Source organism: Acinetobacter sp. ANC 7912, from assembly GCF_039862785.1.
Taxonomy (GTDB): domain Bacteria; phylum Pseudomonadota; class Gammaproteobacteria; order Pseudomonadales; family Moraxellaceae; genus Acinetobacter; species Acinetobacter thermotolerans.
The window spans coordinates 173,015-230,685 of the sequence record NZ_CP156795.1 but is presented as its reverse complement, the minus strand read 5'-3'; the positions used below and the strand labels follow the sequence as shown (position 1 = coordinate 230,685).

The window sequence follows — 57,671 nt, the reverse complement described above, 5'->3', positions numbered from 1 at the left end:
AATTTAATACAAAATAAAAAAGACACCGAAGTGTCTTTTTTAAGTGATTTAGGCACGACTTTTTGTTTTAGTCTTGCCTTTCCCTTTAGAACCACCAAATGGTTTTTTCGCATCACCGGTTTCACGTGGTGGCAAGCCAGTATGCTGGGTTAGAATCTGGCCTTTTTGCGGACGGTTATTCGGTGCTTGTGCCCGATTTCCCTTGGCTCCGGTACGTTTGGCCGAATCACCCGCCACTGTCGAGTTTTTCTTGCGTGCGGACTGATAATGTCCTTCCACCCCTTGCGGCTGATAGCTCGGAATCAAGTGATGTTTTGAATTACCAATCAAGTCAGCACGACCCATTTCTTTCAGTGCTTCACGCAGTAAAGGCCAGTTGTTTGGATCATGATAACGCAGGAAAGCTTTATGTAATCGGCGACGTTTTTCACCTTTGACGATGTCCACATCTTCGGTATAACGTGCCACTTTGGCTAGCGGGTTTTTGCCGGTGTAGTACATGGTGGTTGCGGTTGCCATCGGCGATGGATAGAAGGTCTGTACCTGATCAGCACGGAACCCATTCTTTTTCAGCCAGATCGCCAGGTTCATCATGTCATAATCAGTTGTGCCCGGGTGCGCCGCGATGAAGTAAGGAATCAGATACTGTTCCTTGCCGGCTTCCTTACTGAAACGGTCAAACATCTGCTTAAAGCGGTCATAGGTACCGATACCCGGTTTCATCATCTTCGATAATGGACCTTTTTCGGTATGCTCTGGCGCAATCTTCAGATAACCACCGACGTGATGGGTGACCAGCTCTTTGACATATTCAGGATTCAGCACAGCTAGGTCATAACGCAGACCGGAACCAATCAGAATCTTCTTGATGCCCTTAATTGCACGTGCCTTACGATATAACTGGGTCAAAGGTGCATGATCAGTATGCAAGTTCTGGCATACGCCCGGATAGACACAAGACGGCTTACGGCAGTTTTTCTCAATCTCAGGATCTTTACAGTGCAAACGGTACATGTTTGCTGTTGGTCCACCCAAGTCAGAAATAATGCCGGTAAAGCCCGGTGCGGTATCACGAATCTTTTCCACTTCACGCAGGATTGATTCTTCAGAACGGTTCTGGATGATTCGTCCTTCATGTTCAGTGATCGAACAGAAGGTACAGCCGCCGAAACAGCCACGCATGATATTCACCGAGAACTTGATCATCTCAAAAGCCGGAAAGCGTGCATCACCATAAGATGGATGTGGCAGACGTGCATATGGCAGGTCAAATACGTAGTCCATCTCTTCTGTGGTCAATGGAATCGGTGGCGGGTTAATCCAGACATCACGTTCGCCATGTTTCTGTACCAGCGCACGTGCATTACCCGGGTTGGTTTCCAGATGCAGAATACGGTTAGCATGGGCATAGAGTACAGGATCATTCGCCACTTCTTCAAAAGAAGGTAAACGAATCACCGCCAGTTCACGTGGTGGCAGTTTGTGTTTAATGGCTTTAGATGCAGGCTGTAACTGAACGATTTGCGTATCAGGTTCCAGATTATCCCCTTCACGCACAATCGGATTTTTCACGACTTCTTTTTGGAAACCCTGATACTGGCTGACCTGATCCTTACCTTTTTCAATTTCACAGCCGTCAATATCTTCAGTCATCACATAGGGATTGATGATCGGATCGACACGGCCAATGGTATCCACATCATTCGATGCGATTTCCACGAACTTGGCTTTCGCAGCACGGTTATTCTTATTGATGATGAACGCTGTACCGCGCACATCAGTAATCTGATGAATCTTTTCACCTTTGGCCAGGCGGTGCATGATTTCAATGATCGAGCGCTCACCATTCCCGTACATCAGAATATCAGCTTTGGAATCCATCAAAATCGAACGACGGACTTTATCGGACCAGTAGTCATAATGCGCGATACGACGCAATGAACCTTCGATCCCACCTAACAGTACCGGCACATCCGGAAAAGCTTCACGGCAGCGTTGGCAATACACAGTTGCCGCACGGTCTGGACGTTTGTTCGGTACATTATCGGGAGAATAGGCATCATCCGAACGGATTTTACGGTCCGCGGTATAACGGTTGATCATCGAGTCCATATTGCCGGCAGACACACCCCAGGCAATATTTGGCTTGCCTAGAACACGGAAAGCATCGACATTGGTCCAGTCCGGCTGGGCAATAATCCCGACACGGAAGCCCTGCGCTTCCAGCACACGCCCAATAATCCCGCTGACGAAAGACGGGTGGTCAATATAGGCGTCACCGCAGACAAAAATGAAGTCACAACTGTCCCAACCGAGTTGGTCCATTTCCTCGCGTGACATCGGCAAAAAAGGCGCAGGTTCAAAACATGACGCCCAATATTTGTCGTAATCAAACAACGCTTTAGGCGCAGTCTGAGCGGTATAAGCAGTAGACATGGCTAGCAATTCTCGGCTGGCAGATGGAAGATCAGAAAATAGATCAAAGATGAAAGCCGAGCATTTTAGCATGAATTCGCCCCGGCTTGCTTGATTATAATTTATACAATAATGGTTTTAAGCCCTGATTCAGGAATATATTTCCGAGGTAACTGAGCTTACTCTACCGTAGTTGGCTTTAAACGTTGCGCTAATGCAATACCAACCATCAGGATCAAGCCAATAAATAAAGATAAACCCAGCCATCCGGCATTTTCCCAGACCAGGCCACTCGAGCTACCAAGGAAACTTGAACCGAGGTAATAGCAGAATAAATATAGAGATGATCCGACTGCCCGATACTGTAAGGATTGCACCGATACCCAACTACTCGCTGTTGAATGAGCTGCAAAGAAAGAAAAAGTAAAAATCAGCAAGCCAATAAAGACCACAACCAAATTATTGATCAGCATCAGAGCCAGGCCCAACAACATCGTACCCAACATAGTGGCCAAAACTTGAAATCGTCCATACTTTCGGCTCCAGGCTGCTGCACGTGGCGAACTATAAATACCGGACAGGTAAGTAATCGAAATTAAACCAATCCAGAAATGCGAGAGTTCAAAAGGTGCCTGAATCAACCGATAGCTGAGATAGTTAAATACTGAAACAAAACAGCCCATCAGAATAAAGCCTTGCAGGAACAGGATTCGAAGCTTAGAATCACTCAGATTCTGTCGAAATGCTCTAACAAAGCGGCTGAATTTAATCGGATAGGCCTGAAAATATCTGGACTTAGGCAATAGAAAATAAAAGATCGTGGCAATACACAGATTCAGTAGTCCAATAATCAAAGTTGCGGATTGCCAGGAAATAAAATCCACCAATGTGCCTGCAATCAAGCGCCCACTCATCCCGCCAATTGCCGTCCCGGAAATATACAGCCCCATGGCAAAGCCAACATCTTTGGCTGCCAATTCTTCCCCGATATAGGTCATCGCGACAGCCGCTACCCCACTCACCGTTAAACCAATGAAGACACGAGTCGCCAAAAATACCGACCAGACCGGCAGTAAAGCACTCAGTAACAGCAATACTGAAACCGAGAATAAAGACCACACCATAATCGGTTTACGGCCAAAACGATCCGAAATTAGCCCTGTAAAAATCAGGCCTACAGCTAATGCGACGGTAGAAAATGAAAGCGGGAAACTGCTTTGCGTCGGAGAAACATCAAAATAATGAGCCAAAATCGGCATCATCGGCTGGACACAGTACAATGAAGAGAAAATCGCAAAGCCAGCCAAAAATAAAGAAAATAAAACCGCTTTAAAGGCAGATGAACCATATTCAATATGGCTTGAAGATGAATTTAAGGACATATCAGCTCCGTGAACCTACCCAGTATACGCTGATCCTGCTGATTGTCTGTTATTGTTTTAATGTGCAAAATAAAATCCACACACACAAAAAAAACACCCCCGACCTTTTGATCGGGGGTGTCTGGAATAATGAGCTGGCGATGACTTACTCTCACATGGCAAACGCCACACTACCATCAGCGCGAAGAGGTTTCACTTCTGAGTTCGGGAAGGGATCAGGTGGTTCACTCTTGCTATGGTCGCCAGCACAACTGGGATGGATACTCGCTTGGTCTTAGGTTTGCGCCAAGGTTTTTTCCAAATGAGTTATTAACAGGATAATCTGAGTTGAACATTGTATCTAGCATTTCAACTAAATCAAGTTGCTTTGATGCTTTATGAATCAATTGTTGCTTTGTATACAACTGCTTGGGCGTTGTATAGTCAAGCCTCACGAGCAATTAGTATTGGTCAGCTTCATGCATCACTGCACTTCCACACCCAACCTATCAACGTCCTAGTCTCGAACGGCTCTTTAGAGGACATAAAGTCCTAGGGAAATCTAATCTTGAGGTAGGCTTCCCGCTTAGATGCTTTCAGCGGTTATCCCTTCCGAACATAGCTACCCGGCGATGCGACTGGCGTCACAACCGGTACACCAGAGGTTCGTCCACTCTGGTCCTCTCGTACTAGGAGCAGATCCTCTCAAATTTCCAGCGCCCACGGTAGATAGGGACCGAACTGTCTCACGACGTTCTAAACCCAGCTCGCGTACCTCTTTAAATGGCGAACAGCCATACCCTTGGGACCTGCTTCAGCCCCAGGATGAGATGAGCCGACATCGAGGTGCCAAACACCGCCGTCGATATGAACTCTTGGGCGGTATCAGCCTGTTATCCCCAGAGTACCTTTTATCCGTTGAGCGATGGCCCTTCCATACAGAACCACCGGATCACTAAGACCTACTTTCGTACCTGCTCGACTTGTGGGTCTCGCAGTTAAGCGCGCTTTTGCCTTTATACTCTACGCGTGATTTCCGACCACGCTGAGCGCACCTTCGTACTCCTCCGTTACTCTTTAGGAGGAGACCGCCCCAGTCAAACTACCCACCAGACACGGTCCTCGTCCCGGATTACGGGACAGAGTTAGAACCTCAATATTACCAGGGTGGTATTTCAAGATTGGCTCCATAGCAACTAGCGTCGCTACTTCAAAGCCTCCCACCTATCCTACACAAGTAAGATCAAAGTTCAGTGTCAAGCTGCAGTAAAGGTTCACGGGGTCTTTCCGTCTAGCCGCGGGTACACCGCATCTTCACGGCGAATTCGATTTCACTGAGCCTCTGCTGGAGACAGCGCCGCCATCATTATGCCATTCGTGCAGGTCGGAACTTACCCGACAAGGAATTTCGCTACCTTAGGACCGTTATAGTTACGGCCGCCGTTTACTGGGGCTTCGATCAAGAGCTTCGCTTACGCTAACCCCATCAATTAACCTTCCAGCACCGGGCAGGCATCACACCCTATACGTCCACTTTCGTGTTTGCAGAGTGCTATGTTTTTAATAAACAGTTGCAGCGGCCTGGTTTCTGAGGCTGTCAACAGCTCAAGGAGCAAGTCCTATCACCATCGACAGCGTACCTTCTCCCGAAGTTACGGTACCATTTTGCCTAGTTCCTTCAGCAGAGTTCTCTCAAGCGCTTTGGTCTACTCGACCTGACCACCTGTGTCGGTTTCGGGTACGATTCCAGTGTAACTGAAGCTTAGAGACTTTTCCTGGAAGTATGGTATCAGCCACTTCACCAGTAAACTGGCTTGCTATCAGATCTCAGCATAGAGCACCCCGGATTTGCCTAAGATGCATGCCTACTTCCTTCCACCTGGACAACCAACGCCAGGCTGACTTAACCTTCTCCGTCCTCTCATCGCATTACACTGAAGTATTGGAATATTAACCAATTTCCCATCGACTACGCCTCTCGGCCTCGCCTTAGGGGTCGACTCACCCAGCCCCGATTAACGTTGGACTGGAACCCTTGGTCTTTCAGCGAACGGGTTTTTCACCCGTTTTGTCGTTACTCACGTCAGCATTCGCACTTCTGATACCTCCAGCATGCTTCTCAACACACCTTCATTGGCTTACAGAACGCTCCCCTACCACTTACGCATAAGCGTAAATCCGCAGCTTCGGTACATAGTTTTAGCCCCGTTACATCTTCCGCGCAGGCCGACTCGACTAGTGAGCTATTACGCTTTCTTTAAAGGGTGGCTGCTTCTAAGCCAACCTCCTAGCTGTCTATGCCTTCCCACATCGTTTCCCACTTAACTATGATTTTGGGACCTTAGCTGGCGGTCTGGATTGTTTTCCTCTTGACTACGGACGTTAGCACCCGCAGTCTGTCTCCCGGATAGTACTCATTGGTATTCGGAGTTTGCATCGGTTTGGTAAGTCGGGATGACCCCCTAGCCGAAACAGTGCTCTACCCCCAATGGTATTCGTCCGAGGCGCTACCTAAATAGCTTTCGGGGAGAACCAGCTATCACCGAGTTTGATTAGCCTTTCACCCCTATCCACAAGTCATCCCCTGGCTTTTCAACGACAGTGGGTTCGGTCCTCCAGTTAGTGTTACCCAACCTTCAACCTGCTCATGGATAGATCACCCGGTTTCGGGTCTACACCCAGCAACTATACGCCCTATTAAGACTCGATTTCTCTACGGCTCCCCTACACGGTTAACCTCGCTACTGAATGTAAGTCGCTGACCCATTATACAAAAGGTACGCAGTCACCCCGAAGGGCTCCCACTGCTTGTATGCATGCGGTTTCAGGATCTATTTCACTCCCCTCACAGGGGTTCTTTTCGCCTTTCCCTCACGGTACTGGTTCACTATCGGTCAGTCAGGAGTATTTAGCCTTGGAGGATGGTCCCCCCATATTCAGACAAGGTTTCACGTGCCTCGCCCTACTCGACATCATCATATCAGCCCTTTCGTGTACAGGACTATCACCCACTATGGTTGCACTTCCCAGAGCATTCCACTAAAACTGATATGACTTAATGGGCTGTTCCCCGTTCGCTCGCCGCTACTGAGGGAATCTCAATTGATTTCTTTTCCTACGGGTACTGAGATGTTTCACTTCTCCGCGTTCGCCTCATAAACCTATGTATTCAGTTTATGATACCGACCTTATAGCCGGTGGGTTTCCCCATTCAGACATCTCCGGATCACAGGATATTTGCCGCCTCCCCGAAGCTTTTCGCAGGCTATCACGTCTTTCATCGCCTCTGACTGCCAAGGCATCCACCACATGCACTTAATTACTTGACTATACAACCCCAAACAGTCGTTACACCTACAAGTCAGTGTAGCAACAAGTTCCACCAGTAAACTGGCTTCTCTTACAGTTTGTTGTTCTGTGCACTTAAGCACCGTACAGCTTCAATTAGATTCACGTACCAAAACGCTTGATTCAGTTAATTTCGCTAGTTCTCATTCAATCACTTCAACGATTCAACTTGCGTCGTCTCATTTCCGCTCTCTTATGAGATTGAACAAATTATTTCAACTCAAATATATTCTGTTAATGATTTTTCTCGTCTTCGTCAGACCGAGAAACTGTGATAAATCACAGAGATTAGTAAGTGGTGCGTAGTATACGCTTCCATTTCACTAATCTCTATAAGCTATCAAACTGTTTGCTTATTACGTATTCGAACGAATACGTGGTGGAGACTAGGAGAGTCGAACTCCTGACCTCCTGCGTGCAAAGCAGGCGCTCTACCAACTAAGCTAAGTCCCCAGCTTATCAATAAGTCAATGTATCGTTCCGTTTCTGTATGAATCGCTTCGTCAGTAGTGGTGGGTCTGACAAGACTTGAACTTGTGACCCCACGCTTATCAAGCGTGTGCTCTAACCAACTGAGCTACAGACCCTCAGATACATCGTCATGAAGAACAACTTGTTGTGGATTCTTACCGATCGTCAATCTTTCGTTAAGGAGGTGATCCAGCCGCAGGTTCCCCTACGGCTACCTTGTTACGACTTCACCCCAGTCATCGGCCACACCGTGGTAAGCGTCCTCCTTACGGTTAGACTACCTACTTCTGGTGCAACAAACTCCCATGGTGTGACGGGCGGTGTGTACAAGGCCCGGGAACGTATTCACCGCGGCATTCTGATCCGCGATTACTAGCGATTCCGACTTCACGCAGTCGAGTTGCAGACTGCGATCCGGACTACGATCGGCTTTTTGAGATTAGCATCTGCTCGCGCAGTAGCAACCCTTTGTACCGACCATTGTAGCACGTGTGTAGCCCTGGCCGTAAGGGCCATGATGACTTGACGTCGTCCCCGCCTTCCTCCAGTTTGTCACTGGCAGTATCCTTAAAGTTCCCATCCGAAATGCTGGCAAGTAAGGAAAAGGGTTGCGCTCGTTGCGGGACTTAACCCAACATCTCACGACACGAGCTGACGACAGCCATGCAGCACCTGTATCTAAGTTCCCGAAGGCACCAATCCATCTCTGGAAAGTTCTTAGTATGTCAAGGCCAGGTAAGGTTCTTCGCGTTGCATCGAATTAAACCACATGCTCCACCGCTTGTGCGGGCCCCCGTCAATTCATTTGAGTTTTAGTCTTGCGACCGTACTCCCCAGGCGGTCTACTTATCGCGTTAGCTGCGCCACTAAAGCCTCAAAGGCCCCAACGGCTAGTAGACATCGTTTACGGCATGGACTACCAGGGTATCTAATCCTGTTTGCTCCCCATGCTTTCGCACCTCAGCGTCAGTATTAGGCCAGATGGCTGCCTTCGCCATCGGTATTCCTCCAGATCTCTACGCATTTCACCGCTACACCTGGAATTCTACCATCCTCTCCCATACTCTAGCTTCCCAGTATCGAATGCAATTCCCAAGTTAAGCTCGGGGATTTCACATCCGACTTAAAAAGCCGCCTACGCGCGCTTTACGCCCAGTAAATCCGATTAACGCTTGCACCCTCTGTATTACCGCGGCTGCTGGCACAGAGTTAGCCGGTGCTTATTCTGCGAGTAACGTCCACTTATCCCAGGTATTAACCAGGTAAGCCTCCTCCTCGCTTAAAGTGCTTTACAACCAAAAGGCCTTCTTCACACACGCGGCATGGCTGGATCAGAGTTGCCTCCATTGTCCAATATTCCCCACTGCTGCCTCCCGTAGGAGTCTGGGCCGTGTCTCAGTCCCAGTGTGGCGGATCATCCTCTCAGACCCGCTACAGATCGTCGCCTTGGTAGGCCTTTACCCCACCAACTAGCTAATCCGACTTAGGCTCATCTATTAGCGCAAGGTCCGAAGATCCCCTGCTTTCCCCCGTAGGGCGTATGCGGTATTAGCGTCCCTTTCGAAACGTTGTCCCCCACTAATAGGCAGATTCCTAAGCATTACTCACCCGTCCGCCGCTAAGAATCAGTAGCAAGCTACCTATCTCCGCTCGACTTGCATGTGTTAAGCCTGCCGCCAGCGTTCAATCTGAGCCATGATCAAACTCTTCAGTTAAAATCATTTTGTACTTTAGTTAAGACAAAGTACTTAATTCTGGCTCATCAATTACTGACAAAAATTCGCTCAAATAAACTTCGAGTAATTTCTACCATTAATCAATGAAAATATATTCAATCGATCAACCGGTAAAAATCCACACAAGTTATTCTTCATAATCTCTTAATGATCGTCTTCATGCTTCGTCAGCATCAAGCTAGGTCGGCTATATTACGCTTTCTAAAATGAAAGTCAACTGGTAATGCAAATTATTTTTAAACTTTCTTTCTAAAACCCAACTTAACCACTTTATGCTAAGTTACTGTTTTATCAGAAGTTTTAATTAACATCACCGCCGATGGATGTGCATTCTACAGCATTTCAGAGGGCTTGCAACACCTTTTTCAAAACTCTTGAATCGTATGTTTATTTTATAATCCAACAAATTCATAAATTACTGTTTTATTTATATAAAATATTTTAAGAAAAATGTTTATTATTTTATTTAGAAACACATATTTAACATAAGATATTGAATTTAATTATTTTAATCTCATTAAAAAAAAGAAAAGCAGAGCCTAAGCCCTGCTTTTCGTATTCAATTTAGTCAAATCAGAATTTCATGCTGACACGCGCCCAGTAATTGCGTCCGATATTGTTAAATTGTTCTGTCGCTGCTAATCCAACTCCAGCATTGCCCATTTTATTTAAGTGTTCAGTATAAGTACGGTCAAAGACATTATCGACACCTATAGATAAATCCACGCCTTCATTCACATGATAAGTCCCGTTTAAAGACAGTGTACCAAAACCTGCACTCTTCTTATTATGGTCATACCCTACGATATTGCCTTCACGTTCACTAATGCGGTTTTGACTATCGACCAGACGCCAGTAAGCACCTAAAGTGTAATTATCCTGGATATAACGTAGATTCACTCGCGCTTCCAAAGGCGAAATTTGTGGCAACGGCGTATTATCTGTGGTGTTTTCACCCCAGGCATACATGGCACTGACGTCTGCCTGAATTGCATCAGTAAACTGATAACCAATACCGGCTTCTGCACCTGCAATGGTTGCATCCACATTACGGGTATGTGCCTCTAGCATTCCCATATCACCTGTTGGCAAATAAGTGGTGAGGATGTAATCCTGAATGAGCCCAGCATAAGCGGATGCCCAGGAGTTGAATTTTCCATGTGCATGCTGATAACCAAGATCAAGCTGTAATGTCTTTTCGGTATCAATATTTTTAAAGGTATTTAACTGCCCATTACCTGATTTTGGGCTGAACAATTCCCAATAATCCGGCATACGTTCTACATAGCCTAAACCAATATAGGTTTTGCCATCGTCATATTCTGGGTGATGATTCTCAAAACGGAAAAACGCACTTGGCAATGTTTCTTTACGTTCCTGATTTGACTGAACAGCGTCAACTTTAACCTGATCCAAACGCAAGCCCGACACCAGTTTATTGTTGTCACCGACTTGATAACTCAATTCACCAAAACCACCAATTGACTGGAATTCCATATCTTTGCTGCGTGGCAGATTTTGATAAGGAATATTACGATCAGTATCTGTCTTCCGAATTGTATGCTCGTTATTCTGCGTATCTACACCCGTGATCAGTTCAAATTTATCCCATTCCTGGGTAACAGCCATACGTGCATTTAAGGTTTTACGCGTAACATTCGTTCCTGTTTCCTTTGGCATCATCATGGTTGGTTTAAAATCACGAAGGCTATAATTGTCCATCACATGGTCGTTATAGTTATAATTCACTTGCGCTTCGATTTTCTTAATGACATCGGTGACATTTTTCTTTTCGACACGCAAACCTAGGCTTTCACGGGCAAACTTGGAACCATCCATCATCCGGCCAGCATAAACCGCCTCACCATCAGCTTTACCACCGGTCAGTTCTACCCAAGTGTCTTCATCCGGCGTCCAGCCTAGTGCCAGATCTGCATTCCAGCGTTCCCAATCCGATGGCACTGTTCTACCATCGCCATCCTGATAACTGTCAGAGACAGAACGATTGGTATTGAGGCGGATATATTTGTTTTCATCACCGACTGCAGCTTCAACATTCTGATCCAGACGGCCATAGGAACCCATCAGCACACTGGCCTGACCACGGTATTTTTTATCCTGATCAAATTGTTCTGGGTTACGCTCAAAAATTACCGTCGCAGCTGAACCGGTATTGGCATACTGAACGGTTTGCGGACCTTTGATTACCGAAATCCGGTCATAGCTTTCTGGGGAAATATAAGAGGTTGGCGAATCCATCCGGCTTGGGCAGGCACCGAGGTTTTCTGTGCCATCGGTCAGGATTTTAATGCGTGAACCAAACATGCCACGGAAGGTCACATCGCCATTGGTGCCTGCACCGCTATTTACCGAACTAAAGCCAACAATGCTTTGTAAATAATCAGCACCATCGGTTGCCGGTACAGGCTGGATCGGCTGTTTTGGATCAGCACGTACAATCAGGCCATTGGCATCATTACCGGCAGCCGAAGTCACCACAATCGGTGCCATCGTCTGCACAGGGATATGTTCATTTGCCGCCACTGCTGATGAATAACAGGCAACACAAACCGCAGCCGCAAGTGGCTGTAGAAAAAATTGAGGCTGAGCCATTTTCTATCTCACTGAATACATAAATTGAACACGGCCTAAGTCACTGAAGACCCAAGCAAAAACAACGTGGATTTATGCAAACAATGGAGGTGCCCTGCCCTGCGGGAGCAAAAATAGCTGCTGTAGTACAAACCAGACATGACTATAGGCACGTTTAAAGGCAATCAGTCGAACTTGAATCCGGTCCAGAACTTCCTTGACGTCTAATTCAGGTGGCAAGACCAGGTTGCCGTAAACCGTACAATACTGGCACTGATGACTGGCATCGTGTTCATGTTCGGCAAAGTCCGATGACATGACATGCTGATTTGCAGCGCTATGCGGGGAATGATGTTCGGAATGAACAAAAGATTTTAATAAAAGTGCACGCGTGATGGTCTCACAGACCGGAGCAATCTGGTATTGCTTCGGCAGCAACGGCTGTAAAAATACAGCGATCTGCAAGAACACGGCTGCAAAGGAAAGCAGCAGCCCACTACGTATCACCATAGGAGAAAGGCAAATAAAAATTTGTCACTTCCGAGTATAACAAAGCCCAGTCGAAACTGGGCTAGTAAAATGCGTCAAGGCGACGAAATTTTTAGCGTTTTACCGCAACTTTGGCTTTCTCACGTTGGCGTTGTGCTTTTTCAATTTTTTCACGGGCACGCTGGCGTTTTAGGGGCGACAAATAATCCACGAAAAGTTTACCATTTAAATGGTCCATTTCATGCTGGATACATACTGCGAGCAGGCCATCGGCCTCAATCTCAAATGCTTGACCTTCAAGATTAATTGCTTGAATTTTTACACGTGACGGACGCTCAACTTTATCGTATATTTGAGGAACTGATAGACAGCCTTCTTCGTATGGCTGTGTTTCTTCAGTCAATGGTGTAATTTTGGGGTTAATGAACACCATGGGTTGATCTTTATTTTCAGATAAGTCCATGACAATCAGCTGAATATGACGATCGACTTGTGTCGCGGCTAAACCAATGCCTGGCGCTTCATACATGGTTTCAAACATATCTGCAGCGAGCTGACGAATTTCATCAGTAACTTCTTCGACTGGTTGTGCAATGGTACGAAGACGGGGATCAGGGAAACTTAAAATAGGTAATAAGGCCATACTGCGTCCTCAATTATGCCATTGATCAAAAAACCAAATGAAGGGAATGCTTCATTAAAAAATTGTGTGTAAGATCGTTATTATAACGCAACTTACATACATAATTTTAGGAATTATGATAATGAAAAAGGTTTTGAAGGGCATGCCATCTTTTAGTGCCTTGGGGTTTAAAAATCAGATGCTCGCACTCGCCGTGTGTGTGGGTGTCAGTATGGGGACTATTTCAACCGCAGACGCAGCAATCGCGCGTAATGTGAACCCACCGAGCCTAAAGGCTTCTGCACCAAACGTGTATGTGGTGAAAAAAGGTGACACATTATGGGATATTTCCAAACGTTTCCTAAAGAATCCAGTGCGCTGGCCAGAAATCTGGGCAGGCAATAAACATGTGAAAAATCCACACTGGATTTTCCCGGGTGACCGCCTGTTGATGTGTGACTATCAGGGCCGTCCAATCATTGGCAAAGATGAAGGTGATGGCTGTACCGGTATCATCAACCGCTACCTCGGCACAGACAAGTTACAGCCACAAGTACGTGTTGAGTCTCTGAACAATACTATTCCTGTGATTCCTTTAGCGCATATCCAGCAATGGCTGGAACGCTATACTGTTCTGCCTGCAGATTCTGTTGAAGGCACACCTTATATCCTCGGTACAGCCGATCAGCGCGTACTGGCAGGTAAAGGCCAGAAAGTGTATGCACGTGGTAATGGCCTGCAAGTGGGTCAACGCTATGCGGTTTACCGTGAAGCTGAGCCATATGTCTTCACCGATGCCAACGGTAAGAAATACACCGCTGCACTTGAACTACAACAAGTCGCTTCCGGTATTGCAGTACGTGGTGAAGGCGATGTCACTACCCTGGAATTAACCGACAGCTACAATGCCGAAGTGCGTCGTGGTGACCGTGTTCTACCAGAATACGATCCAATGCTGCCTACCCTGTTCTATCCGGTGAATGCAGAAAACGTGACTAACGGTGGTCAGATCGTCCGTGTCCTTGGTTCGATTGGTACCGCAGCGCGTCATAGTGTCGTAACGATTGACCGCGGTACAGCACACGGCGTGCAGTCTGGTCATGTGTTCAGTGTAAACCAGCAAGGTGAAATCGTGACTGATCCGAAAACCAAAGAGCGCGTGCAGCTTCCAGGTGAGCGTATTGGTAACGTGATGGTCTTCAAAACCTTTGACCAGCTGAGCTACGCCTACGTCTTGGATAGCGAACTGCCAATCAAGGTTGGTGCAAGCATTCAGCCACCACTGCTGGATGAATAATCTGTAAGTAATTCCGGATGATGCTGTTCGCAGCATCATCTCCCATTTCAAAATTTAGAATAAATAAAAATAAGAAGACGCAATATAGGTCTCGACATGCTGCATACGCTTTCTACGCATCAACTCGACACAATCCGTCTCTGGTATTTGGTACAACATTCTCTTTCCAGCTTTTATAAGCTCTATCACCATTATAATGATCTGGCCCAAGCCACTCGTCTTGATCAGTTTGAAACCTGGCGTAAACTGGGTCTGCATAAAAATCATCTGCAACGCCTGCAAGATTTTCATTCCGCAGAATCACAAAGCCAGTTTCAGCGCTGTCTGGATAGCATTCAGTCCAGCTGTGACTTTATCCTGCTCCAGGATGAGGTGAACTACCCTCAACAGCTCAGTCCCTATGACAATCGCCCACCGATTCTGTTTGGTCAGGGCAAAATGGATAGCTTGTTACAGGCGCAAATCGCCATTGTTGGGAGTCGCAAGCCCAGTACCCATGGCCGGCAAATGGCTTATGATTTTGCCTACTATCTGAGTGAACAGGGCTTTTATATCAATAGTGGTCTAGCAGAAGGGATTGATGAAGCCGCACATCGGGCCGCTTTGCAGCAGCACCGCACCATTGCCGTGATGGGTACCGGACTGGATCAAACCTATCCCTCGGTCAATCAAATGTTAAGAAAACAGATTCTGGAAACTGGTGGAACAATCATTACCGAATTTCTGCCGGGTACACCTCCCCTACAGCAACATTTCCCACGGCGTAACCGTATTGTTAGTGGACTAAGCCTCGGTGTGATTGTGGCAGAAGCGGCATTGCAAAGCGGCTCACTGATTACCGCCAAATGGGCTGCAGAACAGGGCAAAACCGTGTTTGCCATTCCGGGACATATCTATAGCGAATATCATAAAGGCTGTCATCAGCTGATTCGGGAGGGGGCGATTCTGATTGACCATCCGCAGCAAGTGATTGAAGACCTGGCTTTGGCAACCCAATGGCAAATTTCTGCTCAACCATTCAGTTCAGTATCTGATGAATCAGAACAAATTGAAATTCCACAGCATCTTCTTCCTCTCTACAACCAGCTGGACTGGATCGGGCAGGATCTAGATCAGATCAGCCTTCAGCTGAATCAGGATGTCTCCACCGTGACCGCCCAGCTAATGGAACTGGAGCTTCTTGGGCTAAGTACCCAGCAGGCCGGCATGTTTCTGCGTTGTCGTACCAGCAAATAAGGTTCACAATAGCCCTTTATTGTTTTGAAAAAGGTATATACATGATCACCACCTCTGTTGCCGAAGCAGCAGCATGCCTTAAACAGGGAGAAGTGTTGGCATATCCTACAGAGGCTGTATGGGGTTTAGGCTGTGACCCTTATAATGAACAGGCTTTTCATGAAATTCTGCAACTGAAACATCGCCCGATGGAAAAAGGCGTGATTCTTCTGGCAGGACATATCTCCCAAGTCGAGCATCTGCTGGAAACCCTCTCTCCCGAAATCCGCGAACGCGTGATTGCCTCATGGACCAACCGTAGCATCTCGGAACGTGCCACCACCTGGCTATTACCTGCCAATGCAGATATTCCGGCGTGGATCAAAGGCAATCATCCGAAGGTTGCGGTACGCGTGACCACGCATCCCCTCTGTGTCGCCTTGTGTCAGGCCTTTGGCGGCTTTATTGTGTCGACCAGCGCCAATCCTGCTGGCGAGAATCCTGCCCGTTCACTGCAAGATGCCATCCAGTATTTTAAAGATTCGGAAACGCTGAATTATCTGAATGGGGATCTAGGACTGAGTCAGGAACCAAGCAAGATTATTGATGCTGTCACCGGTGAAGTGATCCGCGCTTAAGCACGGATCTACCTGGTCGGGGCCTACAAGCCGACCGTAGTTTTAAGACAAAAAAAAACTCAGCCATATAGGGATGGCTGAGCATAAAAAAGGATGTGTAAAACACATCCAGAGGGTTCGAAAATCTCTGGGAGTTTGATAAATCAGGAAATTTTCTGAAGCATCATTCTCGATGTGGTTATTATGTGAGAAAGTGAATCGGATCACAAATACAATAAAAATCTTTTATTTATACTTTTTAAGTATTACTGGTGATTCAAAATTGGACAAAATTCAAATTATCTTGCTATTTTTATTCTGATTTTATTCAGAAGCTTGGAATTTATTATTCGTTTTTACATTCAAAATAAGGATATTTACCGTCTCATCCTATTAGAATAAATTGATCAACTGACTATTTATTAATCAATTTATTCTTTCATAAAATCTAAAGACCCGCTTAGACCTTGAGTTTAGGCGTATATTGCGCCAGGAAAATCCCGAATAAAATCACTATGCCACCTATGGTGTGGTAAACCGTCCAGGACTCACCCAGCCACAGATAAGCAATCAGAGCAGTAAACACTGGCATCAGGTTCATAAAAATACTGCTGCGGTTGGGGCCAAGCAGTTGTACCGCCAGCATCCATAAAAATGGCGCAGCAATGGAAGGAAAAATCCCCGCATAAACAATACTGCTGGCATTCTGGCTATTGATTGGATCCAGACCGGTCCAGAGAATCATCGGGATATGCAGCAAGATACTAAAACAGACCTGTATATAGAGGCTTTGAATCAACGGCATCTGCAATTGCCATTTTTTCAGGAAAATCCCGTAGCAGGCATAGAAAAATACGGCGATCAGCATCAGCACATCGCCGATATAAGTATTGCTGAAATTCAGCAAATGTCCCCACTGCCCTTGTGCCATCACATACATCAGACCACAGATCGACAGGAAACTACCGATAATCGCCGTGATCGCAGGTCGCACATGCAACACGAAGATACCCACAATAATAGTAAACACCGGAATAAAGGCATTGATCAGACCCATATTGGTCGCAGTAGTATAGTGCGCCGAGGTATAGGCCAAGCCCTGATACAGTACCATACCGAAGGCACTCAGCACAGCAAGTTTACCCAAGTGTGGGCGAATATTGGACCAGCTACGGATCACTTGCGGCAGCACAAACGGCGTCAGGATCAGCAGCGCCAGAATCCAGCGGTAAAAACTGATGCTCACCGGTGAAATGTAGTCCGCCACATAACGGTTCACGGTCATGTTCAGCGACCAGATCAGTATCGCAGCCAGTGGTAATAAAAATGCCCACCACACTACCTTGTGTTTCTGTGTCATATGCTCATCCATAAAGTCTATCGGCTTATGATTCCAACATGCCGGAATCAGATTTGACCCATTGTTCAGTCAGGTAGGCAAGCATAATTGATTTTTCACACAAAATTAATGCACAGAATAAAATTTACTTCACTGCGCTACAGCTTTTGACTTGTATAGAGACTAAATACCCGCTACAACATTTGACAGGATAAACACATCAAAAAACAGGACTTCAAATGAGCACTTCCGTCTACAATATTCCAGTCACCAGCATTCAGGGCGCAGAATTCACCTTAAACCAGTATCAGGGCAAGGTACTGTTAATTGTCAATGTCGCTTCCAAATGCGGCCTGACCCCACAATATGAGGGCCTGCAAAAACTGTATAGTGAGAAAAAGGCTGAGGGCCTGGAAATCTTGGGTTTTCCATCCAATGATTTTCTGGAACAGGAACCCGGTAGCGAAAAGGAAATCCAGGACTTCTGTTCTACGAATTATCAGGTAGAGTTCCCGCTGTTTGCTAAAATCCGCGTGGTGGGTGAAGCCAAACATCCGCTGTATGCCGCATTAACTCAAGCTATTCCGGAACGTACCGGTGAAGGCCCATGGTGGAAAGATCTGGTCGATTATGGCCTAACACCAAATGAGCCACCTGAAGTGTTGTGGAATTTTGAGAAATTCTTAGTGAATAAAAACGGCGAAGTGATCGCTCGCTTTGCACCAGACATTACGGCTGATGATCCAAGAATCGTTGATGCAATTAATGCTGAATTAGCTAAATAAGCTGTAACAGTAATGTAAGCATCTTGCATAGATCAGGATGCTTATATTTTTAATTTAGAAACAATGGCTTATATCAATAAATTCACCCTATAATATTCTGCTACATTTCTTCTTGATTTTAATATTTCAGCTACAATCCCTTCAATTTCAAACACATCTGCCGGCCTATTATGAGCTCATACACAAACAAACCGCCATATTAAGGTGAAGTATGAAAACTCTAGTAAAAGCCATTGTTTTATCGATCTCAACTGCAGTCGCTGCGACATCTGCTATGGCTGCACCGCAAGACCATCAGCAGCACAAACCGCATACTCAACAATTGCATAAGGCACCTCAACATCATGCACCAAAGCATAAACAGGTCTATAAAAAAGTAGATCCTTCACGTGATTGGCGAGTAGGCCAGAAAGTCCCAAGCCAGTATCAAAGCAAAATCTATAAGATAGATCACAGCAAATACAAAAAGCTGAGTAAACCAGGTCGCAACCCGCAATGGATCAAAGTGAATGGTGACTACGTTCTGATGAATGTGGTTAACGATAAGGTTATCAAGATTATTGCAGGCTAAGTCTTAAGCCTGTCCTCCTCGGGAAAAAAGAGCGCTTCGGCGCCATTGCTGTCCCACAATTTTTCACAAGAGGAAGCTCATTTGAGCTTCCTCTTGTTTTATGGGTATTTTATCGGGTGAAAATAAAGCTTTTAAAGTTCTTCTTTCAAACAAATTCACTTGAATTATTCTGAGTAAACGTTGAACTGTCCAACCTGTTTTCCCTAAATGTTGAGCGAAACTCACCAATAAATAGGCGATCATCGCAATCCAGATTTGTGTCTGAATTGCGTTCCTGCTGCGGCCTAGAAACGCTTTTAATTTGAGATTCTGCTTAATCGCCTTAAAGAACAGCTCAACTTTCCAACGATCTTTATAAATCGCCGCAATGGTGGAGGCGGCTAAATGAAAGTTATTGCTGAGAAAGCTAAAGTGCTTGCCACTTTGCTGATCTCTATATTCAATTCTTCTTAACACTGGGGCTTTTCTTTTTAGAGCATGTGCGCTATTCAGCTGAATGGTTTCATCTTTTAGAATACCTTTGGATTCAAGCACTGGATGTTGCTGGATTACCTGATACACAGATTTAGGCCTAAAACGTGTGACAAATCCAATGTTTTGAGCAGTCAGATTTGCATACCATTGGTAATCGACATAGCCTTTATCAAAAACTACAATGCTGCCAGCAGGAAACTGGAATTTGCGGCCTTGTACCATGTCATTTTCTTTGCCATTTTCAACTGCAACAAACTCAGGAATATCATTGCTGTGATTCAATCCTATGCTGAGTTTCATGCTGGCTTTTGAGTCGTGAACTTTGGCCCATTCACATAAGGAAAGCGACAGGTCAATATGACTGGCATCCAAGGAATACAAGGGATTCTTAAAGCGAAATTTATGAGCTACTTTTGAGTGTTCATAGTATTTAAGCAACTTGTAAAATAGCTGTTGATACAAGGCAGCAGGCTGCTGCTCATTGATTCGTGCCAGCGTGCTTCGGGGAATAGACTTTGCTCCGAGATGACTTAGCTTTTCCTGTTGGCACTCCAAATTGGACTGAATATCTCTCAGACTTTGCCTACAAGAGAATTGAGACATCAATATGGCAATAAACTGATCCCACCGGGAAGCCGCTCTAAATTTCTGTCCAACATGGTGTACTTTAGCAAGTTGTTCAAAATCCTGTCGCACAACAGGTTTAATTAGCTCATGAAATACGGTATTCTGATGTGACAAAACCTGAATCCTGGTCGTTAAAGTGTTTGTTTGCACTCATATTTTAACTGTTAGGACTCAGGTTTTTTTATTTAAAGCAAACTATGGGACAGCAGTGGCTTCGGCGCTCTTTTTTATCCCTTTAGCCGTAAAACCTCGCCCTTCAGGGCGGGGATATAAGGCTGCAATCCGCTAGTCCCCCTTGTGGGGATTAGCTAGGATTGCTAATGCGGTGTTTGCTGTTGTTGGATATATTGTTTAATAATCCCAATGGGAGCACCTCCACACGATGCAGCGAAATAACTAGGCGACCACAAAGCATTCCCCCATAATTTGTTTTTAATTTCAGGGTGTTTAGTTCTTAAAATACGACTAGATGCACCTTTTAGGCTGTTAACCAAGCTAGAAATAGCTACTTTTGGTGGATAGTTCACAAGTAAATGAACATGATCATGCTCACCATCAAATTCTACCAACTTAGCTTCAAAGTCTAAGCAAATGCGCTTGAATACTTCATTCATAGTTTCGAGCATAGCTTTGGTAAAAACATCTCTACGATATTTAGCCACAAAGACTAAATGAACGTGCATATTAAAAACACAGTGACGACCTGTTCTAATCTCTTGACTATTATCCATAGACCAAATATATTTTAGTGATGAAGACACTTAAATTACGCATAAAAGACAAACATTGCAAGGTGCTAGACCAATTGGCATCTGAAGTTAACTTTGTCTGGAACTATGTCAATGATTTGTGTTTTAAACACTTGCAAAGAAAACAACAATTCTTTTCAGCTTACGATATTGCTAAATACACGAAAGGTACATCAAAAGAGTGCAATTTGCACAGCCAAACCATACAGGCAGTTGCGGAAGAATTAGTTACTCGAAGAAAGCAATTTAAAAAAGCCAAGCTAAAATGGCGTGTCAGTAACAAAAAAAATGCTAGACGTTCTCTCGGTTGGATTCCATTTAAAAAAGTGGCGGTGAAATATGCCGATGGGTATGTCCAATACGGCAAGCATCAATTCAAGCTATGGGACAGTTACGGACTAAGTAAATACAATGTTAAAACAGGCTCGTTTGTCGAGGATAGCCGAGGGCGTTGGTATGTATGTCTTGTGGTTGATTCAATTAAAACAGAGAAAACCACCGCTAAAACCTCAATTGGCATTGATCTAGGACTCAAAGACCTTGCGACTTGCTCAGATGGTGTAAAGTTCAAAGCGCCTAAAATCTATCGTCAATATGAACAAAAACTTGGTATTGCTCAAAGAGCAAGAAATAAAAAACGTGTCAAAGCGATTCATGCCAAGATCAAAAATCTACGTCAAAATATGCTGCATCAATTCAGTCATAAACTGGTGAATGAACATGCAGCCATCTTCGTTGGTAATGTGAATGCCAAAGCATTGGCACAGACAAAATTAGCTAAGTCTGTACTCGATGCAGGTTGGACGACCTTAAGAACCATGCTCAAGTATAAATGCGAGAACGCAGGGGTATGGTATGAAGAAGTCAATGAAGCCTATACCACCCAAACTTGCTCGTGCTGCGGCTCACGCTCCAGTAGTCTGAAAGGTAGAGCAGGACTTGGAATAAGAGAATGGCAGTGTGTGGAGTGCGGTACATTCCACGATAGAGATATAAACTCAGCACTGAATATTCTTGCGCTCGGACATGGGCGTCTCGCAGGAGGAATCTCCGTCCTTTAGGTCGGAGAGGATGTCAAGCCCGCAAGCTTTTGAATCAGTTTTTTGTTATTCATTTGCAAATCTCCGTATTTTCTCCAAATTGTATCCTTATATTAGTACCTGTCCGCAGTAACCCATGATGAGCCCAGTACAATGAAATTCAAGCAGATTCTTCAGAACAGCATTATACCTTTTGCCCTTTTTGCAGGTGCAATTGCACTATTGGGCTGCGAACAGGAATCAGCACCGGCTTCTCATGCTGAAAAGCCAGTCCAGCAGGAAACCGCTGAGCAAGTGGAGCGACAAGACACTACTGAAGTACGCACGCCATCTGTGAACCTGAAAAGCGGCAATATGTTCTATATCGTGCGTGATGTGGCGGATCTGCAGCTCAAAGCGGGCGACTATGTGGAGCAGCTCAAGCAGACTCAAACTGAGCTGGAAACTGCAATTGACAGCAAAGACACAGCTCAACTGCAAACTGCTGCGACTCAGTTACAACAGCAACTGAAAGGCTTTAACCAGACACTCAGCAGCCTGAACCTGAAAAGCCAGGAAGTGGATCAGGTACGTAGCAATATCATGAGCGCTAATCATCAGGCCCTGGCTTCTCCCTTCCTGAATGGTCAGGTAGATCTGAGCAAAGTGGACTTTAAAAAGCTGGAACAGCAAATGAGCAATGTTCAGTTGGAAATGCTAAAACTGGCAGCGATGATGATTCCGGAAGGTTCTAAAGAAGACAGTTAAGAATTAAAATATTGATGAAGCCCATTTATAAAATGGGCTTTTTCAGTTTAAGCAACTCTACTTATTTCATTTAAAGCGATGGAAGGAGGACTTGAGGGCTTTTATTAAAATTGGATTCAGCATGGCTAAATTAGATCGTAATTCGAGAACTTCAATCAGTTGATAATAAAATCATATACTTTTATTAATTAGATTATAATTTGCCCATTATGAATAATTAAAAATACATATGAAAAAAATTTTACTTATTGTGTTCTTCAATTTGGGAATTGCTGCACTGAGCATACAAAGTTTTAGTCATGAAAAGATAAGCGACTGGATTCAGAAACCTTTTCAAATTTCTGCTGAAGAAAAGCGTTTAAAAGATTGGATACTTTATGAAAAATTCATTTTAAATATGGAAATACCCAAACTTGAACCTTTTCCACAGGGGAATATATCTAAAAATTACTTAGATCAAATGCTTTTAACGATAGTAAAAAATACACCTAAAGTGATTGAATCAAATAACAATAATATTAAAATTTTGAATTCTATAAATTTCATTTCACCTGAGTTTAAAGAGATCAAGGCTTTAGAAATAGAAGCATTATCTATCCAAAACCAACTCATGCAGGTAAATATTGTTGACTATTACAGGCAGCACAAAACAACTCAATCTTACTTACAAGAGCCAGTTTTAAAAGTCTCAGCTAAATTACAATACCTGCTTCAACAAAGTGCAATACAAAATTTAAATTATTTAAAAGTCTTAAGTTTTAAAAAAGATCGCCGTCTAAAACATATTGATCCGAATCAATTACATGATTGGATCTATTATTTAGAATTCCATCATCAGCAAAACCCTAGAGATCCAACTTGGGATACTAGAAAAATTTTGCAAGAAATGTCGAGTAGGACTACATATGATGATCAACTTCTTTTAAAAACATACCAAAGCCAAAATTTCAAAACAGTTCATTATCAAAAGATTCAAAAACTTAATATTCTAGCCGTACAATCTAACCTGAGTTTATTTTCAGATTTTTCTAAACCACAAAATATTCAACAAGCTGCAGTGCAGTTGAAGAAACTGAATCAGGTTTTAGAAACTAACGAATTTAAAGATGGGATGGAAATTACAAAAAAAATTGGAGAGCTAGAACAACAAGCTCATCAAGAAATGATTCAAAAATTGGAGAACAGTTTTATCTAAAAATCTTTACAACCCAGTATTTTCAAATTTCTTAAAGTCATAAAAAAAACCACCCTGACGGGTGGTTTCTTCAATCTTAAACCAGCAATTACATTGCACGGTTTTTGATTTTGCGGATGGTTTCCAGCTGAGCAGCAGTTTCTGCAAGAGCAGCCAATGCAGCAGCAGAGTCCAAATCGCTCTTTTGGTTCGCCAGCAATTGTTCAGCTTGTTTACGAGCTTCAAGAATTGCTGCTTCATCCAAGTTTTCTGCACGGACTGCAGTATCTGCAAGAACCGTAACAACGTGCGGTTGAACTTCTAGAACACCACCAGATACATAGATTAATTCTTCTGTACCGTTTTCCAAAATAACGCGAATCGCGCCAGGTTGGAGCAAAGTTACTAGCGGAGCATGGCCAGGCATAATACCTAACTCACCGCCAGCACCTTTTGCGATCAGCATGCTGACAGTGCCAGAGTACAAAGACTCTTTTACACTTACAACATCACATTGCATAGTCGCCATGAGAATCTCCTAAATTAGGGAACTAATTAAAGTTTCTCAGCTTTAGCAAGTGCTTCGTCAATACCACCAACCATGTAGAACGCTTGTTCTGGGATGTGATCGTATTCACCAGCTAACAAACCTTTAAAGCCACGGATTGTTTCTTTAAGAGGTACATACTTACCAGGAGCGCCAGTAAATACTTCAGCTACGTGGAACGGTTGAGAGAAGAAACGTTGGATCTTACGTGCACGATACACGATCAGTTTGTCTTCTTCTGACAATTCGTCCATACCCAAGATCGCGATGATGTCTTTCAGTTCTTTATAACGTTGAAGAACGTTTTGAACTGAACGCGCGATTTCGTAGTGCTCAGTACCCACTACTAGAGGGTCAAGCTGACGAGAAGTAGAGTCCAGTGGATCGATCGCAGGGTAGATACCTTGAGATGCGATGTCACGGCTCAATACAACTGTTGCGTCCAAGTGAGCGAACGTAGTTGCAGGTGATGGGTCAGTCAAGTCATCGGCAGGTACGTATACCGCTTGGATAGACGTAATAGAACCAGACTTAGTAGATGTAATACGTTCCTGAAGAACACCCATCTCTTCTGCAAGAGTCGGCTGGTAACCTACTGCAGATGGCATACGGCCTAGAAGTGCTGATACTTCAGTACCCGCTAGTGTATAACGATAGATGTTGTCGACGAACAGAAGAACGTCACGGCCTTTACCGTTTTCGTCTTTTTCGTCACGGAAGTATTCAGCCATAGTCAGACCAGTCAACGCAACACGTAGACGGTTACCTGGTGGCTCGTTCATCTGACCGTAGACCATTGCTACTTTGTCAAGAACGTTAGAGTCTTTCATCTCATGATAGAAGTCGTTACCTTCACGAGTACGCTCACCAACACCAGCGAACACAGACAAACCTGAGTGCGCTTTAGCGATGTTGTTGATCAACTCCATCATGTTTACAGTTTTACCTACACCGGCACCACCGAACAGACCAACTTTACCACCCTTCGCGAATGGACATAGTAAGTCGATGACTTTAATACCAGTTTCAAGAAGGTCTGTAGAACCAGCTTGTTCAGCGTAAGAAGGTGCTGCACGGTGAATCGCCCAACGCTCTTCAGTTGCAACTGGACCAGCTTCGTCTTGTGGACGGCCTAAAACGTCCATAATACGACCTAGAGTTGCTGTACCAACAGGTACAGAAATAGGTGCGCCAGTGTTAGTTACGTTCAGGCCACGTTTAAGACCTTCAGTAGAACCCATTGCGATGGTACGAACTACACCATCACCAAGTTGTTGCTGAACTTCTAAAGTAGTTTCAGTACCGTCAACTTGGAGAGCGTCATAGATCTTAGGAACGCTGTTGCGTTCAAACTCGACGTCGATAACCGCGCCGATGATCTGAATGATACGACCGCTACTCATTGCTGTCTCCTCAATTCAAACTAATAATGTTAAACGGCAGCGGCACCACCAACGATCTCAGAAATTTCCTGAGTAATCGCGGCTTGACGCAGCTTGTTGTAAATGAGTTGTAGGTCTTTGATAAGCTGACCTGCGTTATCGGTTGCTGCTTTCATTGCAACCATACGTGCAGACTGCTCACAGGCGATGTTTTCAATTACGCCTTGATAAACCATAGACTCGATATAGCGAACCAATAAACCGTTCAGCAGTTCTTCTGCTTCTGGTTCATAGATGTAGTCCCAACCATATTGACGGTTGAGGCTTTCGCTTTCGTCTGCCGGAGCAAGTGGAACAAGTTGTTCTACTTTAGGCTGTTGTGTCATTGCGTTAACGAAGCCATTTGACACAAGGTAAATGCGATCGATCTCGCCCTTGTCAAATGCGTCAAGCATAACCTGCACAGAGCCAGTCAACTGTTCAAGAGACGGTGCATCACCGACCTGAGTTGTTGCTCCAAGCACTTTACCGCCGTAGTTTTTAAAAAACGAAACCGCTTTTTGACCAATCAAAGCAAATTGAACTTCAATTGATTGCTCTTGCTGTTGTTGTACATGCTTAGCCACTTTTTTGAACAGGTTAATGTTCAAGCCGCCAGCAAGGCCACGATCTGAAGAAACAACGATATAGCCAACGCGTTTTACTGGGCGTTCAACCATATAACGATGTTTATATTCAGGGTTCGCTTGTACCAGGTGAGCAATTACACGGTGCATATTTTCGGCATACGGACGGCCTTGTGCCATGCGCTCTTGCGCACGACGCATCTTAGAAGCTGCTACCATCTGCATCGCGCGAGTAATTTTCTGCGTGCTTTTGATACTAGCTACTTTGGCGCGAATTTCTTTTAAATTTGCCATACGCTTAACCTAGTATTCGGAAGTCCTTTCGAACTTCCGAAGGTTGATCCGTGAACCAAACCAAAACTAATTAGCAAGTTGCTAAATTAGTAAGTTTGAGTCGCTTTGAACTTCTCAATACCTGCTTTGAATTCAGCTTCGATGTCTTTGTCCCAAGCACCAGTCTCGTCAATTTTTTGCATTAACGCAGCATGTTCAGAACGGAAGTAAGCGATCAGCGCAGCATCAAATGCAACGATTTTCTTCACTTCAACGTCAGCCATGTAGCCTTCGTTAGATGCATAAACTGAAACAGCTTGGTCAGCGATTGAGTATGGAGCATATTGTTTTTGCTTCATCAACTCAGTTACGCGTTGACCGTGTTCAAGCTGTTTACGAGTTGCTTCGTCAAGGTCAGAAGCGAACTGAGCAAACGCAGCCAATTCACGGTATTGTGCAAGAGCGGTACGGATACCACCTGACAATTTCTTGATGATCTTAGTTTGCGCAGAACCACCCACACGAGATACAGAGATACCCGCGTTCACAGCAGGACGGATACCCGCGTTGAACAGTGATGTTTCTAGGAAGATCTGACCATCAGTAATCGAAATTACGTTTGTTGGTACGAATGCAGATACGTCACCTGCTTGAGTTTCAATAATCGGTAATGCAGTCAATGAACCAGTTTGGCCTTTAACTTCACCGTTAGTGAATTTCTCAACGTATTCAGCAGATACACGTGAAGCACGTTCAAGAAGACGTGAGTGTAGATAGAATACGTCACCAGGATAAGCTTCACGACCTGGTGGACGACGTAAAAGCAATGAAATTTGACGGTATGCTACAGCTTGTTTAGACAGGTCATCATAGATGATCAGAGCATCTTCACCGCGGTCACGGAAGTACTCACCCATTGTACAACCAGCATATGGAGCCAGATACTGCATTGCTGCAGGATCAGCTGCCGCAGCTGCGACAACAGTTGTGTACGCCATAGCGCCAGTTTCTTCAAGCTTACGTACAACGTTAGCGATAGTTGATTGTTTTTGACCAACTGCAACGTAGATACATTTAATACCAGAATTTTTCTGAGCGATGATCGCATCGATCGCCATTGCTGTTTTACCAGTTTGGCGGTCACCAATGATCAACTCACGTTGACCACGACCAACAGGAATCATTGTATCAACTGATTTATAACCAGTTTGTACAGGTTGGTCTACTGATTGACGCCAAATTACGCCTGGTGCTACTTTTTCAACAGCATCAGTAAGTTTTGCATCAATAGGGCCTTTACCATCAATTGGGTTACCCAAAGCGTCTACGACACGGCCAAGAAGTTCAGGACCAACTGGAACTTCTAATACACGACCTGTACAACGAGCTTTTTGACCTTCTTGAAGGCTTAAGTAGTTACCTAAGACAACGGCACCCACTGAATCCTGTTCTAGGTTCAGTGCCATACCAAATAAGCCGCCGTCGAATTCGATCATTTCACCGTACATTGCATCAGCAAGGCCGTGAATGCGCACAATACCGTCAGATACCATAACAATGGTACCTTCGTTTTTAGCGGTCGCGCTGGTGTCCAGATCGCCGATACGCTGTTTAATGAGCGCACTGATCTCGGATGGATTCAGTTGTTGCATTGCGCTATACCTCAATCTTTTAATAGTTCAGTCTTCGAGCGGTTAAGCAAGAAGACGAGTCCGCATTTTTTCAAGCTTGTTAAGCGCAGAATCATCTATCACTTGGTCGCCTGCACGAATAACTACACCCGCGATCAACGCTGGATTTACTTCAACAGAAACATTTACCGCCGCATTGAATTTCTTCTCTAGTGCGTGAGTAAGTAGTTGTTCCTGTACAGAAGTCAATGGGAATGCTGATTCGATTACAACATCCACAGTATTGTTATTCTGTGATTTGAGCTGTTCGTATTCTGCAGCAATTTCAGGAAGTAGAACCAAACGGTCGTTTTCAGCAAGCAATGTCAAAAAGTTTGACACTGCTGCAGTTTGGTCTTCACCTAAAACTTTAGCAAAAAGACTAACCTGCTCAGCAGGTGTAAGCTCAGGGCGATTTAGATAAGCTGAAAATGCTTCGTCTTGCACCGCAGCACTAAGCAATTCAAGTGCTTTTGACCATGAGTCAGTTGCACTTTGCTCAGAAGCGTAAGCAAATGCTGCTTTTGCGTAAGGGCGTGCCAACGTCAAGAGTTCAGCCATAATCCGCCTCTCTTAAAGTTTTGCAGCCAGCTGAGTCAGCATGGCATTGTGAGCTTCTGCGTCAACTTGTTGGTTCAGAATTTTTTCTGCGCCAGCAACTGCAAGGGCAGCCACTTGTTGACGTAATTCTTCGCGAGCAGCATTGATTTCAGTATCAACAGCTTCTTTCGCTTGTTGACGAATACGCTCACCTTCAGCAGATGCTTGAGTACGCGCTTCTTCGACCAATTGTGCTGCACGACGGTTCGCTTGTTCAATCAATTGAGCCGCTTGTGCTTTTGCTGCGTCTAATTCAGCTTTCACTTGTGCTTGCGCGTCTGCAAGGTCAGCTTTCGCTTTTTCAGCAGCATTTAAGCCATCAGCGATTTTACGCTGACGCTCACTAATCGCATTGATTAGTGGTGGCCAAACGAACTTCATGCAGAATGCGACGAAAATCGCAAACGCAATCGCTTGGCCAAACAATGTGAGGTTGATATTCATTGCAAATTCCTCAAATAGTGAATTTCGGAATTAAGCTGATTAACCTACAAATGGATTAGCGAAGATGAAGAACAAGCCAATACCAACACCGATCATAGGCACAGCATCAAGAAGACCCGCGATTAAGAACATACGAGTTTGAAGTTGTGGAGCTAATTCTGGTTGACGAGCTACAGCTTCAAGGAAGCGACCGCCTAAAAGACCAAAACCAATCGCAGTACCTAAAGCACCGAAAGCGATCAAGATAGCAGATGCAATTGCAACTAGACCTAAAGTGAGTTCCATGATAATTCCTCAGAGGTTAGGTTTATACCAAATTAAGTTAAAAAATTGTGCCCAACCATCCCGTGACAGTTAGGCAATACCATTAATGCTTTTCGCTTGCCATGCTCAAGTATACGATAGTCAGCATCATGAAAATGAATGCTTGCAGCGTAATAACAAGAATGTGGAAGATCGCCCAAGGCACAGATAACGCCCACTGGATCCAGAACGGTAATAACGCGATTAGGATGAAGATCAATTCACCCGCATACATGTTACCGAATAGTCGAAGAGCCAATGAAACTGGACGTGCAAGGAAGGTTACCAATTCAAGTACTAAGTTCACTGGAATAAGCAACGCTTTTGCAACTGGGTTACTTGGGTTAAATGGGTTAAGTGCAAGCTCACCGACGAAACCGCCCACCCCTTTCTCACGAATGCTGTAGAACAAGATAAGTGCAAATACAGACAGAGACATACCAAGGGTAATGTTAGGGTCTGTAGATGGAACGATCTTGAAGTAAACGTGGTGAGGGTCCATGCCGAATACGCTAGCGCCAACTTGTTGAGCTACGTAAGGAATCCAATCCACAGGGATCAAATCCATTAAGTTCATGAGGAAAATCCACACGAAAATAGTCAGTGCAAGCGGTGCAATTAAGCGTGATTTGCCATGGAAAGTGTCGCGGACACTTGAGTCAACGAATTCGATGATCATTTCGATTGCAGACTGGAACTTGGTAGGAACACCAGAGTTAGCAGCTTTCGCTACAAGCCAGAACAACAAGCAGAAAATCAGACCAAGGCCGATTGACCAACCCATTGAATCCAAGTGAATAGCAGTGAACCCCATCTGTTGAGCTTCATCAGCAGTCTCGGCCAATTTCCAAGTACCGTCTGGCATTTTGCCATAGGTCAAATTGGTCAAGTGGTGCTTGATGTACTCGGTCGAAGTAAGGGCATGTTCTTCAGCAGCCATAAATCACACCTGGTCAATGTCAAAAACTAATGAAACTTGCGAATATCGCGTGCTGCTTGATATCTCGCTTATTTCTGAAAAAACTTTTCAATTTTTGCTGCGCTTAAACTCGTTTTTGTAGACGTGACACCCAAAACGGAGCGACCCACGACATGGCTTGAACGAGTATAAAACCACAAAACAATGCCACCGGGGATAACGGCTTGACATTGCTTAAAATCAAAATGAATCCAACAATCACTATTGCAAACTTACCGAGCATGCCCCTATACATGTTCGATAGAACTTGTTTGGAAGCTCGCGCGCCCGCAGCACGAAACGACTGCCAGCTAAAGTAGCAGCTCGCTAACCAGCATACGAATGCACCCAAGGCCGCACTCAAAGCTGCGGTCGTGTCTTTGACAACCCAACCTAATAACGCTGAAACGGGTATCATTATTGCTTGTAAGATGACTAAAGCTTTCGCTAATCGTCGGTCAATCAAGCGACTAGTTCGGCTCATTATTTATTCACTCACAGCAATCATGCTTGACAAGTTTAGCTGATGATTATTTTTAATCGCAGGCATTATAGAGTTACACCCCTGAACATGCAATCTTTTCCCGAGCTAAGACTCGAAAATTTCAGGGACTTAATCGTTTTTAAACTAATCAAAACATGATCATTTTTTAATCGTTATCGAGAATTTAGCACACATTTGCTGGTTTGTTCAGCTAATTGTTGCCAACCGTGTACAAAGTCCCCTGCCCCACTCATACTTTCGTCCACTGGCTGGAAGACGATCGGGTTCAGTTTTTTATATTGACCGGCACTGGCGTGGCTTTCTGCCAGCAGGCACATTTTACTTTGCACACGGGTGTCTTGCAGATACTTGATTTGTGCCACGGTCGGTGAAACATGCGGATCATCGGTCAATGCACCCATGAATTTCAAATTCAGCGGACGTTCCAGATACTGATAAGCATCATGATAAGACCAGTAAGGGCGCGGTTTGGAAGTTGAATTATAACGTTGTGCAGTAGTCAGCATGTTCTGTGCAAAAGCACGTGCATTTTTCCAGTAGCTTTCACGGTATTGAGGTTGTTGTTGTGAACGCAGTGCTGCAATAAAGAAGCCAATTCGTACCGCATTGTTTGGATCCAGCCAGACATGGGTATCCACAGTATTTTTCAAGGTTTCACCACGAGGGTTGCGCATTGGTAGCGGATTGATGATCCCTGAATCCAGAATCGAGATACTTTTATTATTGCCTTCCAACACTTTTGCCAGCGGTGCTTCATGCGCCTGTCCCAGCCAGATCACCAGATTGGCATCCTGGATCATTTTACGGTGTGCCGGGGTCAGGCTGACATCGTGTCCAGTCTGATGTTCCAATAATAAGGTCGGCTCTTCCACACCCTGAGTAACTTTCTTGGCAATCAGGTAAATCGGATGCGTAGAGACCACCAGGCCTTGTGACCAGCTTAAGCTACTAAATAAAGCTAAGGTACAAAACGCAAGAAAACGGGACATGGGAGAAAAGATCACGATAAAAAAACTAAGTGTTATAATATAACAGATTCGCAAAAATGCCTATGCCTGATCGAAACTCAGATCGCTTCATGGTAAGATTTAAAATCCTTTTAATTTCAGTTTCGCACTTGAGGTGAACTATGGGTGCATGTTCGCATGAACACCACAACGCATTGCATGGCGTACACGACCATCCGAACGTCGCGCAACGCCTGGCAGAGGCCGAAATCCTTTGTGCAACGACAGGTGCGCGTCTGACGCCACTGCGTCGTGAAGTGCTGGAACTGATTTTGAATGCTACAGGTCCGATGGGTGCCTATGATCTGCTGGCCAAAATCAAAAGTAACAGCGATCGTCCGGCTGCTCCACCAACGGTGTATCGCACCCTCGACTTTTTGTTAGAGAAGGGCTTTATTCATCGCCTGACCTCTATTAATGCCTATATTCCATGTTGCCATCCGCGTGAAGGCCATCAGGCTGCCTTTTTAATCTGTACCGAATGTAAAGCGGTAAAAGAAGCTTCAGCACAAGGTCTACTCGATCAGCTTGCTGCTTTGGCTAGCTCAGATCATTTCGATGCTCATCACAGCATTATTGAGATTTCAGGAATCTGTCAGCAGTGTCGCAACAAAGCTTAAGCACATCACCTTTGATCCAGCTTTCCAAAATCTGGGTCAATATAGATGAACGCGATATATTAAAGGCCATTGATTTCTCCCTGCAGGAGAAAGAGATTGTCACGCTGATTGGTCCCAACGGTGCCGGCAAATCGACTTTAATTAAAGTTATGCTCGGTATCATCAAGCCAAAATCCGGAGAAATCAAAACTTCACGTAAATTGAAGTTCTCCTACGTGCCACAAAAATTCAATCCTTCACATAGTTTGCCGCTGCGCGTGAAAGATCTACTGGCCCTGGAAAAATGTCCAGCGGATATCAAGGCAGAGATTATCCGGGATACCGGCATAGCTAAACTGAAAAATTCCAAAGTCCAGCAACTCTCGGGTGGTGAGCGGCAACGTGTCTTGCTGGCCCGTGCCCTGTTACGTCAGCCAGATATTCTGGTATTGGATGAACCGATGCAAGGGCTGGATATCCAGTCTGAAGCTGAACTGTATGAATATGTGCGCAGCCTGCCGGAAAAATATGGCTGTGCCATTTTGATGGTTTCGCATGACCTGCAATGGGTCATGCAAGGTACCAACCGTGTAGTTTGCCTGAACAAGCATATCTGCTGTAGCGGCCTGCCGGAAAGTGTGCAGCAGCATCCGGAATATCAGGCGATTTTTGGGACTAACCGGGTGTTCTATCAGCATCATCATGACCACTGTGCCCATGGCGACTCAGCAACGCCCTGCCAGCACGATCCCCGTCCACATATTCATCCCGAACCGGAAGCCTAAGCCATGATGGATTGGTTATCTCTCCTTTTACCAGCATGGATCATGGGGACATTATTAGTGTTCCTGACCGCTCCGCTCGGCTGCCTGATGTTATGGCGTCGCATGTCGTTTTTTGCAGATACCATGGCACACGGCACCTTATTAGGTGTGGCGATTGCTGGCGCGATGAGCTTGCCACTCTGGCTGGGGGTGAGTTTTATTGCGGTGTTGTTGGTGGCAGTATTATGGGTGCTGTATGACCCGCGCCTGCCAAATGATGCATTACTGGCACTCTGCTCAGCAACGCTGCTCTGCTCCGGCTTATTATTCATTCAACATTTACCGGGATTAAGACCGGAACTGCTGAGTTACCTATTTGGGGATCTGCTCACCATTTCCTGGTCGGATCTACCGACCTTTGCCATCGTGATTATTGTCGCTTTAACTGTGCTCTACAAAAGCTGGCAAGTACAAATCCAGATTGCAATTGATCAGGACATGGCAATCAGCGAAGGTGTGAATGCCAAATGGCAACGCCTGATCTTTATGTTACTTCTGGCACTGTTTACCGTACTGGCACTGCGTGCAGTTGGCTCACTGCTAATGGGTGCGCTGCTGGTCATTCCGGCATTGACCGCACGTTTGCTGGCCAATTCACCAAAGCAAATGGTAGTCTGGGCATTTGTGGTAGCACAGATTGGCGTCACCGTTGGGCTATGGTCGAGTGCAGGACTTAATACATCAACAGGTCTCACCATCGTACTAACCATGTCGCTCCTGTTTGCTGCAATCTTCTGTATCCAGAAATTTAAAAAGCTGAGCTAAGCATGCAGCAGAGACGCTACCTGATCAGTGCCTGTCTGCTCGGTCAGAAAGTCCGTTATGATGGACAGGACTGCCTGCTTAAAGAGCTGCTAGAACATCTGGTTCCTGATCAATATGTCAGCCTGTGTCCTGAAGTCAGTGGCGGGCTGCCCATCCCTCGCCCGCCTGCCGAGATTCAATCTGGCGATGGTCGAGATGTGCTGCTGTACCAAGCTCATGTTGTAGATATCAAGGGTACAGATGTTTCAGATACCTTTATCAAAGGTGCCTATGCTGCTTTAGAATTAGCCCAAAATTTTCAAGTCACCCATGCCATTCTGAAAGCTAACAGCCCTTCCTGTGGCAGCGACCTGATTTATGATGGCTCATTTTCAGGCAGGAAAATTCAGGGACAAGGCGTCACTGCCGTGCTATTCCAACAACACGGCATTATGGTGATGACCGAGCAGGAATTTTTGCAGCAGCTAAAACCTCAATCTGAATAAATGCTCTGCCTTATTCGAAGTGGCAGACATAATCCACGATTTCATTACACAGCAGCCTAAACTGGCTGTGTTTGGGTACATAAAATGACTGCCCCGGCACATAGCGCTGGTAATAGGCATCATCTCCAATCTGTACCAGACATTCACCAGAAATTATTTCCAGACGTTCTGCTAGCGTTGTTTCAAATACGATCGGCTGCTCTGTCGGCAAGAACACGCCGAGGGTTTTCTGACTGCCATCCGACATCTGGATGCAATGACTGATACAGCAGCCATTGGAGTGAATCCTCGGCTTCTTCAAAATGGAGACAAAGTCAAATTGACCTGACATGGGAATACCTCTTGTTATTGTTGTTATATTTGTATTCAACATTAACGTGATCACATTATTTTTGTTTTTGGCATGATCCGCTGTTTTGGCTTAAGCCTGATGCACCAGACTGAGTAAGGTCGCAGCGCAGGCAAAGAGCACCGCAAAGCTTCTGTTTAATATTTTTTGTTGCTTTGCTGATGTTAATAATCTTAAGACTTTTGCTGCCAATCCGGTATAACCGGCCATCACAATCAGATCAATGGTGACCATGGTTACTGCCATAATCACGTACTGTATCCACTGAGGTTTCGACAAATCCAGGAACTGGGGCAGCACCGCCAGCAGGAACACGATCGCCTTCGGATTACTCATATTGACCAGAAAGCCATGCAGGATGAGTTTCCCAACAGATTTTCGGGTCAGCTCATGCCGGATCTCAATCGACTGCGTTGGTGCAGTCCACTGCAAATAGGCCAGATAAAGCAGGTAACCCACGCCAAACCATTTCACCACCAGAAAAGCCAACGGCGAGGTTGCGAACAGCACCCCGGCCCCAGCAGCCACAATGGCGATCTGTAACAGCAAAGCCAGCTGCAAGCCTAAGGCGTTCCAGTAACCATGCTTAAAGCCGTAGTTGAGTCCACTCGACATCGAAGCAATGGCACCAGCACCGGGAGAAATACTGATCACCCAACATGCCAGCATGTAGGCAAACCAAACCTGATAGGACATAAACCTGCTCAATGAAAAACTTGCGCAGTATTATATGACTTTTCCCCTATATTCCGCTTAATTTCTTGATGAAAATCCATTTGCATACTATTCACCCGGTACTACTTCAGGCACAATAGTTTGATTGAAAACCATAATTTTTTATTACAGGAGTCATGAATGACAGCCCAATCTGTAATTTTGCCATTACCCTCAGATCATGCTCGCTTTATTGTTTTACGTTTAAAAAACCTCAGCATTGAAGATTTTAAAGAACAATTACAACAGCTTTTCACCACACGCGATCGCCTGATTACCCAACACCCGGATGCGCAAATCAAGACAGCTGTCGCTTTTGGCCCTGAACTTTGGTCAAAACTGTATGATCAGACTCCTACTGGCTTTAAACAGCTTGAGCCGATTCAAGGTTCATTTGCAATGCCAGTGGTACCGGCAGATGTGCTGATCCATATTGCCAGTGCGCGTGCAGATATCTGTTTTGCCCTGAGCCAGGCATTCTTCGAAGGTATTCGCGACCAGGTTGAAGTACTGGATGAACGTGTCTGCTTCCGTTACTTTGATGGCCGTGACATCACTGGCTTTATTGATGGTACTGAAAATCCACAATTCCCGAATGACCGTGCTGAAGTGGCTTTACTCGGCGAAGATGCCGGCATTTTTCAGGATGGTTCCTTTGTTTTTGCACAGCGCTATGCGCATAATCTGGCAAAATGGAAAAAACTAAAAGTTGATGCTCAGGAACAGGTGATGGGTCGTACCAAGCTTGAATCGATTGAGCTGGATGATGAAGTCAAACCTGCCAATGCTCACATTGCCCGTACAGTGGTTGAGGATGAGGAAGGCGAAGAAATGGAAATCCTGCGTCACTCCCTGCCTTATGGTGATGGTCGTGGTGACCAGGGGCTATTCTTTATTGCCTATACCAAAGACCTGAAAATTATTGATCTGATGTTAGAACGCATGTTTGGCACATCTGGTGATGGCATTCACGACCGCCTGCTGCACTTCGTGACACCAATGGACGGCGCTTACTACTTTGCACCGAGTGCCGAGTTACTGGACGAAGTTCTGGAAGCATAAACATAAAAAATGAAAAAGCCGGCGCAAGTCGGCTTTTTTTATAATGTATTTTTAGTACAAATTTTGACGTAAATCTTCACTTTTTCACGCTATAAAATAAATCACTTCCCAAATTATCCCGCTGTTTTATCACTAAAATTATGAATAATTTCTGTTATTCATGATCATCACTGAACGTCGTTACTGTTAAACTTCCCTGTTATATCCACCAAAGAGCACTGTGACATGCTTGATCTCCAGTCCAAACTGCCCGACCTCGGGGTAACGATTTTCAGCACCATGTCTGCCTTGGCGCAACAACTCGGGGCACTGAATCTTTCCCAGGGATTTCCGGATTTTCCAGCACCGCCTGAACTGATTGAAGCTTTAGGACGGGCAAGTAGCGCTGGATTTAACCAGTATGCACCGGGAGATGGTCTACCAGTGTTACGGGCGCTGGTAGCAGATCTGTATACACAGCGCGATCAACTGGCTTTAGATCCAACACAGGAAATTACCATCACCCCAGGTGCCACCATTGCCATTTTCTGTGCCATTCAGGCGGTGGTTCGTGCTGGTGAAGAAGTCATTATTTTTGATCCAAGCTATGACAGCTATGCGCCAACTGTCCAGCTGGTCGGTGCCAAGCCGGTTCATATTGCGCTACAACATCCGGATTTCTCCGTAGACTGGGATCAGGTGAAAGAGGCGATCAATGGCCGCACCCGGATGATTATTGTAAATACACCACATAATCCCACTGGTAGTGTCTGGTCGAGACAGGACTGGCAACAGCTGATTGAACTGATCCGGAATCGCAATATTGTAGTGCTTTCCGATGAAGTTTATGAGCATCTGGTGTTTGATGGCATCCAGCATTATTCTGCCCTATCTTTCCCGGAATTGCGTGAGCGTAGTTTTGTGGTGGGCTCCTTTGGTAAAACCTTCCATGTCACTGGCTGGAAAACTGGTTTTTGTGTCGCTGCACCGGCACTGATGAAAATGTTCCGTCAGGTGTATCAGTTTGCCAGCTTCTGCGGAGTCACCCCAGTACAGGTCGCCTTAGCTGAATATTTACAGCAGCATCCGGAACATATTCCACAACTCTCTGCTTTTTATCAGGCCAAGCGGGATCTGTTTAACTCTTCTATTCAGCATTCACGTTTCAAATGGACACCGTCGCACGGTACCTATTTCCAGAATCTGGACTACAGTGCCATCCGTCCTGATCTGGAAGATGTGGAGATGTGCCAGTATCTGGCACATGAACATGGCATTGTCACAATTCCAATATCCGTGTTCTATCAACAGCCACCGAAAGACCTGCGTTTGCTGCGTTTCTGCTTTGCCAAACAGGAACAAACCTTGCTGCAAGCCGGCGAAATTCTGTCAAAAGTCTAGGTTTAAAATTTTAAATATTTACATAGAATCAGCCTTAGTTACTTAAAAGCTAAGGCTTTTTTTGTACAAATTTCCGATAATCAGGTTTCTTTGATAGACCTCATCTTCCACTACAGGACAACACATGGCTAAGCACGCATTGGTTCAGCAGCAGAATTTATGGAAATCCTTTTTTGTTTTCCTGCTGCCACTGATCGTAACCAATATCCTGCAAAGCCTGTCGGGAACCATTAATACGATTTTTGTTGGGCAGATGCTGGGCGTGAATGCCATTGCGGCTGTGGCGGTATTTTTCCCGATCCTGTTCTGTTTAATGGCCTTTGTGATTGGACTGTCTGCTGGTTCGACGGTGCTGGTCGGACAGGCCTGGGGTGCCAAAAATTTGGAAAAGGTTCGCTGTGTGGTAGGTTCCACCCTTTTCATGACCCTGATTGGCGGTAGTTTGATTGCACTGTTCGGGGTGATTTTTGCCGAGCAGATTCTGTTGCTGCTGGGTACCGATCCGAATGTGATGCACCTGTCGGTGCCTTATGTACAATGGATGCTAGCAGGTAGCCCCCTGATTTTTATTTATATTATTTTTACCTCAATTTTGCGTGGTGTCGGGGATAGCACTACACCACTGTTTGCCTCCGCCTTGACCATTGGTATCGGCCTGATCGTTACGCCGATCCTGATCGCGGGTTATTTGGGTTTTCCGAAAATGGGGATTATCTCGCCGGCGATTGCCACCATTCTCGGGAATCTGGCGGTTCTATTATTTTTAGTTCTGTATTTAAATTATAGAAAACATCCGCTCAAACCCGATTGGGCTTTACTGAAAAATATTCGTCACCATCCCGGCTTAAGCCTGATCATTCTGCGTTTGGGCATTCCAACCGGGGTACAGATGATCACCACCTCCGCAGCCGGTCTGGTGATCGTTGGCATGGTTAACCGTTATGGGGCTGAAGCCACAGCCGCCTATGGTGCGGTCAATCAGGTACTGAACTACATCCAGTTCCCTGCCCTTTCCATTGCTATTGCAGCTTCGGTATTTGCAGCACAAGCCATTGGTGCCGGTAAAAATGAGCTGCTGAATAAAGTCACCCGTACCGCCATGAGCATGAATATCCTGTTTACCGGCAGCTTAGTGATACTGGCCTATCTGTTCTCAAAATATCTGATGGCGCTGTTTATCACCGATCCAAATGTGGTGGTGCTCGGTCAGCAACTGCTGTTTATCGTGCTGTGGTCCATTCTGTTCTTTGGTGGCAGTGCCATTTTTGCCTCGATTATGCGAGCCAGTGGCACAGTGAATATTCCGATGGTCATTAATATTGTCACTATCTTGGGAATTGAAATCCCGGCTGCCTATATATTTAGTCAATGGTGGGGCTTAAAAGGCATCTGGTATGGCTATGCCCTGGCTTTTGTCTGTCTATGCATCCTGCAAGGACTGTATTATCAGTTCGTCTGGAAGAAAAAAACCATTAAGGCACTGGTGTAATTTTCAGCCTTTCATAAGAAAATAAAACCGAGTGAAAAACTTGTGAATGGCGTATTTTCTGGTTAATCCATATTTTTTATATGGATTTAATTTTATCGTATTTTAACCCCTGAAAATTCCTTGTTATAACCAGCTCACAACATAAAAAACACAAGGTTTTTCTCATGGCTGAACGTAAAATCCGTCTCGGTGCTTTTATCCCAACCACCTCTCAACATGCTGCTGGCTGGCGTCATCCAGAATCACGTCCGCAGGATCATCTTAATATCGACTATGCCATTGAACTGGTCAAAACCGCAGAGCGAGGTCTGTTTGATGCCTATTTTCTGGCTGATACCCTGGCAGTTCGTGGCGATTGGGGTTCAGTGACCAGCAAAGGCTGGAGCTTGGGCGATAAAGACACGGGCTTTGAACCAGTGACCCTGTTCGCAGCGCTATCTGCCGTGACCAAACATATCGGCTTTGTGGCAACTGCATCGACCACCTATGAACATCCTTATACGCTGGCACGTAAATATGCCTCACTGGATCATATTTCTAAAGGCCGCGCAGCATGGAATGTGGTGACTACGGCCTCCAAGCAGGTAGCGCGTAATTTTGGCCTGTCTGAACATCCAGATGCCAAGACCCGTTATGCTCAGGCACATGAATTTATTGAAGTGGTGCAGAAACTCTGGGATTCCTGGGAAGATGATGCTTTTATATATGACAAGGATTCAGGACAGTTTTTCCAGCCCGAAAAATTCCATGAGCCACAGCACAAAGGTAAATTCTTTGAGGTCCAAGGCGCACTGAATGTGCCACGCCCGCCACAAGGTTATCCCGTAATTGTACAGGCTGGTCAGTCTGAAGATGGCCGTGAACTGGCAGCGAAATTTGCCGAAGTAATTTTTACTGCACAACAATCCTTGGAAGATGCCCAAGCCTTCTACCGCGATGTCAAAGGTCGTCTGGCCAAATATGGTCGTCATGCTGATGACCTGAAAATTATGCCAGGTGTTTCGATTTTTGTAGCCAAAACTGCAGAAGAAGCGCAGGAAAAATACGATCTGCTCAATAGCCTGATTCATCCGCAAGTCGGTCTGGGTCTGCTTTCTGGCCTGGCAGGCGGAATTGATCTGGAACAGTACGATCTGGATCAGCCATTCCCGGAACTAGATGAAAAGCTGATTGATTTTGGCAGCCGCCAGCAGATGATGATTGAGATTGCCCGTAAGCATCATTTTACTATTCGACAGCTGTATGAATATGTGGCTTCTGCACGCGGTCACTGGACGCTGGTCGGCACACCTGAGCAGATCGTGGATCAGCTGCAAGAATGGTTTGAACATGAAGCGGCTGATGGGTTTAATATCCTTCCTCCAAGTACGCCAGCTGGTCTGAATGACTTTGTCGACTTAATTGTGCCGGAACTGCAACGTCGTGGTCTTTTCCGGACTGAATATGAAGGAACCACTTTGCGTGAGAACTTAGGCTTAAAGCGACCAGAAAACCAGTATGTACTAGCACAACGGAATACTGCTGTAGCCTCTTAAATCCATTACTTATAAAAAATGCCCTTCGGGGCATTTTTTTATTTCTTAATCATTTTTTTGTGCCTGAATATCTGCCTTAAATCACCTTATCTAAAAATAGCTGCTTTGAGATAAGCACTGCAGATTTACTGCTGTAGATTTTCCAGCACTCATCATAAAATCTTGCTGATTTTTAAACACATAAAAATATTGTGTATTTTATGTTATTGTTTTAATTATTAAAATTATTTGGCACAGTAATTGTTCTTGTCTATTCGATGAAAAAATCCATAGATAAGGAAACAGACATGGCAAAACGTCAAATTAAACTCGGTGCTTTTATTCCCGCAACTGCCCAGCATGCCGCTGGCTGGCGTCATCCGGAATCACGTCCGCAGGATCATCTCAATATCGACTACATTATCGAGTTGGCAAAAACCGCTGAGCGGGGCTTGTTTGATGCCTATTTCTTGGCAGATGGCCTTTCAGTCCGTTGGGGATCAGCAGTAGAAGGCCAACTTGGTCTGGGTGATAAAGGCGTTGGCTTTGAACCGGTAACACTCTTTGCGGCTCTCTCTGTGGCAACCAAAAACTTGGGCTTTATCGCTACAGCATCGACCACTTATGAAGATCCCTATATTCTGGCACGTAAATTTGCATCCTTAGATCATATTTCTAAAGGCCGTGCAGCATGGAATGTGGTCACCACTGCATCGGCTGATACTGCACGCAACTTTGGTTTGGAACAACATCCCGAGCCAAAAGTGCGTTATGAACGTGCCGATGAGTTTATTGAAGTCACGCAAAAACTCTGGGATTCTTGGGAAGATGATGCCTTTATCTATAACAAGGAAACTGGGCAGTTCTTCCAGGCAGATAAGGTGCATGAGCCATTACATAAAGGGAAGCATTTCAATGTACAGGGGCCTCTGAATGTTTCTCGCCCACCGCAGGGTTATCCTGTGATTGTTCAAGCGGGTCAATCCGAGAATGGCCGTGAACTGGCAGGAAAATATGCTGAAGTGATCTTTACAGCTCAACAAACGCTAGAAGATGCTCAAGAATTTTATCGCGATGTAAAAAGCCGTTTGCTGAAATATGGCCGCCATCCGGATGACCTGAAAATTATGCCAGGTGTTTCGATTTTCGTCGCCAAAACTGAAGAAGAAGCCAAAGAAAAATATGATTTCCTGAATAGTCTGATTCATCCAAAAGTGGGACTGGCTCTACTCTCAGGTCTATCAGGTGGCATTAACCTGGAGAAATATGATCTGGATGCACCATTCCCGAAACTGGAAGATACTGACATCAATTTCTCTAGCCGCCAGCAGATGATGATTGATATTGCCCGTAAACATAATTTTAGCATTCGCCAGCTTTACCAATATATCGCTTCAGCACGTGGGCACTGGACGCTGGTGGGTACACCAGAACAGGTCGTAGATCAGTTACAGCAATGGTTCGAAAATGAAGCAGCTGATGGCTTTAATGTGCTGCCACCAACCACCCCTGCCGGTCTGAATGATTTTGTTGATTTCATTGTCCCAGAATTACAACGCCGTGACCTATTCCGCACAGAATATGAAGGCAAAACTTTACGTGAAAATTTAGGATTAAAGCGTCCTGAAAATCAGTATGTGACTGAAAGCAAGCTGAACAAGGCAGCTTCCTAATCAAATGCAAGAAGAATGCCCTTCGGGGCATTTTTTTATTGCTTCAGTTATCTAAAAATACACCCAACAAAAAAGCCTGCTTTAACAGGCTTTTTAAGCTTTAAAGGTTTACCAGGCAAACTGGTAATCTGAAAAATGTCGCGGTTTCTGGAACAGCACCTCTTTGCTTGGATCGCTAAAGTCCTGCAAAATATTGTTCTTAATATTGTGCAGACGAACATCCTCACGCTTGCGTGGATGTGGTACAGGTACATCAACTATCCGTTTAATCCGTCCCGGATGTGGTTGCATCACCACCACGCGATCACCCAAGAAAACCGCCTCTTCCACATCATGGGTCACAATGATCATGGTGATCTTTTCTGTTTGCCAGATGCGTTGTAATTCATCCTGCAGATTCTGACGAGTCAAGGCATCCAGTGCACCAAAAGGCTCATCCAGTAACAGGATTTGTGGACGATTTACCAGACTACGGGCAATCGCGACACGCTGGTTCATCCCGCCAGACAGCTGTGATGGATAGGCATTTTTAAAATTGCTGAGATTAACCAATTCCAGATGCTCATCAATCAGTTTGTCTTCTTCAGCGCGGGTTAAGTTACTTTTATGCAAGGCAATACGTACATTTTCCCGAACACTGAGCCATGGAAACAGGCGGTGATCTTGAAAGACAATGCCGCGATTAAGGCTGGTACCAATGGCTTTTTCACCATCCACCAGAATATTGCCCTGATATTGATTTTCCAGACCTACCAACAGGCGAAGCAAGGTGGATTTACCACAGCCACTGCTACCGACAATACTAATGAATTCACCCGGCTGAATATCTAAATTGATATCTTCTAAAACCACCAGATCTTCATTATTTTGCGAGGGATATTTTTTATATAAGTGTTGAATCGACACTGAACCGAGATCTTGCTGTGTCATCGTTCACTCCTTTTTTGATTTAATCCAGATATAGATCTAGAGTTTTGCCAATGACACTTCTGTTGATTTAATCAGCACCACCACTTCCGAACCGATTTTTAAATCCAGATCCTGTACCGAACGGGTACTTATAATTGAAGTAAAAATGCCGGCTTTGGTTTCCACATTTACTTCTGAAACAACACTTCCTTCTACAATTTCCTGAATAACACCTTTAAACTGGTTACGCACGTTAACTGATGTAATTGTCATTATATTTACCCTTTTGGTTATTGATGAGCATAATATAAAAGATTTTACAGTGAATACTTATCTTGATTTAATATTTGATTATCGCTACTGGTTTTATCTTATTTTATGATTAATTTTCTATTTAAACCTATATATACCAGATTGATAATTAAAGACCGATTTATTATTTACAAAAAGTCATGAATTAATAGATGATTGTCTATATTTTAATAATTTGAAATAAGAATTATGTCGATATTTACACATCCCATTATTAGTCAGACAAGACGGCATGAACGGGCGACTGCTACCGTCTTTGAAGACCCGTTGTCTAAAGCCTTGCTGGAACGAATCAAACAGATTGCACCGAGTGATGCCAATGCGTTAATTATCGGTGAAACCGGTACCGGTAAGGAGCTGGTGGCACGCCAGATTCATGATCTGAGTCATCGTGCCCATGGTCCCTTTATCGCAGTGAACTGCGGTGCCTTAACAGAATCGCTGGCCGAAAGTGAGCTTTTTGGGCATGAAAAAGGCGCTTTTACCGGGGCAATTAGCCAGCGTATCGGCTGGTTCGAAGCAGCGCATAATGGCACGCTATTCCTGGATGAAATTGGTGACCTATCCCTGCCAATGCAGGTCAAATTATTGCGGATTTTACAGGAAAGAGAAATTATCCGGGTCGGGTCGCTTAAGCCGATCCCGATCAATGTCCGCATCATTGCTGCAACCAATGTCGATCTGGAAAAGGCAGTGATTGAGGGTAAATTCCGCGAGGATTTATTCTATCGCCTGTATGTGGCATTACTGCGTATTCCACGACTGGCCGACCGTCGTGAAGATATTCTGCCTCTGGCGAAATACTTTGTGGAACGTTACCAGACTAACCCGCATGACACCCCTCTACGTATCTCGGCGCTGGCAGCGAAAAAGCTGATTCAACATCGCTGGCCGGGCAATATCCGTGAGCTGGAAAATACCATGCACCATGCGGTGCTGGTCAGCCGTAATGGCGTCATTGAACCGGAAGATATCAGCTTTTCCAACCTGGTGACTGGCAATATCAAGTCTTCCGGTTTTCCCCAGAGTCAGCCGCATTCATCAACTGACTTGAATATGGAGATTCATAACCTTCAGGATGCTGAACAGTTGCTCCAAGCAACCTTTAAACAGCTGTTTGACGCTTCTGGGCAACTGCCTGATCTGAATATCAATGAACTGATTGAAGAACGCTTTATTCGCAGTGCCTATGAACATTGCCAGTACAACCAGGTACATACTGCAAAGCTGTTAGGAGTGACCCGTAATGTCATTCGGACGCGTTTATTAAAATACGGCCTGATTTAAAAACTATGTGAAAATTATTATTTATATTCATACAATGATATTTTTAATTTTAGATAAGATATTAAAAAACCCGTTTTATTTAAAACGGGTTTTTTATTTTAATTGGATTATTCAACCGGATTTTTCTTCCACTTGGTAAAATGTTTTTCTACCGCAAGTAAACCATAATTAAATGCTAACCCTAAAACAGTCATAATTAAAATACCGACAAACATTTGTGGAATTTCAAAACTATATTGGGAATACATAATCAAATAACCTAAACCAGCTTTAGAACCGAACATTTCTACCGCAACCAGTGCCAGAATCGAAATCGCACCAGCCAGACGGATGCCCACAAAAATAGTCGGTACAGCTGCCGGCAAGATCACTTTTCTAAACAGCTGATACGGTGGCAAACCCATGGTACGTGCAGATTTAATCAGCAATGGATCTACGTTTTGTACCCCTGAAATCGTATTCAGTAAGATTGGCCAAGTGCAGGCATAAACCAGCAAACTGATTTTTGACACTTCACCAATCCCCAAAAACAGGATAAATACCGGCATTAAAGCCAGTGCAGTGGTATTACGGAACAGCTCTAACAATGGATTTAAGGTTTCTGCAATCAGCTTGTACCAGCCAATCAGCAAACCTAGTGGAATAGCCAGTAATATCGCCAAGGTAAAACCAATCACTGAGCGTTGTAGAGAAACTACCAAATGATGGGTCAATTGCCCTGATTGATATAGTTCCCAACCCGTTTGAAATACCTGACTTAAAGGTGGTAGAAAGGCCGCACTAACGACACCCATACGCGGTAAGACTTCCCAAAGCAGGAAGAACAGTACTATGGCAATGGATCGCTTAAACCCAGAACTCAACCAGGTGAGTTGGATATTGAGTTTCTTGCGGTTAAAGGTAGCATTGGGATAGGCCAATGCCTGATTTTTTGCTGTTGTCATATTGATAATCCTCTTTTTTATATTCTTTTAAGCACTGTGCTGTAGCTGCTTGGTCTTTTCTAATGCCTGTGCTTTCACCACTTCTTCACTCAACTGCGACCAGATTCTATGACGTAACCGCCCATATTCTGCCGTTGAACGAACGTCTTCATCTTGCAAACGTAAACTTTCCGGAATCTCGATCACATCCTTAATCCGTCCCGGACGGGAAGTCATGATAGCGACGCGCTGGCTGAGGTAAATCGCTTCATCAATACTATGGGTAATAAAAATGATGGTGGCTTTGGAACTGCGCCAAATGTTCAGCAATTCTTCCTGTAAGGTTTCACGGGTCTGGGCATCCAGTGCAGCAAATGGCTCATCCATCAACAGAATTTCTGGTTCATAGGCCAAGCTGCGGGCAATGGCCACCCGCTGCTTCATCCCGCCAGATAATTCATTCGGATAGTGATTTTCAAAACCAGTTAATCCCACCAGCTGTAAATAATATTTGGCCTTCTCACGACGGGTCTTTTTATCTACGCCTTTGGCTTCCAGACCAAACTCAATATTTTCTAGCGCGGTCAGCCATGGATAGAGCGCATATTGCTGAAACACAATGCCGCGATCCAGACCTGGCTTGGTAATTTCCTTGCCATTCAGCAAAATCTGACCGGAGCTTGGACGGGTTAAGCCCGCAATTAAATCCAGTAAAGTCGATTTGCCACAACCACTCGGCCCCACGATGCATACAAATTCACCTTGCTGAATATCTAGAGTGACATTTTCTACTGCAACAAAAGGTGCAGAGGGCAATTTACCTGTGGTTTTAGCTGGAAATTCTTTACGGACATGGTCCATTTTTAATGCAATCGTCATTGTTATAATCCTTGTGTATTCTGGTCGGCATAAGGGTTGAAACGGTTACTGAAAACGTTTTGCGCATTCAGTACGCCTGGTTTCAGTTTTTGTTCTTTCTCCATGAATTTGATCCATGGCTCGAAGTCTTCTGCCTTCTGCACCCCACCCGCACTATGCACACCATAACTCTGGAAATATGGAATCAGGGCATGATTCTCGTTGCGACCCCGCTCGGAAATGATGCGCTTAAAACGGGCATGTACTTCTTCAACGGGTGTGGTCTGCACCCAGCGATGTGCTTTAGCTACTCCTTCCACAAAGGTCTTTACGACTTCAGGATGTTTCTCGATAAACTCTTTGCGCATCGAGTAGCTCCCTGCGGTGAATGGGCCATATAAATCTACATCTGCAAAAATTTTACGCACACCGCCATTCTTTAAAGCGCGCTGTTCCGTAATGCTGGATAACACAGCGACATCAATTTGCCCGTTACGAAGTGCCTGTTCAGAAGTAATCGGTGGCAGCATGATGAATTCCACCTCTGAAATTTCTTTTGCTGTTAAACCATTTTTTTCCAGCCAATCACGTAGTACAAAATCATGATGAGCGCCGAAGGTATTCATCGCCACTTTCTTGCCAATAAAATCACGCGCGGTACGAATTGGACTATTTTCCAACACATAGAAGCCTGCTGACTGCTTATAGTCACAACCATAAGAAGCCACTACAGGGACGACATCCAGACCTGCTGCCATCACTTTGACAACTGCGCCATTAAAGGCTGAAGCAAAGTCCACATCTCCTGCCACCAAGGTCAACAGATCCTGTGGTCCGCCTTGTACAGTACCGACATAATTCAGCTGGATATTGCCGAGATAGCCCAGGTCTTTGGCCAGCTCTGGCAGGGACACCAGTCCGGCACTACTCTGATAACGCAACTCAGTGACAGGTAATGAGGTATCCGGAGCGCGATTCAGACTGCAGGCAGACAGATTCAGGCCAACCAGTAAGGCAACAGATGCCCGTTTTAACCAGATTGATATTTTTTTCATTTCTCTTCTGCCCCCTACTTCTGCCATGTCAATAAACGCTGCTCAACTGCCACCAGTAGGCGGTTGAGAATCAGGCCAACCGCACCAATCACCAACATCCCGAGTAGAATTAATGGCACATTAAATTGCTCACGACCGCGGATCACCAGGTTGCCAAGCCCCACACCATAATGGGCCAACAGAAACTCCGAACCAATGGTGGCTAGCCAGGCAAAGATCAGCCCCAGTTGTAATCCAACAAAAATCTGCGGGCTTGCTGCAGGTAAAATTAGTTTGCGATAGGTATAAGTGGTCGGGAACTGGTAAACCTGGGCAACCTCACGGTATCTGTTGGAAATACTGCTCACCCCTTCCAAACTGTGCAGGGCAACTGGATAAAATACCGATAAGCTGATGAATAAAATTTTGGCGAAATTGCCATACCCTAAAAAGGTTGAGATGAGAGGTAACCAGGCGAACAGTGAGACCTGACGTAATACATGAAAACCTGGTGCAAAGAACCACTGGACAAACCGTGAAGTTCCCAATAACACACCAAAGACCACGCCGAGACTGGCACCAACAGCATAGCCAATAAAGTTACGGCTTAAACTGGCGGTAACACCTTGCCAGAACTGTGCCTCACTCAAGGTTTTACTGGCAACAACCACGACGTCCCAAGGTGAAGGAATCAGTTTGGCATCGATCCAGTTCAGATAAGAAGCCGTACTCCACAGCAGGATAAACAGTGCAGGGACAATCAATGCCTGCAATGCCGTTTTGCTTGGTTTCCATACAGGAGCAGCGATGTTTTTTCCCGGTAAAGCAGTTGTTTTGTGTTCTTCTAAAATGAGTTCTGACATGATTTAAGCCCCCACACGTGTTGCATAGAAACGAGCCACACGTTCAAACACAGCAAGAACACTGTCCAGGACATAACCCGTTAGACCAATAAAAATAATGCCCATAAAGACGATATCCAGCTGCATCAGCTGACGTCCCCATACCATAAGGAAACCGATGCCTTCACTACTGGCAAGTAATTCCACAAAGACCAGAGCTAACCAGGCCTGCATGATGCCTTGGCGTAACCCACTGATAATGGCCGATAAACTTGCTGGCAAAATCACCCGAGTTAAGGTTTGCAATTTTGAAAATTGGTAAACACGAGCCACTTCCAGTAATCGAACAGGTACCAGCTGGATACCCTTAAAGGTTGCAATCAGCACCGGAGCAATCACCGCCAGAGAGATCGCGACAATTTTTAAAGCTTCATCTATACCCAGAAAAATCATCAGCAGAGGAATCCAGGCAATGATCGGGAACTGGGCCAAAAGCTGGATACTTGGATAAACCAGTTGCTTGGCCTTATTGGACAAGGCAAACCAGGTTCCCAAGATCAGGCCAATACTGGCACCCAGACTGACACTCCAGAAAATGCGTTTGGCACTGATCAGAAAATTGCTCTGCAGATCGCCTGATTGCCACAGTTCCAGCGTCGTCGTCCAGACCAGCTGTGGTGCTGGCAGGATCTGTTCAGGCAGCCATTGTCGTTCTGTTGCGATATGCCAAAGCGCTAATACGGCCAATGGAATCGCCAGGCCACAACACAGCAACAACAGCGTTTTGACGGCTTTTCTAAGCAATTCAACAGGATTGAAAATGTTTTGCCATGCAAAACTACGGCGTTCAATATGACTGATACTCATGATTTTTGCCCCTCGAGTTGCTGTGTTGTATTGAGTTGATCATTTTGGATAAATGCCAGAAAGCGCTGGCTGAAATAGATATAAAAAGTCATGCAAGTAAATGCGATTGCAGTCGGCAAGAATAGCCATTGCAATCCAAAACTGGATCCGCAGACTATGCCGATAAAACCGCCAAGCAATCCGCCTAGAGGTCCGACTAGTGCCAGAATAGGCGAAACTTTGGTCATTTCTGTTTCTTCACCGACTTTGGCAAAAGACATAAAGTTGGCGATATGCAACACGCCTAGTCCCAAGCCCAGCAAGGCACTGGCTGGCCATAAGCCCCAAGCCTGCTTCAGTAGTGCCAAGGCAAATAAAGCCCCACTAATCAAAGTCAAACCGATCAGATAAAACTTTTGATAGCCTAGCCATTCTGCAAAGCTCCCCAAGCCAAATAAGGAACCCACAAAGACAATGCCTTGAACTGTGAGTAGCAATACGGCTGAATGTTCAGCAAAAGCGAAGTTCTGAATCGCAATGACAACGATAAAGAAACCAAAGGTATTGGTGGCAATACTGCTTAAAATTTCGAGCAGGCACACGGTACGCAGTGGCTGATGACTTTTAATTAAACGCAGTGGCTCAAGAATTTCCTTAAACCGGAATTTCGGTTGAGCATCACGTTCAATCTGGCTTTTTTTCTCGAAGCAGATCGGTGCGAATAACATTGCGAAAATAAACAGTGCTGCCACACACCAGAAGGACTTCTGATAACCAAATAACGAGACAAAAAATAGTGCCAGTGATGGACCGATCAGGAAAAAGCCCATCATATGCGAACCACGAAACCAGCCAGCTTTTGCAGCACCAAGACGGCGTAAATGGGTTAAAAAAACCGTATTGATTGAGACAAAACGCATCGGCATTACAAAGCTCACCAAAGCAGTAATCAGTACCAGTGCCCACGGGTTATGAAACAGTGAAGCCAATACAAACAGAATTGCCCCTGCAATACTGCCGATACTAAATACCTGCAAGGAACCTAAGCGTTTGACCAGGACCCCAATCGGTAAAGCCATCAGTAGGACACCAATACTCTGCGCTGAAGAAATCAAGCCTAACTGTAACGGTGAGGCTTGCAGTTCAACGCCATACAGGGAGGTCAGGACGCGAAATACGCCCATCCCTAAACCTGCCAAAATCGTCAGCACAATAAAGCTGCTCATAAACTTGAAAGACAGCGGTGTTGTGGCGAGATTTGATTCAACCGATGACATCAGAACATCCTTACTTTGGCTGGCCATTGGCATTCAGAGGTCGCCAATAGTTTTCAAGTTTGAGTTCTTTCAGGGCATGGTTCAAATACTTAGGTTCGTACCAGGTTTTGATATCCACATCACGGCGAATGAGTCGTGCTTCTTTAGAGATTTTTGCAGCATCGATATACTGAGCCACATGGAAATCATCTAGCAGCGGGTTAATCCGTTTTTTCAGATCCCAGCCATCCCAGTCTTTTTTATAGTCGATATATGGAATACCGCTTTGTGCCCAAAGCTTGTACTGTTCATTACGGTTAGCTTCCTGACTGCTCCAGTGTGCTTGCTTCACTAAGGTTGTCACCACACGCTGGACAATATCTGGATATTGTCTTTCAAACGCTTCTGTGACCCAGAACGCAGATAAAGCCGAAACTTTTGGATCTTTGGAGGTGATTAAGCGTTTTGCCACACCACGAGCTTCCAGGCTCCAAGGTGTCGTAATCGTGCCGTCGATATCCCCCGTTGCAATCGAGGTACGGGATGAATAGGTATCCTGATTAATAACTCGGAAATCTTTTTCAGATACTCCCTGGCTTTTCAGCAGGCGATGAAGAACGATCTGTCCATTCGTGCCTTTAAAGTTGGCAATTTTCTTGCCTTTTAAATCCGCTAGCGATTTGGCTGTAGAGTCTGACGGCACAACGAAATACACCGGTCCTAAACGCCCAGTACCAAATAACAGTTTGGTTTTCAGGCCTGATGAGCGGCCAACAATCGCGGGCAAATCCCCTTGAGATGCAAAGTCGACTTTACCGTTCGCTAAAGCTTCATTGGTTGCTGGACCTGCGCCTGGGAAGAATAACCAGGTCACTTTAATGCCGTCTTTTTTAAATTCCTGTTCCAGTACCCCACGTGCATGTGCTGATGCAATAAAACTGCCGCCAATTTTTGGACGTCCGCCCTCGCCAGCACTAGACACAGAAATACGGATTTCTTTCGGTGCTGCCGCAGACACCTGAACACTTAGACCTAATGCTGAAAGTGCCAGTAAACTTGCGGTAATTTTTTTAGAGAGAAATTTCATTTTTAAAACAATCCTGTTGAATAATTAGAAGGTGTATTGGAATTGACCCACGACTTCATTAAAGTCTTTTTGGGAACTGGTTTCGTTTTGGTATTTGGTATGGTTCAGGGCTAGCTGGAACTTAGTGGTTTGCGCGAAGAAGAAGTTCAGGCCCAGCGAGTGCTTGTCATATTCACCCCAGCCATTGCCAGGCACACCAACCACATCCTGATCTTTGTTCGGGTTATAGTTGTCATAGCGGTAATAGCCCTGGATTGACTTCGGCCAGAAATCGTCAAATTTGGCATTGGATTTGATACTGTTATAGAACTGGTCACCCAAGGTATAGAACAAGGTAAAGGTATGCCCTTCAGCCGTGGTATCAACCAGCTCATTCACAGGCGTGGCTTTTTCTGTTTTAGCCTGAATGTATTCGTAGGTCACACCAAACGGTGCATGGTTGTAGTAAATATCAAAGCCTAAAATATCGCGCTTGCCATGATCGCTCAGCAAAACTCCATCATTTTTGACATTGTTCTTACCTTTTAAATACGACACACCGAATTTCAGCTCACGGAAAATGCTGGCATAGTCCACAGGCAAGGTATAAGCCAGACGTGCCAGATAATCTTTGCCCTCATTATCATCGGTCTTGTTGATCCCATTACCATTAGTCACACCAAATGCATATTCCAGTAATGGAGCGCGGTAATTTGCACCGTAATCGACATAAGGTTTGACATCACCACGTACAATTAAACCGTTTTGACGTGCTGTTAGACCTAGCTGTACAGGCGCGATCGCCTGAGTAATGGTTGGACGTAAATCTTCAGGAGACTGCGCTTCCAGACCAAACGGAATGAGTTGCTGACCCAAAGTTACATTTAAACGGGGTTGTTCCAAACCGGAGTTGGTCGAGAAAAAGTTGTAGCGTAGAAAAGCATCCTGCAAATTGAAGTTACTGTTATTACCAGCAGTCCCGGTCTGTTTGGCATAACTGAAAGACAGCTGGTAATCCAGATTTTTGCCTTCGTTATAATCACGGAATAAATTACCGCGCACCCCAATCAGTGCTGTTGGAATATCAAACGTTGATTTGCGCTCACCCACGGGTGCCGGGTTACCTGCAGTTGTCCCCTCGTCCTGATAAGAGGCACGTACCTGTACCGTTCCGTATAAAGTCGTATCACGTGCGGATTTCACTGTTTGACGTTCATACTGACGGGAATGGTCATATTTGAAATTCTCGATATCCCCTTTTAAGCCATCGATGTCATCTGTTGTGACTTCACGCGCAACCAGCTCAGTACCTTCTCCATCTTCCATAAACTCTGTATACGTCGCTTCACTTTGGTCACTCGTAGACAGCGTGGTATTGTGTTTTTGTTCCAGCTGCACAAAGCGTTTTTGTAAGACGTCAATCTGTGCTTTAAGCTGTTTTAACTCGGCTTGAGTCGTGTCATCTGCATACGCACTGAGAGAGATCCCTTGAATAATCAATGCAACGGATACAGCCAATAAATGTTGTTTACCCACAAAAAATTCCTGAATCATTAAAATAAAAGACGAAAAATCCCCAGTCCGCCTGCTGGCACAAGCGGACGATATTTTTGAATTAAGGGGTTATGCGGCGTTCTGTTTGTTTAATTTGGCTTCCACCTGGGTTCCCTTAAAGAAATCAGGATTATTCGCGGTATAGAACTGATACGGATTGGTGAATACCAGCGACTTAAAGTCTTCTGCGGTAATCGCCCCTTCCTGCACCAGATCCCAGGTTTCTGCCAGTGGTTCAGTCAGTTCAGGGACATCCCAATGACCCGAGTCAGAGGAATACAAGGCATTAATTTTCTGACCAAATGGATTCCCTTTTGGATTTAAAGCCCCCACAATCGTGCGGTCATCAGCTTCGTTACCGAAATAGAAGTTCGGCACCCAACGATCCCAAATATCCTGTTTGCTTTGAATTTTGGCTAAGGCAAAATCGTTAATTTCATCCGGTTTTTGTGCCTGGAAGCGAGAGGTTGCAGCGACACCAAACAGGCTTTGCACAATTTCATCCTCATTCAGTTCACGGCCTTGGTACAAGGTATGACCATACTGAAGATACAGTTCGACCGCCAATTCACGATCCAGACGTTCCGGGTTATATTGCTGCACATGCTCATTACCACGTTTTTCAAAACGATCCACCAGATGGGTCAAAACATTTTGTCCCCATGCTGCCCCTGCTTCTAGCAGTGCAATACGCAGTTGTGGAATCCGTTCAGTCACACCACCAAAGAACAGCGCTTTGGCTAGTGCTTCAGACGCATCAGCAAAGTGGTTGATGTGGTTAAACATATAATTCGTTGGTGAATTACGTGCGACCCAGCTTTGGCTACCAGAATGTGTCGACAAATTAATACCCAGCTCCACACTCTTCTGCCAGAACGGGTCATAATCATATTCACTGTCGATGCCGAAGAAATCTAACCAGTAAGCATAACGGCGTAGATCCGTATCTTCAGGATAACGATCTGCTACAGCTTTGATCGGGCGGCGTACTGCACCCGGAATCAGGGCGGTTTTTAGCCCCAGCTTTTGTGCAAATTCCAGTTCTTCAATCCCCTCTTGCGGCGTATTCAATGGAATCGCTGCTACCGGTGTTAAACGATCGGCATAAGGCTTATAGACATCGGCATGGAAATGATTAATGGCACGAGTCAAAGATAAACGTAAATCATCATTAGATGAGTTGATTGGGAACAAAGACAGGTTTGGATACAGTACCGCATAGTCTGTACCGAGCTCTTCTAAACGCTCATATAACAAACCTGGTAAGGCTACAGTTGCCAGGTCATAGGTATTTTCAGATGGAAGTGCCCAGAACGGCGGACGGAACAGACGGCGATCTTTACGCTCTTGTGGCGTTGCGTTATACCATTCTGCTGCTAAGGCATTTAAGCCATTACTTTTTAAATGGGTACGGAACAAATCCACGATACGTGAACCACCGTATTGCGCAATATAGTCTTCTAGTGCTGGGCTATAGGCATTGGTATGAATATCAGTATCAATCACCGGAAAATCGAGCTGGGATTTCACCTGCGCTGAACGAGAAGTCTTGCCTTTTAAATCTTTTAAAATAGTCATGGGGAGTACCTAGTTTGTTATCATTTCACTCTCCCTATATGGCAACAAGCATGCCAATTATTTAATATATTGTTTTTATTATATTTTATAAAAATATCCAGAACATTTATGTTGGTTTTTAACCGCTTTCAGTGTTGATAATTCAACACTTGCTTATATCAATTCAGCTTTAATCTCTATTTTATTTTCTATTTTTAAGATAAAGAAAACTTCCTGAATATTAAGATTTCATTAGTTCCAATATCAAAAAAGCCCACCTCTGTGAGCTTTTATTTGATTGATTTTCAAAACTTAAGCAGATTTCTTGGAACGATTCCCAAGCTTGGTCGCAAAAGCGGTTACTTTCTGGTAGCCCGCTGGCAGGATACGCTGCATCAGATCAATCGCTTTAGCATCATTACCGATCAGCAAGCGGCGTTTGTTTTTTAGGACTGCATCGAGAATCTGGCGCGCCGCTTCTTCCGGCGGACAACGCAGCAGCTTGTTAAAGTTCTGCGCTGATTTTTCCGGATGCATCCCTAGACTACGGATACTGTCATTCATTTTCGCCGCATTGGCGATATTGGTCCGGATGCCGCCCGGATGGACACACAGCGCACTCACGCCACCGTTTTCCATATCCAGTTCCTGACGTAGCGATTCGGTAAAGCCACGTACCGCAAACTTGGTGGCGTTATAACCCGATTGTGTCGGCTGCGCAGTCAGGCCAAACAGACTGGAAATATTGATGATATGTCCCTCGCCCGTTTTCTTGATCAGCGGCAGGAATTCCTTGGTCCCATAGACGACACCCCAGAAATTAATCCCGACAATCCATTCCAGCTCGTCATAGCTGGCGCCTTCCACGGTAGAACCCAGTGCCACGCCCGCATTGTTAAAGATCATGTTCACGCTGCCATGATCTTTCTCGACTTCAGCTGCCCAGGCACGCATTTCTTCCAGATTCGCCACATTGACCTTTTTGCTGGTGACACGGACATTGGCATCTTTGAGCAACTCAACGGTTTTAGCCAAACCTTCTTCATTGACATCGCTTAATGCCAGATGACAACCCTGTTTTGCCAGTAACACGGCCAACTGCTGGCCGATCCCAGACCCTGCCCCGGTAATCGCAGCAACTTTATTATTAAAATTTTTCATGGTTTTCCCTTATGAATGACACTGCCCGCGCGGACAGTATTTCTGGTTCTGTCGTGCTTCATGCAGCAATTCTCCCCAATATAGTTTTGACAATACTCATTGTCAATAAACCTTGCTTGTCTATTCGGGCCAAGATGATTTGGTTAGTCTGAGCATAGGTACAATGGCAATTTATTGATAAGATATTCAAAATTTTGGTGTAAATGAGCCTGTTCATCCTATGACACAGTCAGCAACTTCTGAGAAAAAACAACAAAAAACAGCAGCCAAAGAACGCCAGTTTAAGGGTTTGTCCATGGCGGAGCGTCAACAGGCACGCCGAGAGAAGCTGATTGAAGCCGGTATTCAGGCTTATGGTACGCATGGCTTTTTTTCCGTAACGGTCAAAGATATCTGTAATGAAGCCAAGCTGACCGAACGCTATTTCTATGAATCGTTCAAGAAAAGCGAGCATCTGTTCCAGACCATTTTCCTGAAACTGATCGATGAACTGCAGCAAAATGTCATGCAGGCGATGATGCGGGCCTCCTCCGATCCGAAAAAAATGATTGAAGCCGGTTTGACTGCCCTGCTGACTACGCTACGCGATAATCCACGTATGGCGCGGATTATTTATATCGATGCCATGCTGGTGCAGGAACTGCATAATCAGGCCACCATTCATGAAACCATGAGCCGTTTTGACCGCATGATTCAGGCTTTTGTGATGCTGATGATGCCCAACCTAAGCCGTTCCGAACAGGAAATTTCTCTGGTCTCTACCGGCCTGAATGGCTACGTGACCCAGATCGCGATTCGCTGGGTCATGAGTGGTTTTAAACAGTCGATGGAAGAAGTGCTGTCTTCATGCAGTATTGTGTTCCTGACCCTGTTTGAAACCTTTGCCGAGAAAAAGTAGAGGATTTTAAATAGCCAAATGACATGATTTCAGCTGTTTAAAAATGATATTTGGTCGAGTACGGATTGTTTTTAATTGTCACAATTCTTTGCGAAATCTGGGAAGCTGCCCTTTCTGCAATGATACTGTCATAATTAATCTTTGTAATAAGGCTTGTCATAAATATAAAACGGTCCACCGTTAACTGATAGGGTATTGCGTTGTGAAAGATGACTACATTTTAATCGTCGATGATGAGCTTCCAATTCGTGAAATGATCCATACTGCCCTGGATATGGCAGGCTTTAATTGTCTGGAGGCAGAAGATGCCAAGCAGGCCCATCAAATGAT

The 57,671-nt window shown here is 45.0% G+C and carries 52 protein-coding genes, 2 tRNA genes and 3 rRNA genes (1 of these 57 cut by a window edge); 20 read left to right on the top strand and 37 right to left on the bottom strand.

Annotated elements, in window-relative coordinates; genetic code table 11:
• Positions 1–48: 48 nt before the first annotated feature.
• The 10 genes from ABEF84_RS01115 to def all read right to left on the bottom strand — a co-directional run bounded on the left by ABEF84_RS01115 (position 49) and on the right by def (position 13,055).
• On the bottom strand, positions 49–2,436 hold the full coding sequence (locus ABEF84_RS01115; RefSeq protein ID WP_347454988.1) for a YgiQ family radical SAM protein: 2,388 nt from the start codon (positions 2,434–2,436) through the stop codon (positions 49–51).
• 158 nt (positions 2,437–2,594) lie between these two features.
• Entirely contained in the window at positions 2,595–3,797 is a 1,203-nt protein-coding gene (locus ABEF84_RS01110) for an MFS transporter (protein WP_347455452.1), read from the bottom strand.
• 132 nt (positions 3,798–3,929) lie between these two features.
• A 5S ribosomal RNA gene (gene rrf, locus ABEF84_RS01105) occupies positions 3,930–4,044 on the bottom strand.
• A 172-nt stretch (positions 4,045–4,216) separates the two neighbouring features.
• Positions 4,217–7,105, bottom strand: a 23S ribosomal RNA gene (locus tag ABEF84_RS01100).
• A 396-nt stretch (positions 7,106–7,501) separates the two neighbouring features.
• Positions 7,502–7,577, bottom strand: a tRNA-Ala gene (locus ABEF84_RS01095).
• A 57-nt stretch (positions 7,578–7,634) separates the two neighbouring features.
• Positions 7,635–7,711, bottom strand: a tRNA-Ile gene (locus ABEF84_RS01090).
• A gap of 61 nt (positions 7,712–7,772) precedes the next feature.
• Positions 7,773–9,310: ribosomal RNA gene (locus ABEF84_RS01085) — 16S ribosomal RNA — on the bottom strand.
• Together the 16S, 23S and 5S rRNA genes with 2 tRNA genes alongside form the textbook arrangement of a ribosomal RNA operon.
• Before the next feature lie 594 nt (positions 9,311–9,904).
• Entirely contained in the window at positions 9,905–11,944 is a 2,040-nt protein-coding gene (locus ABEF84_RS01080) for a TonB-dependent copper receptor (RefSeq protein ID WP_347453432.1), read from the bottom strand.
• A 72-nt stretch (positions 11,945–12,016) separates the two neighbouring features.
• Positions 12,017–12,433 carry a DUF2946 family protein gene (locus tag ABEF84_RS01075; RefSeq protein WP_347453431.1) on the bottom strand — a complete coding sequence of 139 codons (417 nt, stop codon included), beginning with the start codon at positions 12,431–12,433 and terminating at the stop codon, positions 12,017–12,019.
• Between the two features lie 91 nt (positions 12,434–12,524).
• The gene (def, locus tag ABEF84_RS01070) at positions 12,525–13,055 is read right to left on the bottom strand and encodes a peptide deformylase (RefSeq protein ID WP_034582549.1); all 531 of its coding nucleotides are present in this window, start codon (positions 13,053–13,055) and stop codon (positions 12,525–12,527) included.
• Between the two features lie 121 nt (positions 13,056–13,176).
• Between def and ABEF84_RS01065 the strand changes: the two genes are divergently transcribed.
• The 3 genes from ABEF84_RS01065 to ABEF84_RS01055 all read left to right on the top strand — a co-directional run bounded on the left by ABEF84_RS01065 (position 13,177) and on the right by ABEF84_RS01055 (position 16,184).
• Positions 13,177–14,331: a LysM peptidoglycan-binding domain-containing protein gene (locus ABEF84_RS01065; protein WP_347453430.1), complete on the top strand. Its 1,155-nt coding sequence runs from the start codon at positions 13,177–13,179 to the stop codon at positions 14,329–14,331.
• A 96-nt stretch (positions 14,332–14,427) separates the two neighbouring features.
• The gene (gene dprA / locus ABEF84_RS01060; protein ID WP_347456124.1) at positions 14,428–15,567 is read left to right on the top strand and encodes a DNA-processing protein DprA; all 1,140 of its coding nucleotides are present in this window, start codon (positions 14,428–14,430) and stop codon (positions 15,565–15,567) included.
• Positions 15,568–15,608: 41 nt separating this feature from the next.
• Positions 15,609–16,184, top strand: a complete 576-nt coding sequence (locus ABEF84_RS01055; RefSeq protein WP_347453429.1) for a Sua5/YciO/YrdC/YwlC family protein — start codon at positions 15,609–15,611, stop codon at positions 16,182–16,184.
• Between the two features lie 439 nt (positions 16,185–16,623).
• Here ABEF84_RS01055 and ABEF84_RS01050 read toward each other — a convergent pair whose 3' ends face one another.
• Positions 16,624–17,523: a DMT family transporter gene (locus ABEF84_RS01050; protein WP_347453428.1), complete on the bottom strand. Its 900-nt coding sequence runs from the start codon at positions 17,521–17,523 to the stop codon at positions 16,624–16,626.
• Between the two features lie 218 nt (positions 17,524–17,741).
• Between ABEF84_RS01050 and ABEF84_RS01045 the strand changes: the two genes are divergently transcribed.
• Positions 17,742–18,287 (top strand): glutathione peroxidase, encoded by a 546-nt coding sequence (locus tag ABEF84_RS01045; protein WP_347453427.1) that lies wholly within the window; start codon positions 17,742–17,744, stop codon positions 18,285–18,287.
• A 211-nt stretch (positions 18,288–18,498) separates the two neighbouring features.
• Positions 18,499–18,858 (top strand): RcnB family protein, encoded by a 360-nt coding sequence (locus tag ABEF84_RS01040; protein ID WP_347473730.1) that lies wholly within the window; start codon positions 18,499–18,501, stop codon positions 18,856–18,858.
• Positions 18,859–18,921: 63 nt separating this feature from the next.
• Here ABEF84_RS01040 and ABEF84_RS01035 read toward each other — a convergent pair whose 3' ends face one another.
• Positions 18,922–20,073 carry an IS4-like element ISAbe18 family transposase gene (locus ABEF84_RS01035; protein WP_004646736.1) on the bottom strand — a complete coding sequence of 384 codons (1,152 nt, stop codon included), beginning with the start codon at positions 20,071–20,073 and terminating at the stop codon, positions 18,922–18,924.
• A 203-nt stretch (positions 20,074–20,276) separates the two neighbouring features.
• A complete protein-coding gene (gene tnpA, locus ABEF84_RS01030) occupies positions 20,277–20,690 on the bottom strand; it encodes an IS200/IS605 family transposase (protein ID WP_075167884.1) in 414 nt (137 codons plus the stop codon).
• A gap of 20 nt (positions 20,691–20,710) precedes the next feature.
• On the opposite strand from tnpA, the gene ABEF84_RS01025 reads away from it, so the two are divergent.
• The 3 genes from ABEF84_RS01025 (at position 20,711) to ABEF84_RS01015 (ending at position 23,690) form a co-directional block, all read left to right on the top strand.
• Complete coding sequence (locus ABEF84_RS01025) at positions 20,711–21,769, top strand: RNA-guided endonuclease TnpB family protein (RefSeq protein ID WP_034586922.1); 1,059 nt, start codon at positions 20,711–20,713, stop codon at positions 21,767–21,769.
• A 132-nt stretch (positions 21,770–21,901) separates the two neighbouring features.
• Positions 21,902–22,495 (top strand): hypothetical protein, encoded by a 594-nt coding sequence (locus ABEF84_RS01020; RefSeq protein WP_347453425.1) that lies wholly within the window; start codon positions 21,902–21,904, stop codon positions 22,493–22,495.
• Positions 22,496–22,757: 262 nt separating this feature from the next.
• A complete protein-coding gene (locus ABEF84_RS01015) occupies positions 22,758–23,690 on the top strand; it encodes a hypothetical protein (RefSeq protein WP_347473729.1) in 933 nt (310 codons plus the stop codon).
• Positions 23,691–23,778: 88 nt separating this feature from the next.
• On the opposite strand, the gene ABEF84_RS01010 is transcribed toward ABEF84_RS01015, so the two are convergent.
• The 10 genes from ABEF84_RS01010 to ABEF84_RS00965 form a co-directional block, all read right to left on the bottom strand.
• Positions 23,779–24,198, bottom strand: a complete 420-nt coding sequence (locus ABEF84_RS01010; RefSeq protein WP_034587382.1) for a F0F1 ATP synthase subunit epsilon — start codon at positions 24,196–24,198, stop codon at positions 23,779–23,781.
• A 26-nt stretch (positions 24,199–24,224) separates the two neighbouring features.
• The gene (gene atpD, locus ABEF84_RS01005) at positions 24,225–25,619 is read right to left on the bottom strand and encodes a F0F1 ATP synthase subunit beta (RefSeq protein ID WP_034587380.1); all 1,395 of its coding nucleotides are present in this window, start codon (positions 25,617–25,619) and stop codon (positions 24,225–24,227) included.
• A gap of 29 nt (positions 25,620–25,648) precedes the next feature.
• On the bottom strand, positions 25,649–26,518 hold the full coding sequence (gene atpG / locus ABEF84_RS01000) for a F0F1 ATP synthase subunit gamma (protein WP_034587378.1): 870 nt from the start codon (positions 26,516–26,518) through the stop codon (positions 25,649–25,651).
• A gap of 86 nt (positions 26,519–26,604) precedes the next feature.
• On the bottom strand, positions 26,605–28,149 hold the full coding sequence (gene atpA, locus ABEF84_RS00995) for a F0F1 ATP synthase subunit alpha (RefSeq protein WP_347453422.1): 1,545 nt from the start codon (positions 28,147–28,149) through the stop codon (positions 26,605–26,607).
• A gap of 42 nt (positions 28,150–28,191) precedes the next feature.
• Complete coding sequence (locus ABEF84_RS00990; protein ID WP_034587374.1) at positions 28,192–28,728, bottom strand: F0F1 ATP synthase subunit delta; 537 nt, start codon at positions 28,726–28,728, stop codon at positions 28,192–28,194.
• A 12-nt stretch (positions 28,729–28,740) separates the two neighbouring features.
• A complete protein-coding gene (locus ABEF84_RS00985) occupies positions 28,741–29,211 on the bottom strand; it encodes a F0F1 ATP synthase subunit B (protein ID WP_034587372.1) in 471 nt (156 codons plus the stop codon).
• Positions 29,212–29,250: 39 nt separating this feature from the next.
• Positions 29,251–29,496: a F0F1 ATP synthase subunit C gene (gene atpE / locus ABEF84_RS00980; protein ID WP_000424060.1), complete on the bottom strand. Its 246-nt coding sequence runs from the start codon at positions 29,494–29,496 to the stop codon at positions 29,251–29,253.
• 82 nt (positions 29,497–29,578) lie between these two features.
• Positions 29,579–30,454, bottom strand: a complete 876-nt coding sequence (gene atpB / locus ABEF84_RS00975; RefSeq protein ID WP_034587370.1) for a F0F1 ATP synthase subunit A — start codon at positions 30,452–30,454, stop codon at positions 29,579–29,581.
• 103 nt (positions 30,455–30,557) lie between these two features.
• Positions 30,558–30,956 carry an ATP synthase subunit I gene (locus tag ABEF84_RS00970; protein WP_347453420.1) on the bottom strand — a complete coding sequence of 133 codons (399 nt, stop codon included), beginning with the start codon at positions 30,954–30,956 and terminating at the stop codon, positions 30,558–30,560.
• A 173-nt stretch (positions 30,957–31,129) separates the two neighbouring features.
• On the bottom strand, positions 31,130–31,966 hold the full coding sequence (locus ABEF84_RS00965) for a metal ABC transporter solute-binding protein, Zn/Mn family (RefSeq protein ID WP_347453419.1): 837 nt from the start codon (positions 31,964–31,966) through the stop codon (positions 31,130–31,132).
• 140 nt (positions 31,967–32,106) lie between these two features.
• Between ABEF84_RS00965 and ABEF84_RS00960 the strand changes: the two genes are divergently transcribed.
• The 4 genes from ABEF84_RS00960 to ABEF84_RS00945 are packed head-to-tail and all read left to right on the top strand — an operon-like array spanning position 32,107 to position 34,657.
• The gene (locus ABEF84_RS00960) at positions 32,107–32,604 is read left to right on the top strand and encodes a transcriptional repressor (protein WP_347453418.1); all 498 of its coding nucleotides are present in this window, start codon (positions 32,107–32,109) and stop codon (positions 32,602–32,604) included.
• Positions 32,586–33,368, top strand: coding sequence for a zinc ABC transporter ATP-binding protein ZnuC (znuC, locus tag ABEF84_RS00955; protein ID WP_347453417.1), 783 nt, complete (start codon positions 32,586–32,588; stop codon positions 33,366–33,368). Before ABEF84_RS00960 ends, znuC begins: the two co-directional genes overlap by 19 nt.
• Before the next feature lie 3 nt (positions 33,369–33,371).
• The gene (znuB, locus tag ABEF84_RS00950; protein ID WP_347453416.1) at positions 33,372–34,172 is read left to right on the top strand and encodes a zinc ABC transporter permease subunit ZnuB; all 801 of its coding nucleotides are present in this window, start codon (positions 33,372–33,374) and stop codon (positions 34,170–34,172) included.
• A 2-nt stretch (positions 34,173–34,174) separates the two neighbouring features.
• Positions 34,175–34,657 carry a DUF523 domain-containing protein gene (locus ABEF84_RS00945; RefSeq protein ID WP_034587362.1) on the top strand — a complete coding sequence of 161 codons (483 nt, stop codon included), beginning with the start codon at positions 34,175–34,177 and terminating at the stop codon, positions 34,655–34,657.
• Between the two features lie 10 nt (positions 34,658–34,667).
• Here ABEF84_RS00945 and ABEF84_RS00940 read toward each other — a convergent pair whose 3' ends face one another.
• Both ABEF84_RS00940 and ABEF84_RS00935 read right to left on the bottom strand, forming a co-directional pair.
• A complete protein-coding gene (locus ABEF84_RS00940; protein ID WP_347454542.1) occupies positions 34,668–34,988 on the bottom strand; it encodes a pyrimidine/purine nucleoside phosphorylase in 321 nt (106 codons plus the stop codon).
• Positions 34,989–35,078: 90 nt separating this feature from the next.
• Complete coding sequence (locus ABEF84_RS00935; protein ID WP_347453415.1) at positions 35,079–35,702, bottom strand: LysE family transporter; 624 nt, start codon at positions 35,700–35,702, stop codon at positions 35,079–35,081.
• Between the two features lie 159 nt (positions 35,703–35,861).
• On the opposite strand from ABEF84_RS00935, the gene ABEF84_RS00930 reads away from it, so the two are divergent.
• From ABEF84_RS00930 to ABEF84_RS00910, 5 genes are all read left to right on the top strand, one after another.
• Positions 35,862–36,782 carry a Dyp-type peroxidase gene (locus tag ABEF84_RS00930; RefSeq protein ID WP_347454543.1) on the top strand — a complete coding sequence of 307 codons (921 nt, stop codon included), beginning with the start codon at positions 35,862–35,864 and terminating at the stop codon, positions 36,780–36,782.
• A gap of 225 nt (positions 36,783–37,007) precedes the next feature.
• Positions 37,008–38,162, top strand: coding sequence for a methionine aminotransferase (locus ABEF84_RS00925; RefSeq protein ID WP_347454544.1), 1,155 nt, complete (start codon positions 37,008–37,010; stop codon positions 38,160–38,162).
• Between the two features lie 124 nt (positions 38,163–38,286).
• Positions 38,287–39,651, top strand: coding sequence for an MATE family efflux transporter (locus tag ABEF84_RS00920; RefSeq protein ID WP_034587352.1), 1,365 nt, complete (start codon positions 38,287–38,289; stop codon positions 39,649–39,651).
• A 164-nt stretch (positions 39,652–39,815) separates the two neighbouring features.
• The gene (locus ABEF84_RS00915; RefSeq protein ID WP_347455448.1) at positions 39,816–41,186 is read left to right on the top strand and encodes an LLM class flavin-dependent oxidoreductase; all 1,371 of its coding nucleotides are present in this window, start codon (positions 39,816–39,818) and stop codon (positions 41,184–41,186) included.
• A gap of 287 nt (positions 41,187–41,473) precedes the next feature.
• Complete coding sequence (locus ABEF84_RS00910; protein ID WP_034587350.1) at positions 41,474–42,838, top strand: LLM class flavin-dependent oxidoreductase; 1,365 nt, start codon at positions 41,474–41,476, stop codon at positions 42,836–42,838.
• 108 nt (positions 42,839–42,946) lie between these two features.
• Here ABEF84_RS00910 and ABEF84_RS00905 read toward each other — a convergent pair whose 3' ends face one another.
• Positions 42,947–43,768 carry an ABC transporter ATP-binding protein gene (locus ABEF84_RS00905; RefSeq protein WP_034587349.1) on the bottom strand — a complete coding sequence of 274 codons (822 nt, stop codon included), beginning with the start codon at positions 43,766–43,768 and terminating at the stop codon, positions 42,947–42,949.
• Between the two features lie 36 nt (positions 43,769–43,804).
• Positions 43,805–44,020, bottom strand: a complete 216-nt coding sequence (locus ABEF84_RS00900; RefSeq protein WP_034587347.1) for a molybdopterin-binding protein — start codon at positions 44,018–44,020, stop codon at positions 43,805–43,807.
• A 228-nt stretch (positions 44,021–44,248) separates the two neighbouring features.
• Between ABEF84_RS00900 and ABEF84_RS00895 the strand changes: the two genes are divergently transcribed.
• Positions 44,249–45,346, top strand: a complete 1,098-nt coding sequence (locus tag ABEF84_RS00895; RefSeq protein WP_034587345.1) for a sigma-54-dependent Fis family transcriptional regulator — start codon at positions 44,249–44,251, stop codon at positions 45,344–45,346.
• Positions 45,347–45,453: 107 nt separating this feature from the next.
• Here the strand turns inward: ABEF84_RS00895 and ABEF84_RS00890 are convergent, their stop codons facing one another.
• The 10 genes from ABEF84_RS00890 to ABEF84_RS00845 all read right to left on the bottom strand — a co-directional run bounded on the left by ABEF84_RS00890 (position 45,454) and on the right by ABEF84_RS00845 (position 56,443).
• Complete coding sequence (locus ABEF84_RS00890) at positions 45,454–46,290, bottom strand: ABC transporter permease (RefSeq protein WP_034587343.1); 837 nt, start codon at positions 46,288–46,290, stop codon at positions 45,454–45,456.
• Positions 46,291–46,317: 27 nt separating this feature from the next.
• Positions 46,318–47,148 carry an ABC transporter ATP-binding protein gene (locus ABEF84_RS00885; protein ID WP_034587340.1) on the bottom strand — a complete coding sequence of 277 codons (831 nt, stop codon included), beginning with the start codon at positions 47,146–47,148 and terminating at the stop codon, positions 46,318–46,320.
• Positions 47,149–47,150: 2 nt separating this feature from the next.
• Positions 47,151–48,182: an ABC transporter substrate-binding protein gene (locus ABEF84_RS00880; RefSeq protein ID WP_347455447.1), complete on the bottom strand. Its 1,032-nt coding sequence runs from the start codon at positions 48,180–48,182 to the stop codon at positions 47,151–47,153.
• 14 nt (positions 48,183–48,196) lie between these two features.
• Entirely contained in the window at positions 48,197–49,024 is an 828-nt protein-coding gene (locus ABEF84_RS00875; protein WP_347455446.1) for an ABC transporter permease, read from the bottom strand.
• A gap of 3 nt (positions 49,025–49,027) precedes the next feature.
• Positions 49,028–49,864, bottom strand: coding sequence for an ABC transporter permease (locus ABEF84_RS00870; protein ID WP_404798890.1), 837 nt, complete (start codon positions 49,862–49,864; stop codon positions 49,028–49,030).
• 2 nt (positions 49,865–49,866) lie between these two features.
• A complete protein-coding gene (locus ABEF84_RS00865; protein WP_347473728.1) occupies positions 49,867–51,126 on the bottom strand; it encodes an MFS transporter in 1,260 nt (419 codons plus the stop codon).
• Between the two features lie 10 nt (positions 51,127–51,136).
• On the bottom strand, positions 51,137–52,192 hold the full coding sequence (locus ABEF84_RS00860) for an ABC transporter substrate-binding protein (protein ID WP_034587336.1): 1,056 nt from the start codon (positions 52,190–52,192) through the stop codon (positions 51,137–51,139).
• A 24-nt stretch (positions 52,193–52,216) separates the two neighbouring features.
• Positions 52,217–53,725: a DUF3138 domain-containing protein gene (locus tag ABEF84_RS00855; protein WP_347455443.1), complete on the bottom strand. Its 1,509-nt coding sequence runs from the start codon at positions 53,723–53,725 to the stop codon at positions 52,217–52,219.
• A 69-nt stretch (positions 53,726–53,794) separates the two neighbouring features.
• Positions 53,795–55,303, bottom strand: coding sequence for an amidohydrolase (locus ABEF84_RS00850; RefSeq protein WP_347454550.1), 1,509 nt, complete (start codon positions 55,301–55,303; stop codon positions 53,795–53,797).
• A 291-nt stretch (positions 55,304–55,594) separates the two neighbouring features.
• Positions 55,595–56,443, bottom strand: a complete 849-nt coding sequence (locus tag ABEF84_RS00845) for an SDR family NAD(P)-dependent oxidoreductase (RefSeq protein ID WP_347473312.1) — start codon at positions 56,441–56,443, stop codon at positions 55,595–55,597.
• 220 nt (positions 56,444–56,663) lie between these two features.
• Here ABEF84_RS00845 and ABEF84_RS00840 point away from each other — a divergent pair, with 220 nt between their 5' ends.
• Together ABEF84_RS00840 and phoB are read left to right on the top strand one after the other, a co-directional pair.
• Positions 56,664–57,341 carry a TetR/AcrR family transcriptional regulator gene (locus ABEF84_RS00840; RefSeq protein ID WP_347453406.1) on the top strand — a complete coding sequence of 226 codons (678 nt, stop codon included), beginning with the start codon at positions 56,664–56,666 and terminating at the stop codon, positions 57,339–57,341.
• A 202-nt stretch (positions 57,342–57,543) separates the two neighbouring features.
• Positions 57,544–57,671 carry the start of a phosphate regulon transcriptional regulator PhoB gene (phoB, locus tag ABEF84_RS00835; protein ID WP_034587331.1) on the top strand. Its footprint extends 583 nt past the window's final position, so the window shows 128 of its 711 coding nt (coding positions 1–128); its start codon is at positions 57,544–57,546; the stop codon falls past the right edge of the window.

Excerpts from the sequence above, each read along its gene's own strand:
- ABEF84_RS01025 (WP_034586922.1), top strand. The coding sequence starts at position 20,711 with ATGAAGACACTTAAATTACGCATAAAAGACAAACATTGCAAGGTGCTA.
- atpA (WP_347453422.1), bottom strand. The coding sequence starts at position 28,149 with ATGCAACAACTGAATCCATCCGAGATCAGTGCGCTCATTAAACAGCGT.
- ABEF84_RS00855 (WP_347455443.1), bottom strand. The coding sequence starts at position 53,725 with ATGATTCAGGAATTTTTTGTGGGTAAACAACATTTATTGGCTGTATCC.
- ABEF84_RS00960 (WP_347453418.1), top strand. The coding sequence starts at position 32,107 with ATGGGTGCATGTTCGCATGAACACCACAACGCATTGCATGGCGTACAC.
- ABEF84_RS00885 (WP_034587340.1), bottom strand. The coding sequence starts at position 47,148 with ATGACGATTGCATTAAAAATGGACCATGTCCGTAAAGAATTTCCAGCT.
- ABEF84_RS00970 (WP_347453420.1), bottom strand. The coding sequence starts at position 30,956 with ATGAGCCGAACTAGTCGCTTGATTGACCGACGATTAGCGAAAGCTTTA.
- ABEF84_RS01055 (WP_347453429.1), top strand. The coding sequence starts at position 15,609 with ATGATCACCACCTCTGTTGCCGAAGCAGCAGCATGCCTTAAACAGGGA.
- ABEF84_RS00945 (WP_034587362.1), top strand. The coding sequence starts at position 34,175 with ATGCAGCAGAGACGCTACCTGATCAGTGCCTGTCTGCTCGGTCAGAAA.
- ABEF84_RS01010 (WP_034587382.1), bottom strand. The coding sequence starts at position 24,198 with ATGGCGACTATGCAATGTGATGTTGTAAGTGTAAAAGAGTCTTTGTAC.
- atpE (WP_000424060.1), bottom strand. The coding sequence starts at position 29,496 with ATGGAACTCACTTTAGGTCTAGTTGCAATTGCATCTGCTATCTTGATC.
- ABEF84_RS00860 (WP_034587336.1), bottom strand. The coding sequence starts at position 52,192 with ATGAAATTTCTCTCTAAAAAAATTACCGCAAGTTTACTGGCACTTTCA.
- ABEF84_RS00930 (WP_347454543.1), top strand. The coding sequence starts at position 35,862 with ATGACAGCCCAATCTGTAATTTTGCCATTACCCTCAGATCATGCTCGC.
- ABEF84_RS01115 (WP_347454988.1), bottom strand. The coding sequence starts at position 2,436 with ATGTCTACTGCTTATACCGCTCAGACTGCGCCTAAAGCGTTGTTTGAT.
- ABEF84_RS01050 (WP_347453428.1), bottom strand. The coding sequence starts at position 17,523 with ATGACACAGAAACACAAGGTAGTGTGGTGGGCATTTTTATTACCACTG.
- ABEF84_RS01045 (WP_347453427.1), top strand. The coding sequence starts at position 17,742 with ATGAGCACTTCCGTCTACAATATTCCAGTCACCAGCATTCAGGGCGCA.
- ABEF84_RS00935 (WP_347453415.1), bottom strand. The coding sequence starts at position 35,702 with ATGTCCTATCAGGTTTGGTTTGCCTACATGCTGGCATGTTGGGTGATC.
- ABEF84_RS00900 (WP_034587347.1), bottom strand. The coding sequence starts at position 44,020 with ATGACAATTACATCAGTTAACGTGCGTAACCAGTTTAAAGGTGTTATT.
- ABEF84_RS00895 (WP_034587345.1), top strand. The coding sequence starts at position 44,249 with ATGTCGATATTTACACATCCCATTATTAGTCAGACAAGACGGCATGAA.
- ABEF84_RS00845 (WP_347473312.1), bottom strand. The coding sequence starts at position 56,443 with ATGAAAAATTTTAATAATAAAGTTGCTGCGATTACCGGGGCAGGGTCT.
- ABEF84_RS01075 (WP_347453431.1), bottom strand. The coding sequence starts at position 12,433 with ATGGTGATACGTAGTGGGCTGCTGCTTTCCTTTGCAGCCGTGTTCTTG.
- ABEF84_RS00985 (WP_034587372.1), bottom strand. The coding sequence starts at position 29,211 with ATGAATATCAACCTCACATTGTTTGGCCAAGCGATTGCGTTTGCGATT.
- ABEF84_RS00880 (WP_347455447.1), bottom strand. The coding sequence starts at position 48,182 with ATGAAAAAAATATCAATCTGGTTAAAACGGGCATCTGTTGCCTTACTG.
- ABEF84_RS01065 (WP_347453430.1), top strand. The coding sequence starts at position 13,177 with ATGAAAAAGGTTTTGAAGGGCATGCCATCTTTTAGTGCCTTGGGGTTT.
- def (WP_034582549.1), bottom strand. The coding sequence starts at position 13,055 with ATGGCCTTATTACCTATTTTAAGTTTCCCTGATCCCCGTCTTCGTACC.
- ABEF84_RS00850 (WP_347454550.1), bottom strand. The coding sequence starts at position 55,303 with ATGACTATTTTAAAAGATTTAAAAGGCAAGACTTCTCGTTCAGCGCAG.
- atpD (WP_034587380.1), bottom strand. The coding sequence starts at position 25,619 with ATGAGTAGCGGTCGTATCATTCAGATCATCGGCGCGGTTATCGACGTC.
- znuB (WP_347453416.1), top strand. The coding sequence starts at position 33,372 with ATGATGGATTGGTTATCTCTCCTTTTACCAGCATGGATCATGGGGACA.
- atpG (WP_034587378.1), bottom strand. The coding sequence starts at position 26,518 with ATGGCAAATTTAAAAGAAATTCGCGCCAAAGTAGCTAGTATCAAAAGC.
- ABEF84_RS00965 (WP_347453419.1), bottom strand. The coding sequence starts at position 31,966 with ATGTCCCGTTTTCTTGCGTTTTGTACCTTAGCTTTATTTAGTAGCTTA.
- dprA (WP_347456124.1), top strand. The coding sequence starts at position 14,428 with ATGCTGCATACGCTTTCTACGCATCAACTCGACACAATCCGTCTCTGG.
- ABEF84_RS01080 (WP_347453432.1), bottom strand. The coding sequence starts at position 11,944 with ATGGCTCAGCCTCAATTTTTTCTACAGCCACTTGCGGCTGCGGTTTGT.
- ABEF84_RS00840 (WP_347453406.1), top strand. The coding sequence starts at position 56,664 with ATGACACAGTCAGCAACTTCTGAGAAAAAACAACAAAAAACAGCAGCC.
- ABEF84_RS00875 (WP_347455446.1), bottom strand. The coding sequence starts at position 49,024 with ATGTCAGAACTCATTTTAGAAGAACACAAAACAACTGCTTTACCGGGA.
- ABEF84_RS00890 (WP_034587343.1), bottom strand. The coding sequence starts at position 46,290 with ATGACAACAGCAAAAAATCAGGCATTGGCCTATCCCAATGCTACCTTT.
- ABEF84_RS00920 (WP_034587352.1), top strand. The coding sequence starts at position 38,287 with ATGGCTAAGCACGCATTGGTTCAGCAGCAGAATTTATGGAAATCCTTT.
- tnpA (WP_075167884.1), bottom strand. The coding sequence starts at position 20,690 with ATGGATAATAGTCAAGAGATTAGAACAGGTCGTCACTGTGTTTTTAAT.
- ABEF84_RS00915 (WP_347455448.1), top strand. The coding sequence starts at position 39,816 with ATGGCTGAACGTAAAATCCGTCTCGGTGCTTTTATCCCAACCACCTCT.
- ABEF84_RS00990 (WP_034587374.1), bottom strand. The coding sequence starts at position 28,728 with ATGGCTGAACTCTTGACGTTGGCACGCCCTTACGCAAAAGCAGCATTT.
- atpB (WP_034587370.1), bottom strand. The coding sequence starts at position 30,454 with ATGGCTGCTGAAGAACATGCCCTTACTTCGACCGAGTACATCAAGCAC.
- ABEF84_RS00905 (WP_034587349.1), bottom strand. The coding sequence starts at position 43,768 with ATGACACAGCAAGATCTCGGTTCAGTGTCGATTCAACACTTATATAAA.
- ABEF84_RS01020 (WP_347453425.1), top strand. The coding sequence starts at position 21,902 with ATGAAATTCAAGCAGATTCTTCAGAACAGCATTATACCTTTTGCCCTT.
- ABEF84_RS01040 (WP_347473730.1), top strand. The coding sequence starts at position 18,499 with ATGAAAACTCTAGTAAAAGCCATTGTTTTATCGATCTCAACTGCAGTC.
- ABEF84_RS00925 (WP_347454544.1), top strand. The coding sequence starts at position 37,008 with ATGCTTGATCTCCAGTCCAAACTGCCCGACCTCGGGGTAACGATTTTC.
- ABEF84_RS00940 (WP_347454542.1), bottom strand. The coding sequence starts at position 34,988 with ATGTCAGGTCAATTTGACTTTGTCTCCATTTTGAAGAAGCCGAGGATT.
- ABEF84_RS00910 (WP_034587350.1), top strand. The coding sequence starts at position 41,474 with ATGGCAAAACGTCAAATTAAACTCGGTGCTTTTATTCCCGCAACTGCC.
- ABEF84_RS01110 (WP_347455452.1), bottom strand. The coding sequence starts at position 3,797 with ATGTCCTTAAATTCATCTTCAAGCCATATTGAATATGGTTCATCTGCC.
- ABEF84_RS00865 (WP_347473728.1), bottom strand. The coding sequence starts at position 51,126 with ATGTCATCGGTTGAATCAAATCTCGCCACAACACCGCTGTCTTTCAAG.